Here is a 49,458-nt window from a genome sequence, read left to right as displayed (position 1 = left end):
CGCTCTTCTATGGTAAGATGATGATAGTTCATACAGTTCCCTCCGGTGGTTTGGTGGTGTGGTAACTTCATTCTACCAGGGTTCTGTATGGACTTCTTTTTGTTCCCCTAAAGTGTTGCACTTGATAGTATAATTCACCATCCCTCAAAAAAACCGGGCCGTTTTTACGGCCCGGCTTAAATATTTTCAGCATCAAAAATCGGTCGTTCCTCCCCCCAAAAACAGCCCTATGCCCCGAGGAGCGAGAGACATTGCGCCAGCGCGCACACGGCTGCCGTACAACCGAACACCCGCCACGGCATCCGTTTCTCCGGCAGCGCGCGCAGCACCAGCGCGCCCGCGGCCACCAAAGCGAAGGCAAAGAAGAAACCCGAACGCGCGCCCGACGCCCAGATGGACGGCGAAAAGCCCATGGCGCCGTAAGACGCGAACCCCGACAGATAGACCGCAACGCCCGCGTAAGCCGCCGCCCCATGCCCCAGCGCCAGGTACAGCTCCAGCGCGCAGGCGAACAGCACAGCGCACAACAGTAAAAACGGCAGCCAGCGTTTCAGCGTCCACGCGTTGAGCGGTGTGAGCGTCCCCTTTTCCGTCACCGCATCGGCAAAAAACGACAGACGCGGCGCCAGCGCACGCAGCGGCCCGCCCAGCACACCCAGCACCAGCGCGGCACTTACCGGGAACAGGCTGAACAGCCGGTAAAGCGGCTGGCGGTACCGCGCCCAGACGGCGCACGCCAGAAGCACGCAGAATACAAAGAACAGAAGATGCGGCTCCAGCACCATCCGGGACATGGCAGCAGAGATCCCCAGCTCAAAATTCTGCCACAGGGAACGCATGCCGTAATCCTGAAACCAGGATGTCACCTCATTGCCGTACCGCAGCGCTGTGCCCGGACAGGTGAGTGCATAAACGATATTGGCCGCGCACAGCCCAAGCTGCGCCCACGCCAGCCAATGGGGCCGGCGATGCGCCCACAGGCACCAGGCCAGGTATGCCAGCAGCAGAAGCGTCAGCAGACCCGCCAGCAGCTCCATGTTGGCGGCGTACAGGGTAAGCGGCAGCGCCGCGGCACACTGCCATGCCCGCGGCCTGTTTCCCCGCAGAGATTCCCCCAGCGGCAGCAGCGCCGCCAATGCCGCCAGCAAAGGCCACACGAACACCAGCGTGGTACACACCCAGCCTGCGCTGCTCATATCCTGCCACGGATAGCACAGCGCCAGCCCGCAAACGGCCCAGCGGCCCGCAGGGCGGTCTTCCAACCGCGCAAGGCGCACGATGCACGCGGCGCACAGCGTGATGCACAGAGGGTCCGCCAGGCGCCACACTATTGCGGGCAGCGCCTCCACGATGCACACCACCGCCTCGATCAGCGTCCGGGCCGACCAGGTATAGTAATGCCACAGCGAAAAATACGCCAGCGAGTATTGGTCCAGCATGGCGGCATACATAGGATCGTCACCGGTGCCCAGCGTAAATTGCAGGTGCAGTGCCAGCAATACCGCATACAGCGCCACGTACGGAACGATTCGGCTGCGCACAGCGCGGCCCACCGACCGCCGAAGCATGTTCATCCCGTCACCTCCGCTGTTTTGCCCGTGGAGGCCAAAAAGTCAAAGCCGCCGACGCGGTAGGCGATACAGATCTCATATTCCGCAAGCGGATGTGCCAGCACCTTTTCCGGAACGACCGCCGTGAAACCGCCCAGGGCATAGCCGCGCCCGTCCGCCACTGCCGCGGTGGCCGCTTCATCCGGCGTCATCTGCGTGGGAATACTGTAATAAGCGCCGTCTTCCGCATGATACAGTACCACACGGATATCCACATCCGGAAACGGCTCTCCCTCCACATAGGCCCAGCCTGTGAACACGGCGCGGCCATCCTCCCGCGACACCGCCGCTTCCCAGCGGAACCCCTCCGGCGCCGCGCCTGGATAATCCGCCGGGTCCACCGGCCTCACCGCCGTCAGCGAATGGTACAGCGCCAGACAAAAGCCCGCCATGCCCGCCAGCACCAGAACAGCCAGTGCCAGAACCACACGCGGGCGTGCGGGTACAAAGCCGTCGGGGCCCGGCGCAGGCGCACGGCATGTTTCCTTTTGCGCGTTCCCGTCCATCGGGACACTCCTTTTTTCACAGTATGGATGCGGCCATCCAGCCGCGCCGCCGCTCTATTTCCGGCCGCCGAACAGATTTTTGAAGAAATTCACCGGGCCGCCATAGCCGTTGGCCTTATCGTTTTTCAGCTTGTCCACACACTCCCAGCGCGCGGGCCTGCCGTCAAACACAAGCCCCCCCTGCCCCGCGCCCGTCAGCTGGTGCGGCACCTCGTCCCGGGCGTTGGTGACATTGCATTTTGAAAAATCCCATTGAGGCACGCCGGTATCGTCCGCGCCCGGCGCCCACAGCTTGAACACCAGGCCCGCTGCTTCGCCATAACAGAAGCGCTCGAACAGCAGGCGGCCGTCCCGGTATACCGTGACGCGGTCGCGGTAGCGCTGGTGCCCGGCGCGCTGGTACCGGAAGCCCGCGCACTTCGCGGCCTTCACATCGGCGATGATGGGTGCAAAATCCATACTATATTTCCCCTTCCTGTTGCCGCCCCTGCGGGGGTGCGTTTTCAAAACGGCGCGTGGCTTCGCGCTCGCGCTGCAGCTCTTCCAGCAGTGCCAGCACGCTCCATGTCTTGTTGTGCTTCGTCACAACGGCTTTCAGCGGAACGTGCACGCCCGCTTCCCGCAGTGCGTCCAGCACCGCATTGAGCTGAGGGCTGGTAAAATTGCTCATGAGAAGGAGCTGCGCATCCGGCGCTTCCCCACTGTAAAGCGGAGCGGCTTTCCCGCCTAGGCCCGCCAAAGCGCCCACCGGCTGGAGCAGCTGCTCCGGCGCGATCTCCTTGGATGAAAAGCCCTGTTCCTCCAACGCCGCGCGCACGCCCCGGCCCGTTTCCGTGGATTCGGGCAGACCGTACAGCAGCGCCAGCGGCCGGGCCGCCTGTTGGTTGATGTGTGCTTTCATTCGTTTTTCTTCCCTTCGTCCAGCATTGCGCTCAACGCGCGGCGGAAAGCTTCGTCGTCGGCCGGCGTACGCTTTGGCACGGGCGTATAATGCCCGCGCCGCCGCGCTTTTCCGTTTTCATGCCGTGTGTATAACAGTTGTTCTATATTACCGTTTGTATAAAGAAGGCCGTTCTGATTCAAGCATCGCGCGCCGCGGCCCAGAGCCATGGCCGCCACGCCGTAGTCCTGCGTTACCACCACATCCCCGGCCCCGCACAGCGTTACAAGCTTGAAGTCCACGCTGTCCCGGCCTTTTTCCACCGTGACCACAGCGGCGTAATCCTCGCGCAGCACATGGCTCGTGTCGGTGAGCATGGTCACCGGCACGCCGCGCCGCCTGGCCTCCTCCACGATGATCCGCTTCACCGGGCAGGCGTCCGCATCCACCAGCACCGTCACAGCGCGCCCTCCTCCCCGTTCGTCCGCAGCGCGGCGTCCACCCGGCGCAAATAATAAACGCGGGACGAGAAATCCGGCATCAGGCGCACGTTTTCATTGTAGCCCGTGCCGGTGAACGCCTGCTTCTGCCGGATGCCCGCGTACATGAGCAGATCGCCGTAAGCAGCATAGCGTTCCGTCTCGCAGGGCATCATGTAGCGGTCGGCCACCGCGTGCATCAAATGGCCGCCCGCATTCACCTTCACGGGCAGTATCTGGTTGATAAGGCTGCCGAAGGTACGCACGTCGACGACCTGCGGCCGAACCTCCAGTTCGTACAGAGCATCCTGCGCAAGGCCTGCCAGCCGCAGGGGCGGCTTTTCCGCGTTGGGCCGCAGCAGATGCAGGTACTCGCCCACCACGGCCTCGCTTCCATCCGGCGCAAGCATCATCCACTCGCATTTGTTTTTTCCGAACGGCGGGCACAGCCGCAAAAAACGGCCGTACTGGAACAGGCGGCGATGCGCCTTATAATAAGCGATCTGCGCCGCCACGGCCTTCTGCTCGGCCGGTGTGAGCCGGCCAAGATCCAGCTCATAGCCCAGCACACCGAAAGCCGCCACATTAAACCGGCTCTCGATGGGGCTGGTGCGCGCCGTCTGGTGGTTGGGCGAAGCCGAGACATGACAGCCCATCACGCTGGGTGGGTAGCCATAACTGGTGCCCGCCTGAATGAGCTGCCGCTCGTAAGCGTCTGTATCGTCGCTGGTCCAGATCTGCGGCATATAACACAGGATGCCCAGATCGAACCGGTTGCCGCCCGAGGAGCAGCCCTCGAACAGCACATCCGGGTTTTGCTCCACGATGCTTTGCAGCACGCGGTAAAGCCCCAGGATATAGCTGTGGGAAAAGCGTCCCTGCTCCGCCAGAGCGGGGCTGTAATTGTCAGAGATATGACGGTTCATATCCCATTTGACATAGTCGATGGGCGCGCTTGCCAGCGTGGCGTTCACGTTCGCAATGATATAGTCCTGCACCTCGGCGCGGCACAGATCCAGCACATACTGGTTGCGGCCCGTGGCGGGAACATTGCCCGGCGTTTGGACGATCCAGTCCGGATGGGCGCGGAACAGGCCGGAATCCGCGTTCACCATCTCCGGCTCGAACCACAAACCAAACAGCAGCCCCAGAGCGTGTACCTTTTCCGCCAGGCTTGCAAGGCCGCCGGGCAGCTTTTTGCGGTTGACGGTGTAATCGCCCAGGCCCTTTGCGTCATTGTCCCGTGCGCCAAACCATCCGTCGTCCAGCACGAACAGCTCCGCCCCCAGCTTCGCCGCGTCCTTTGCCAGTGAGAGCAGTTTGCGCTCGTTAAAATCGAAATAGGTGGCCTCCCAGTTGTTCAGCAGCACGGGGCGGTCTTTTTTTGCCCATTTGCCGCGCACGATGTGCTCCTGCACAAAAGCATGCAGGTTTGCGCTCATGCCGTTTTTGCCCGCCCGGCTGAAGGTGAGCACGGCTTCGGGCGTTTCAAACCGTTCACCGGGCGCCAGCGTCCATGCAAAGCCTTCGGGCTGAATGCCCGCGGCCACGCGCGTTTTCCCCCAGGGGCTCACCTCCACACAGCCCATATGGCTCCCGGAATAAACAAGGTTGAAGCCATATGCGTCGCCGTTGAATTCCGTCGCGTCCGGCGCGCACAGCATGAAAAACGGGTTGCAAAATGCCGACGACGCACCGGTGGTGCTGCCGAACACATGCGCTCCGGGCGTAAGCGGAACGCACGCTTCGTGGCGCTCCCGCGCCCACGCGCCTGGAAATGTGGAGAGCACATAATCGCAGCCGGGCAGGTCCAGCTGATAGCTGAGCGCCTTTTCCAGCGTGACAGGCGCGTCTGCGCCGTTTTTTATACAAAGGCGCCGCGTGATGACGTCGCAGTCCGGGTACACGGTATAAAACAACGTGACAGCCACGCCCTCCGGCGTGGAAAAGTCCAGCGCCAGCGTCTCTGCTCCGCCCCGGGCCGCAGGCATGCCCTCCGGCGGGACACTTCCCTCCAGCCTGCGGGCGCATACAAAGGAAAAATCCGCCGTACGCGCGCCGCCCGGCATCACGAGCGAAAGGCTCTGGGCACGATAATCTCCCTTTTGCAGCGGCGACAGCTCCAGACACAGATGCTCCAGCGAAAGCGGTGCGCTCTCAGCCCGGTACACCACGTCGCCGCCATATCCGATATCCGTTTTTTCCCGCAGGGGCACGGAATTTTCCACGCGTACCCGCGCGCCGTAATGCAGGTTTTCCACAAGGCCGCCGCGCACGCCCAGATAATAGCCCGTGTTGGCCGTTTCCAGCGCGAACCAGTCCCCGTTTACTGTGATCATCTTCCCGCCTCCGCCGTTTATTTTGTTTCTTTTCTTTCTTATTATCTATTATGCTGGTTTTCTTTGCCTTCGTCAATGCCTATTTTGAGCGATTTGTCAATAAAGCAGCACAAAACTCCATGCACTTTGCCAATAGAAAAACACGGTGCAAGCGGTTATAATAAAGACAGAAGGAAAGGAGTGAGTCCCATGTACTCGACTGAAGAACCCGTGCAGTCGGTGCAGGGCGTGTAACTCGGACGAACCGCTAAAGTCAGATTCGATTAGATGCAGTTTGGTGCCCGGTGTTGCGGGACGAGAAACCGCAGGAGATGCGGCAGCCAAACGTTTTTAGCAAGGTTTCGTCTCAAGAGGATATGCGCCTTGCACGGATAAAAAGCACAGCCAGTGGCTTTGCGCAAAGCGGCTTTGTAAAGAAAGAGCTCTATGCAGGTTTTGAGATCCCGGCAAAAGAAACAGCAATGATCCTACGAAAGGCGCCTTTTAAAAAGACGGCATTCCGGAAGCAAAGCGAATTCTTTCCAAGGAATACGGTTTCAACCAAGCAAACGATCTGGTAAAACAAAATAAATACGACGAAAGGTATTGGAACCAATGCACTAAGCAAGTGTTCTCGGGAACTTTTTCAAAAGTAAGAGATACAGAAGCCTGTGTTTCGGAAATACGGGAAAGGAACCAAGACCCATGCAGTTTTAAAGCGGGGTGTATACCCCAAATGCTTCCAAAAACGCAAGTTGCATTGAGAACACAACAAAACATGGAGCCGCAGCGCCTGTTGGCGCTGCGGTTTTTTCATGCCCGGATAACGCGGGCACGGCGGCTCTACCGCTTTGCCCGTTTCCTTTTGGCAGCCCGCACTGCCGCACCCACCGCCATACCGGCAACCGCGCACAGCAATCCGGGCAGAAAGGCGGACAGCTCCGGCAGATTGAATTTTTGAAACGAGGCCATATTGCTCAGGCTGAACGTCACATAAGGCCCCAGCATGCTCATCGCTCCAAAAAAGAACAGCATTGTCCGTTTGCAGCCGTCCCACGCCCGGCCGCATCCGATGAAAAAGGACAGCACCAGCGTGCTCAACGGGAGAACGGCATAAAATACCACCAGCGAGTACCCCATTGCATCCGTTCTGCCGCCCATCCAAAACGCAAGAACAGACACCCCCCAGACCACAAGATACACCGTAACCAAAACAAACCGTAAAAACGCCCGGCGGCTTTTCACCGCATCCTTGCTTTCCTCCCGGTGCGCCAGCAAAGACGCGTCGTCTCTTTCCTGTGTCTGGCCCGCCTCCAGCCGCGCGCCCTTCAGTTTCTGTGCAGGCTTCATTTTACCGCCTCCCTACCCCTTTTAAGGTACGGCAAAAGCATTTCAAATACAAGCAAATCCCTATTCCATTCCATCGGGACAGGTGTCAAATCCCACGTTACAGCAGCCTGCGCAGCACAGAATCCGCCGCCAGCGCATGCAGGCTGCACGCCACATCCTCCATGCGGTGCGCGTCCGACGAGGACAGCACCTCCAGCCCAGCGGGCAGCAGCCCTTTCTCCACCAGGCCGCCCAAACGGGAAGCGTCGTGCAGCTCAACGGCTGCAAAGGGCAGATCCTCCGGCAAAAAACCAAGTACTGAAAGCAGCGCGTAGCTGTCCTTTTCCACATGCGCGGGCACAGCAACGCCCCCAAGCGCCTCGCAGGCGGCCTTTACCTCGTAAATATCCATCGACACCGCGCCCGTCAGCAGTTTGTCCACAGTGCGCAGCACTTCGTCGTTTTCATCCATCACCAGCTGACGGCCCCATACGGCGGGATCATACGGGAACTCCGGCAGCGCGGCATACAGCAAGCGGCCGAATTCCAGCGCTGTATCCACGGTTTTGAAGTAACACAAAACATGAATTTCTTCGGCGGTATTTACCTCGACGCCCGGCAGCAGGCGCAGGCCGTATGCGTTGCAGCAGCACTGTACCGCCGGCAGATTGTCCGCGGCGTTGTGGTCTGTCACAGCAATCAGCTCCGCGCCCGCCAGCTTGGCCAGCCCGGCGATGTTCGCGGGCGTCATATCGTCCTCGGCGCAGGGCGAAAGACAGGAATGCATATGCAGGTCATACAGCAAAACCCCATCCCCCGCTTTCTTTCACAGTCGGAGTAAAAGCGCTGTCAGCCTTCTCCGTCCTCCACGAAAAACATTCCCGCCGCCAGTGCGATCACGCCGGCCGCCACTGCCGCAATGGGCAGATGATGGACGACAAATTCACTGTATACATAGCTGATGCTCCAAAGGCGGAAAAATATCCCCACCAGGATGAGACCGATGCCCAGCAGCATCACTTTGACCGAGCGCATGCTTTTTCCTTCTTTCTTCACAGCTTCATTGCCCTGGCCAGCGCAAAGCCGGCCTCAAACTCGGGCAGATCTGTGGTGAAAATATTGATTCCCTGTTCTTCCGCCCGCGTTTTCGCCACCGCGTCCAGCGCCGCGCCATGGCATAGAACGATGCAGGCGCAGTCCGCCAGGGCAGCCACGGCAACCGCATTTACATTGCCCATCACCGTGAACCAGGCGTCGCCTTCCTTGGCCCGGCCCATCGCCCAGCTCAGCAGGTCGCCCGTAAAAATGCCCGCGATCTCCCGCGTCTCTGCCTCCACAGCGGGCGCGAAGCCGCACGCAGCGGAAAGCTCTTTTGTCGTCATCCCGTCACTCCCCTTTTCCCAGCGCCTTGAGCACGGCCTCCATGCGGCGGCGCATCAAAACAGTGCAGTCGTTTACAGCAGCCTTGCCCCGCACTACGTCCTCGGCCAGCGCGGCACAGGTGGGCGCCCCACAGCTGCCGCAGTCCAGCCCCGGCAGCTCGGCCAGGATCTCCTCCATCTGGTTGTAGCGCTCAAACCGTTCGGTACGCGTACCGCCCAGCTCCAGTACGGGAGCATAGGTAAGGTCTGTGTCCCACAGCATCTCCGTGGGAATGCTGCCCGAAAGATGGTTCTTGCTCACAGGCACGTAACGCCGCAGGCGTTTGATCTTCGCTTTTGCGATGTACGGGTTTTCCACCTGCAGCACGCCGCCCACGCAGCCGCCCGCACAGGCGTCCAGCTCTACAAAGTCCAGGTCCCGGTATTTTTCATCCTCCAGGTCCTCCAGCACGCGGATGACGTTCTCGATGCCGTCCGCCGCAAGATAGCTGTCGGTGGAGATCAGGCCCGCGGCCTCGCCGCCGCTCTCGGCCCAACCCAGGCCGATGCGTCCGGCGCTGGCCAGATAATCCATCTGCGAGATACGCTTCATGGACGCCAGCAGACGCGGGTACACCTCCTTGATGGCCACCGCGCCATCCACCTCGCTGCGGGACGAGCCGATGGGCGAATGGATGGCCGTCACCTTGGCCGGGCACGGCGTGATGAAAATGCAGCCAATGTCCTCCTTCGGCAGGCCGGTTCTGCGCACGGCCTCTTTTTTGGCCAGGCGCGCGGCCAGCTCGATGGGCGCGACCAGCGGCAGCACATGGTCGATGAGCTGTGGAAAGCGCACGCGGATGAGCCGCGTCACCGCCGGACAGGCCGAACTGATCACAGGCCGTTCGATGCTGCCTGTCTGCAGAATGCGCCGTGTGGCGTCGCTGACAAGCTCCGCGGCCTTTGCCACCTCGTACACATCGTCGAAGCCCATATCCAAAAGTGCTGCCAGCACCACGTCCTGCTCCTCCAAATTGTTATACTGTCCGTATAAACTCGGCGGAGGTAAAGCAATTGTATATTTGAAATCATCCAAAATCGTCAACGGGTCATACAGCGGCTTCTTTGCATGATGCGGACAGATGCGGATGCACTCGCCGCAGTCGATGCAGCGCTCGGCCAGGATATGCGCCTTGCCGTCGCGCACGCGGATGGCCTCGGTGGGGCAGCGCTTGATGCAGTTGATGCACCCTTTGCACAGGTCCTTGTCCAGGGTGACCGAGTGAATGAATTTTTCCAAGCGTGCCGCCTCCTTTCCTCAGATGCTCCGCCGCGCGCGGCGGCGGGCCTCAAATAAAACACAACGCCAGCAGCGCGGCGCCTGCCGCGGTAAGCACCACAGCCCATATGAAATCGGCACGCACAGCGTGCATCGGAGCGGCGTCTCCGTCCAGCGCATATTCGCCGGGGTGCGCAGGGTCATACAGCACCTGCACACGCTGGCCGATGCGCCACGCTCCTTCCCGGCTGCCTCCGGTGGCGATCCATTCAGTCTCCCCGCCGTTCACGGTGAACCGGACGCAGGGGTACCAGTTCCACTGCGTCATCGCCTGCGGGATACTGAGAAAGCCATGTGCACCGTTGGCTGTAGTGCGGCCCCAGTACTGGTACGCCACTTTGGGAACATCGCCCTGCTTTTCATAACGCATCGGCAGGCGGTGGCGCACAAGGCCGCACACCACGCCCTCCGCTTTGGCCGGCGCCCGGCGGGCGCGGCGAAGCATCAGCGCCTCCACAAAGCCCCAGACGGCATTGAATATGCCAAGTACAACGCACGCGGCTCCCAATACCATGATCCACAACATAAGGCATCCTCCTTTCGGCCGGGCCGTATCATACGGCCGTCCGCTTTGAAACGTTTCTTTCCCGCGTCTTCGCACAGAGCGCCGCATCAAGGCACGGCTGCTCCCGCAGCAGCGGCCGGCAGCACCGCAGCCCCACACACAGAATAACGCCTGGAGACACGGCTGCGTTTCACCCCGCAACGAAAAACGTCCCTCAGTCGATGTTCACAAGCATCTTCACCGTGGTGCCCACGCCTACGGTGGACTGGATGTCAAATTCATCTGAATATTTTTTCATATTGGGCAGGCCCATGCCCGCGCCGAAGCCGAGGCTTCGCACCTCGTCGGGCGCGGTGCTCCACCCTTCGCTCATGGCCAGGGCAATGTCCGGGATGCCTGGGCCCTGATCCGTCAGCGTCATATCCACGCTCTCATCGGTAACGGCCACGTCGATCTCGCCGCCGCCCGCGTGGATGGCCAGGTTGATCTCTCCCTCATACAGTGCGATGGCAACCTTACGCACAGCGTCCGCAGGGATCCCCAGCTTCTTCAGCCGTGCCTTCAAATCGGCGCTGGCCTCCCCCGCACGGGTGAAATCGTCCCCGGGCACGGTATAATGCAGGCGGATCGCGTCCATCACGCCATCCCCCCGCGCAGCCCTTTTTCGTACAGCAGGCCGCACGCCGCGAACATGGGCAGCTTTGTAGCCAACACGGCGATGCCCCGGTCCACCGCCAGCTGCAGGATGGCGCCGTCCGGCTTTTTGCCGCGCACAAACACGATGCAGATCATGTCCATCATGTCCGCGGTGCGCACCACCTGCGGGTTGTTCAGGCCTGTGACAAGCACGGCCTGGTCTTTCACATAGGCCAGCACGTCGCTCATCATGTCGCTGCCGCAGGCCGCGTGTACCTCACGGGTGAGGTCCGCCTCCGGCGTCAGCAGCTCGGCGTCCAGCGTTTCCATTACTTGCTTGATGGTCATTGCGCTTCCACTCCATTTCTGCCCGCGCGGCTGCGCGGCGGCATAAGCAGCCCTGGTGACAGGGGCTCACCTTAAGTATACGGGAAACCCGTTCCGAAAACAAGCGCGCCGGGCCGCTTTGCCGTTGTGTTTCTGCACAGTTTTTTACGCATAAATTCTACATCTGCGCTATAAAGTAGCAGCCGCTAACTTGTCGTTTTTTTAACAAATTTCTGTTATAATCAAATACAACTGGGCCAAAGCACGGTTTGTTTGCCCGTACCTGGCCCAACTTACAAACGGGAGGACTATATATGAGGCGCTTTTCCACTGTGCCCTTCAAGGGCACAAAAGAGCAGGAAGCCGAACTGGTGGCCTGGCTCGAGGAGCACAAAGCGACGCCCGGCGTGGCCATGCCGGCGCTGCAGAAGGCTCAGGAGATCTATGGGTATCTGCCCATCGAGGTGCAGCGTATCGTGGCCAATACGCTGGGCAAACCTCTGGCGGAAATTTATGGAATTTCCACGTTTTATTCGCAGTTCAGCCTTTGTCCGAAGGGTGAATACAAAATCAGCGTTTGCCTGGGCACGGCGTGCTATGTAAAGGGCAGCGGCAAGATCTACGAGAAGCTGCAGGAAAAACTGCATATTTCGGGCGGCGAATGCACGGAAGACGGCAAGTTCAGCCTGGACGCATGCCGCTGCATCGGCGCGTGCGGCCTGGCCCCTGTCATGACGATCAACGACGATGTATACGGCCGCCTGACGGGCGACGAACTCGACGAGATCCTGGCAAAATATTGAGCTTATACTTATGTTAGGATGAGGTAAGCACACCATTCACCGCACCACACCGGACACGAAAGGCGGGCGCCGATATGCAGGAACTTTCAATGAACGTTCTGGACGTGGCGGAAAATTCCGTCGCAGCCGGGGCTACGCTGGTCGCCATCACGCTTTCCATTGATACCGCAGCAAAACGCATGACGCTGACCATCACGGACAACGGCAAGGGTATGCCGCCGGAGATGGCGGCCCGTGTGACAGACCCGTTCTGCACCACGCGCAAAACGCGCAAGGTCGGGCTGGGCCTGCCGTTTTTGAAAATGGCGGCCGAGATGACGGGGGGCGCGCTTTCCATCGAAAGCACAGTTGGAAAAGGTACCTGTGTAACGGCCTGGTTCACACTGGGCCACATCGACCTTGCTCCGTTGGGCGATATGTCCGCCACGGTGGCGGGGCTCATCCAGTGCAGCCCGGACATCGACTTTGTGTACACCGTGCAGGCCGACGGCGAGCAGTTCGCCGCGGACACGCGCGAGTTGCGTGCGGTGCTGGACGGCGTGCCCCTGAGCGAGCCGTCCGTAGCGCTTTGGCTGCGGGAATATCTTGCCGAGAACACCGAACAACTTTTACAAAAGGAGAACGCTGTATGAAAAGCTTAGAAGAACTTGCCGCCATCCGCGACAAGATGAAACAGACCGTGAATACGCGGGAAGCGGCGCACGATTCCACGCGCGTCGTGGTCGGCATGGCCACCTGCGGCATCGCCGCAGGCGCGCGCCCTGTGCTGAACGCCTTTACCGAAGAGGTCGCACGGCGCGACCTGCACGGCGTGCTCGTCACCCAGACGGGCTGCATCGGCATCTGCCAGTACGAGCCGGTGGTGGAGATCACCTGCCCCGGCCAGGAAAAGGTCACCTATGTAAAAATGACGCCCGAGAAAGTCGCGCGCGTCGTGTCCGAGCATCTTGTGGGCGGGCATCCCGTCACCGAGTACACCATCGGCAACGTACGGTAAGGAGGAGAAGCAATGTTTAGAAGCCATGTAATGGTCTGCGGCGGCACCGGCTGCACCTCCTCCGGCAGCGATAAGATCGCGAAGGCCTTCGAGGACGAGATTCTTGCCACCGGCCTGGAAAATGAAGTCAAGGTCATCCGCACGGGCTGCTTCGGCCTGTGCGCGCTGGGCCCCATCGTCGTCATCTATCCCGAGGGCAGCTTTTACAGCATGGTCAAGGAAGAGGACGTCAAGGAAATCGTGGACGAGCACCTGCTGAAGGGCCGCCCCGTCACACGCCTCCTGTACGACGAGACTGTCGCTGAGGACAACACCGTCAAAAGCCTGGACGACACCGCGTTCTACAAAAAGCAGAAGCGCATCGCGCTGCGCAACTGCGGCGTTATCAACCCCGAGAACATCGACGAATACATCGCCTTCGACGGCTATCAGGCGCTGGGCAAGGTGCTCACTGAAATGACGCCGGACGACGTCATCCAGACGATCCTGGACTCCGGCCTGCGCGGCCGCGGCGGCGCAGGTTTCCCCACCGGCCGCAAATGGCAGCTTGCCTCGGGCAACCGCGGCAATGTGCAGAAATATGTATGCTGCAACGCCGACGAGGGCGACCCCGGCGCATTTATGGACCGCAGCGTGCTGGAGGGCGACCCCCACGTTGTCATCGAAGCCATGGCCATCGCGGGCTATGCCATCGGCGCCTCGCAGGGTTATGTGTACATCCGCGCCGAGTACCCCATCGCCGTGCACCGTCTGCAGGTCGCCATCGACCAGGCGCGCGAATACGGCCTGCTGGGCAACAACATCTTCGGCACCGATTTCTGCTTTGACCTGGACATCAAGCTGGGCGCCGGCGCCTTTGTGTGCGGCGAGGAGACCGCTTTGATGACCTCCATCGAGGGCAAGCGCGGCGAGCCGCGTCCCCGTCCCCCGTTCCCGGCCGTCAAGGGCCTGTTCGGCAAGCCCACCATCCTGAACAACGTGGAGACCTATGCCAACGTGCCGCAGATCATCCTGAAGGGCGCGGACTGGTTCGCCAGCATGGGCACCGAGAAGAGCAAGGGCACCAAGGTGTTCGCGCTGGGCGGCAAGATCAAGAATACCGGCCTTGTAGAGATTCCCATGGGTACCACGCTGCGCACCATCGTCGAGGAGATCGGCGGCGGCATCCCGGGCGGCAAAAAGTTCAAAGCCGCGCAGACGGGCGGCCCCTCCGGCGGCTGCATCCCGGCCAGTCTCATCGACACACCCATCGACTACGACAACCTGCTTGCCATCGGCAGCATGATGGGCTCCGGCGGCCTCATCGTCATGGACGAGGACACCTGCATGGTGGATATCGCCAAGTTCTTCCTGGAATTCACCGTAGACGAAAGCTGCGGCAAGTGCACGCCGTGCCGTGTGGGCACCAAGCGTCTGCTGGAGCTGCTGAACAAGATCACGGACGGCAAGGGCACCATGGAGGATCTGGACAAAATCACAGAGCTGGCCGAATTCATCAAATCCAACAGCCTGTGCGGCCTGGGCCAGACAGCCCCGAACCCCGTCCTCTCCACACTGCGCTACTTCCGCGACGAATATGTGGAGCACATCGTCAACAAGCGCTGCCCGGCGGGCGTGTGCAAGGCGCTGCTGAACTACAAGATCGACCCCGTCAAGTGCAAGGGCTGCACGCTGTGCGCGCGCACCTGCCCGGCCGGCGCCATCAGCGGCACCGTGCGCCAGCCGCATACCATCGATACCGCCAAGTGTGTTAAGTGCGGCGCCTGCATCGAGAAGTGCAAATTCGGCGCCATCAGCAAAGGTTAAGAGAGGGAGTGACAACGAATGGAAACCGTACATATCAAGATCAATAACGTGCCCTACGAAGTCGCTGCCGGCTCTACTATCCTGGAAGCGGCCCACAGCGTGGGCATTGAGATTCCGACCCTGTGCTATCTGAAAGAGATCAACGAGATCGGTGCGTGCCGTATCTGCGTTGTGGAGGTCAAAGGCGCGCGCAGCCTGGTCACCGCGTGTGTGTACCCCGTCAATGAAGGCATGGAGATCGTGACAAACAGCGAAAAAGTGCAGGCGTCCCGCAAGACGAACCTGGAGCTGCTGCTTTCCACCCACGACCAGAACTGTCTGTCCTGCGTGCGCAGCACCGACTGTGAGCTGCAGAAGCTCTGCCGCGACTACGGCGTCAACGGCATGCGCTTCATCGGCAGCCGCGAGCGCTATACCATCGACGATTCCGCGCCGCATATGGTGCGCGACGACAATAAGTGCATCCTGTGCCGCCGCTGTGTGGCCGCCTGCAAGGCCAACCAGGCCGTGGGTGTGATCGGCGCCAACGAGCGCGGCTTCTCCACGCACATCGGCTGCGCGTTTGAAGCGCCTTTGGGCGATTCCCCCTGCGTTTCCTGCGGCCAGTGCATCACCGTGTGTCCCACCGGCGCGCTGACGGAAAAAGACGACACCGCCAAGGTGTGGGCCGCGCTGCGCGACCCGTCCAAGCATGTTGTGGTGCAGCCCGCGCCCAGCGTGCGCGCCACCTTGGGCGAATGCTTCGGCATGCCCATCGGCACCAACGTGGAGGGCAAAATGGTCGCCGCGCTGCGCCGCCTGGGCTTTGACGGCGTGTTCGACACCGACACCGCGGCCGACTTCACCATCATGGAGGAGGCCACCGAGTTTGTTCAGCGCGTGAAAAACGGCGGCACGCTGCCCCTGATCACAAGCTGCAGCCCGGGCTGGGTAAAATTCTGCGAAACCTATTATCCGGACATGATTCCCAACCTGTCCAGTTGCAAATCTCCGCAGCAGATGTTCGGCGCGCTGACCAAGACCTACTATGCCGAAAAGATGGGCCTGGACCCCCACGACATCGTGTGTGTGTCCGTAATGCCCTGCACCGCGAAGAAGTTCGAGATCGGCCGCGACGACATGAGCGCAGCGGGCGACAATATCCCCGACGTGGATATCTCCATCACCACCCGTGAACTGGGCCGTATGATCGAGCGCGCGGGCATCAAGTTTACCGAGCTGCCCGACGAGGATTTCGACCCGGCGCTGGGCGAGAGCACCGGTGCGGCCACCATCTTCGGCGCTACCGGCGGCGTGATGGAAGCGGCCCTGCGCACGGCTGTGGAGCTTGTGATGGGCGAGACGCTGGAGAAAGTGGAATTTCACGACGTGCGCGGCACCGACGGCATCAAGGAGGCCAGCTACGATGTGGGTGGCCTGCACCTGAACGTGTGCGTGGCCAGCGGCCTCACCAACTGCGACGCAGTGCTGAAGGCTGTGCAGAGCGGCGAGAAGCACTACGACTTCATCGAATTCATGGCATGCCCGGGCGGCTGTGTAAACGGCGGCGGCCAGCCCACGCAGCCGGCCAGTGTGCGCAACTTTACGGACCTGAAGGCCCTGCGCGCCGCAGCCCTGTACGGCGAGGATGACGCGAAGGCCATCCGCAAGAGCCACGAGAACCCGCTGCTCAAGAAAGTGTACGCCGAATATCTGGGCGAGCCGGGCGGCCACAAGGCGCATCATATCCTCCACACCTCCTATGTAGCACGCGAAAAATTGTATTAAGCAAACGCCTGCGCCCGCGTGGAAATTTCCGCGCGGGCGTAATTTTTCAATTTTTCCTCTCGTTGTACATACAATGAGCCGGAGGCATATCCTTTTGATGGAAGGGAGCTTAGGGATAAAGCATTTTTTCCGCTTTTTTGCAGCAGCCGCCTGTACGGTGCTGCTCCTCGCGCTGTGCGCCTGCGCGCCAGACGGTACATCCTCCCCGGTATCCTCCTCCGCGACGGAAGGCGTTTTCTCTGAAAGCGCGGCGCAAAGTATTCCCGCCCCTGAAAGCGCATCGGGTGAGGGTGCACAGGCGCTTTCGCTTCTGCCCGCGGACGCGGCGAATATCCAGCCGGATGCTGTGCCTGAATTTCTCACCGCAGACCAACAGGAGCTTTACCGCGCGGCCTATTATCTGTATTATCATTTTGATGTATCCAGTGGATTTGCTTTTGATACGATCGATGAAAACTCTCCCTTTATTGTCGGAGATACCGGACGGAGCTACTATCAAGATACCGGGTTTGCCAATTATTCCGCCTTTCGCACAGCACTGGATTGCGTGTTTACGTCAAACTTTGCCGACAGTCTTATTGACAAATATCAAAACTATATCAAGGGCGATGACGGCCTGCTTTATTTCAGCTTTGGCGACCGGGGCGGCAATATTTTCTACAAAAGCAGCGAATTTTCACGGATCAGCGAGACGGCGGATGAAATCCGCTTCCAGCTCATCGGCCATTATGACGAGGCGGGGCCGGGCGGCTCCGCCAGCAGCAGCCCCTGCACCGAGACCTGCGAGGTTAAGCTGGTAAACACCGAAAACGGCTGGCGCTTTGCCGGCTTTGCAATGGCCTATTGACAGGCCGCAGCGAAAAGAGGAGGATGTATATGCGTACAGAGCGCGAAATGACGGCGCTCATTTTGGGCGTAGCCGAACAGGATGCGCGCGTACGCGCTGTTTTTATGAACGGCTCGCGCGCCAACCCCAACGCGCCCCGGGATATTTTTCAGGACTACGACATCGTGTATGTAGTGGAGGAAACCGCATCCTTCCGGGCGCAGCCGGGCTGGGTCGACGTGTTTGGGAAGCGGCTCGTCATGCAGACGCCCGACGAGATGGACCATGCGGCGGGACAGCCCACAGACCTTGCGCGCTGTTATGGTTATCTGATGCAGTTCGCGGACGGAAACCGCATCGACCTCCGGCTGATGACGCTCCCCCGTGCGCTGGAAGAATGCCAAAGCGATTCCCAGACCATTGTTCTGCTGGACAAGGACGGCATTCTGCCGCCCCTGCCGCTGCCCTCGGACACGGCCTACCACATCCGCAGGCCGGACCAGACTGCGTTCGCGGGCTGCTGCAACGAGTTCTGGTGGACGCTTCCCTATGTGGCCAAGGGCCTGTGGCGCGGCCGCGTCACTTATGCGCTGGACACCCTGAATGCCTGCGTCCGGCCCCAGCTTCTGCACATGCTGTCCTGGCTGGCCGGCACGCGCACGGGCTTTGCCGTCAGCGCAGGCAAAAGCGGTGCGGACCTGCCCGCTTACCTGCCCGCCAGCTGTTGGGAGCGTTACCTTTCCACCTATGCGGACACAGAACCCGGCCATGTGTGGGCCGCGGTATTTGCAGCGGCCACCCTGTTTTTGGACGCGGCGCATCAGACTGCCGAGGCGCTGGCTCTCCCGGTCAACGAAGCGGAGGCCGAAGGAAGCCTGCGTTATCTGTACCGGGTGCGTGAGCTGCCCGCGGATGCTTCAGAAATTTTTTGAGCAGCTGTTTCCACCGACCGCATCTGTTTTTATTCCGTTCAGAAAAGGCGCGGCTCTGAAAATGAACCACTCCAGTAAAACCGTACAATAGACAAAAGGCCCCCTAATGTAGGAAAATAAAGCTACATTAGGGGGTCTTACTATGTCCGGGAAAAGCGGAGTTGCAGCTCCACAGCGACCAGGGGTTCCAGTACACCTCGCAAGCATACTTCAACCTGACAAAATCTTATGGCATTACGCCCTCCATGTCAAGACGAGCAAACCCATATGATAACGCTATGGCAGAAAATTTCTTTTCCATTCTCAAGACAGAGTGTATCTACCGCCATAAACCGGCCTCATTCTGCGAGGCCAATGAGATGATTGACCGCTACATCAATTTTTACAGCTACGAGCGCATCCAGTTAAAAACTGGAGTGGCGCCGCTCACGCTGCGCCACTCCGCTTAATACTTCATATTTCCCTACATAGAGGCCCTTTAGTGCTGTCCGCACAATCTGGGGCGGTTTAAAATGAGCCGCACCTTTTCCGTTTTATTTATGCCCTTTTCTTTTTGCCCCGGCCCAGCAGCTGCTGCACCGTGCTCCACAAATCACGGAAATTGGTGGCTGCGATGAGCACCACAACCAGTGAACACCACACCGGCCAAAGTTTTACCTGCCACATCATCAGCGCCGATTCCAGCACCAGCAGGCCGAAGTTGCAGCACAGCTTTTCGGGTGCGAAATCCACGCGGATGAGCCCGCGCGTGTTCACTGCCCGCAGCAAAAACACGACAAAATAGCTGACGAACGTGGCCAGCGCTGCGCCGTTGACGCCCCAGACGGGGATGAGTGTGAAGTTGAGCGCAACGTTGATGCCCGCGCCCACAGCCATGGTGGTGAACGAAAGCGTCGAGCGCTTTTCAACCATATAAATACTGTTTAAAAAATTGTCGAAGCTGGCAAATGCCGTTGCCATCGTCAAAAGCGGGATGAATTTCCAGCCGATAAAATAGTCGTCGCGATAAATGGCCATAAAGGGCTGCGCCATCAGCACGATGCCCGCCGCCGCCAGAAAAATCAGGCTCTGGTAGGCGCTGAACACGCGGGAAAAAAACTGTTCGCGCTGTGAATCCGTTCCGTCTGTGAACGCAGAGATCTGCCACGCTTCGGTAAAAATAGTGGAAACGATGGACAGGATGGTGGGCAGCTTATAACTGGCCCCCAGCACCGCCGTCCAGGAAGTGCCGTCCTCCAGCATGGCGGCCACGAAAAACTGGTCGCTGGCGTTGGTGATCCACCAGAAGATGGACGCAGGCACCAACGGCAGCGCATAGCGCAGCATTTTTTTCAGCAGCTTGGTATCAAAGCGCTTGAAATCCAGAAAACGCCAGGTCTTTGTCACTGCAAACAGGAACAGCGCACTGAGACCATCGGCGCAGATGATCGCAAGCAAATAGCCTGTGGGGCCCATATTCAGCACCCGCAGAAACAGCACATAGAACCCGCATGTGGTTATGGTACACAGAATACCGTCAATGGCATACAGGCGGTTGAGCTGGCGTGCACGGCAGAACTGGCAGTTCAGCGTGCGCAGGCAGCTCACCAACAGGTACACATACAACAGAGCAATATAGTCCCGGAACAGTGCAATACGGGACAGCAGCGGATACAACAGCAGCAGCAGTACGAACCCCATACCAATGGATACAAGGCCGTTCATATAAATGGCGCTCTTGCGGATGCCCTTTTCCAACCCAAAACGGATAACGGCGTTGGCGATACCCAGGCTCACCAGCGGGATCAGCAGGCTGGCGCACTGGTTCAGCAGCTCCTTGATGCCGTTCATTTCCTGCGTTTCAAACCAGTAGCTGAACAGCGGAGCCATCACAAAGCTCAGCAGCTTAGACGAAAACGTACTGATCGCAAACAACATCGTGTTTGAAACAAGGCGCTTGTATTTATCCATGCAGCACCTCCGGCTTCCGGAAAATTTTTACTCTAATTATAATAGTATATCATATATCCTGCCATTTTAAAACCACGGCCCTGTGCCGGCAAAACCAAAACTGCGAACAAAGCGCCGTTTTTCCTTTTTAATATGTAGGCGGCGGTCCCTCCGGGCTTTCCATTCCGCCTTGCACAGACGGCGCCAGCAGCCTGCGGCGCGCCTTATAGTCCGGCATGTACCGCGCTACCACAGCCCAAAAAGCGGGGCTGTGGTCTGCCCGGACAAAATGTGCATATTCGTGCAGCACCACATATTCGACAGCCGCGCGAGGCTTTTCCGCCAGGCGCAGACTGAACGTGATCTGCCGTTTTGCCGGCACACACACGCCCCAGCGCGTTTTCATCTGCCGTACCTTCAGAACGGGGCGCTGCCCGTTCAGCACCTGTGCAAACAACGGAAATACCGCATCGCTTACCTGTGTGAACAGAGCCAGCGCATCCTCCCTGGACACGGAACAGGGGCGCTGCTCTTCCTCGCCGCGCGCAAGAGCGCGCACGCGCGCCGCCTCGATCCATCGAGCCCGTCCGGCCACGAATGCATCCACCTGTGCCAGCGGCGCGCCCAGGGGCGCCGACACGGCAACGCTTCCGTCAGCCCGCACGCGCAGGTTGATATTTTTGACCCGTTTTCGCTTAAACTCATACCGCACACCGCCTGCGGCGCGATACTGCGCGGGTTCTTTGTTTTTCATCCAACCGGCTCCTCCTGCAGTTTCCCCGCCGCCGCCCGCAGGGGCGGCGGCTTTTTATGCTTCCGTGTTCCAGGGCCTTTGCGCACAAGAGCCCTGGAACATTATACCCCCACACAAATGCAATTGGCAAATCCGCCAAAAATGCCGCGGAAATTTAGCATGGATTCTGCTTGACATGATACTATATCTAGTGCGATAATTATACCCGGCATCAATATTTAGCGAGCATACCAAAGAGTGTGAGTGTGCGCGGAATCGGAGGAAAACCATGATCAAAAGCATCATCAAGCGCGATGGACGCGTCGTTTTGTACGACGAAGGAAAGATCGCTTCGGCCATTTTGAAGGCCATGGAGGCAGCCCAGGAGGGCGACGCTTCACAGGCTGCGGCTGTCGCCAATGCAGTGGAAGCGGCTCTGGAGGAGCGTTGCGGCGCCCAGCCGCCCCAAATCGAGCAGATCCAGGACGAAGTGGAAAGCCAGCTGATGCAGATGGGCTTCGACAACGCCGCCAAAAAATATATTTTGTACCGCGCGTCCCGCACCCGCGTGCGCGAGATGAACACCCGTTTGATGAAAGTGTTCGACGAGCTGACCCATGCCGACGCCACGGCCAGCGACATGAAGCGCAGCAACGCCAACATCGACGGCGACACGCCCATGGGCACCATGCTTCAGTACGGCAGCGAGGCAGCCAAGGACTATTATGACAAATACCTGCTGACACCCGAGCAGAGCCGGGCGCACCGGGAGGGCTGGATCCATATCCATGACTTTGATTTTTACGCCCTCACCACCACCTGCTGCCAAATCGACCTGCTCAAGCTGTTCAAAGGCGGTTTCTCCACGGGCCACGGTTTTCTGCGCGAGCCCAACGACATCCAGAGTTATTCCGCCCTGGCATGTATCGCCATCCAGTCCAATCAGAACGACCAGCACGGCGGCCAGAGCATCGTAAACTTTGACTACGGCCTGGCGCCGGGCGTTGCCAAAACATACAAAAAGCAGTATGCCGTCAATATTTTCAAGAGTCTCGAGCTGCTGGCTCCCGAGGCGGGCGTGACGCTGCAGCAGGTGAAGGACATACTGCGCGCCATTGAGGCTGAACAGGGCCTGCGGCCCCAGCTCGCCACTGATATGGATTACCTGCGCGCCGAGACGGAAGCCCTCACTCCGCTCGTGGGCGGAGACATTGCAAAAAAAGCCCAGGCATTCGCGCTGAAAGAGACGGAAAAGGAGACCGAAAAGGCTACCTATCAGGCCATGGAGGCGCTCATTCACAACCTGAATACCATGCATTCCCGCGCCGGTGCGCAGACGCCGTTCTCGTCCATCAACTACGGCACAGACATCAGCCCCGAGGGCCGTATGGTGATGCGCAACGTACTGCTGGCCACGGACGCGGGCCTGGGCCACGGTGAAACGCCTATCTTCCCCATTCAAATCTTCCGCGTGAAGGAAGGCGTCAACTACAACCCTGGCGACCCCAACTATGATTTGTTCCAGCTTTCCTGCAAGGTGAGCGCCAAGCGGCTGTTCCCCAACTTCAGCTTTATCGACAGCCCGTTCAACCTGAAGTATTACAAGCCCGGCCATCCTGAGACCGAGGTCTCGTACATGGGCTGCCGCACCCGTGTGATGGGCAACGTCTACGATCCCTCACAGGAGATCGCCAACGGCCGCGGCAATCTCAGCTTCACCTCCATCAACCTTCCGCGCCTGGCCATTGAGAGCCACGGCGATGAAGCGCTGTTCTATGAAAAGCTCAAGGATATGATGGAGCTTGTCATCGGCCAGCTGGACGACCGTTTCGCCATCCAGAGCAAAAAGCGCGTATACAACTTCCCGTTCCTGATGGGCCAGGGTGTCTGGCTGGACAGCGAAAAGCTGGGCCCCAGCGACGAGGTGGGCGAGGTACTCAAGCACGGAACATTGAGCATCGGCTTCATCGGCCTGGCCGAGACGCTGATCTCTCTGTACGGACACCACCACGGCGAGAGCGACGCAATGCAGGAAAAAGGCCTTGCCATCGTCCAGTACATGCGCCGGTATCTGGATGCGCGCAGCGAACGCACCCATATGAACTACAGCTTGCTGGCCACCCCGGCGGAGGGTCTTTCCGGCCGTTTTGTACGCATGGACAAAAAGCGCTACGGGCTGATTCCCGGCGTGACGGACAAGGATTATTACACCAATTCTTTCCACATCCCTGTGTACTACAATATCTCGGCCTATGAGAAGATCCGGAAGGAAGCGCCCTATCATGCGCTGACCAACGCGGGCCATATCAGCTATGTGGAGCTGGACGGCGACACCGCCAACAACCTGGAAGCGTTCGAGAGTATCGTGCGCTGCATGCACGACTGCGGCATCGGCTACGGCAGCATCAATCACCCGGTGGACCGCGACCCCATCTGCGGGTATGTGGGCGTCATCGGGGAGGTATGTCCCCGCTGCGGCCGCCGCGAGGGCGAGGCCGTTTCTCCCGAACGCATCAAGGAGCTGCGCAAGCTGTATCCCGGCACCTTTACCTACTGCGGCTGCGAATGATCTCATCCGCGCCGAAGCAATAGCACAATTTTTCAACATCTTTTCGTCTTTTGAAGGAGGACTTGACTTATGGCACAGATCGAAACCAACATTGAGGCAAAAAACGGCAAGGGTGTGGGCTTTGAGCGCATCCGCCGCATCACCGGCTACCTTGTGGGCACTCTGGACCGCTTCAACGACGCCAAGCGTGCCGAAGAGCACGACCGTGTGAAGCACGGCATGCAGCATTAAGGAGCGCTTTTGTTTTGATACAGCAAACGATCAATATCGCAGGCATCATGGAGGATTCCATTGTAGACGGCCCGGGCCTGCGCACAGCTATTTTTGCGCAGGGCTGCCCGCGCCGGTGCGAGGGCTGCCACAACCCGGAAAGCTGGGCGTTCGGCACGGGCACGGATATGACGGTGCAGGACCTGTTCTGGCGCGTGAAGAAAAATCCACTGGTGCGCGGCGTCACCTTTTCCGGCGGCGAGCCGTTCAGCCAGGCGGAGCCTTTTACTGAACTGGCAAAGCTGCTGAAGGCCAATGGTTACGAGGTTGCCAGCTATACAGGCTACACCTTTGAAGAACTTCTGGAAAACGGAACGCCGGCCCAGAAGCAGCTGCTGGCCGCGCTGGACATTCTGGTGGACGGAGAATTCGTTTTGGCACAGCGCAATCTGGACCTGCGGTTTCGCGGCAGCGAAAATCAGCGCATCCTGGACGTACCCCAGAGCCTTGCCCAGGGCAGAGCCGTATGGTGTACGGCGGCGCGCTGGGTGGGAGAACGGCAGGCATAAGCGTGCACTGCGTCCCCGCGGCACAACCGAAACTTTAGCCGCGCCCATCTCATGCGGGCGCGGCTCTGCTTGTCGAAAAAGGGCAATTTTGTGTGCGAAGTGCGCAAAATTGCCCTTTTGTGCGCCGGAAAGGAGCGCTGAGGGAAACCGGAAAGCGTCTGCACAGCACAAAGCGTCTGGCGTCTCTCAGCGGTTGACGGCTTTGCCGGCAGCCTCAGCCGCATTGCGCGTAAAGATACTTTTTGCTATAATAGGTACGTTCATCACAAGACCAGTAAAGGAATGAAGACCACTCATGCGCATGCGTTTCAAACCCTATGCCGGGCCGGAGCTTGCGGCCTGCCCTTTTCACATGAACGACGCCACCCGGTACAAGGGCCGCTGGCGAGAGACCTTTGCCCGGCCCGGGCAGCCGCTTCACTTGGAGCTGGGCTGCGGCAAGGGCGGATTTCTCGCCCGGCTTGCCTCCCGCAATCCGGACGTCAATTACATCGGCGTGGACATCACCGACAAGGTGCTCATTCTTGCCAAACGCAACATCGAACGCATCTACGCCGAACAGGGGCTTCCCATCGACAACGTGAAGACCCTGGCTCACGACATCGAACGTATTCCCACACTGTTGGACAAAGCGGACCGCGTGGAGCGCATCTACATCAATTTCTGCAACCCATGGAACAAAAAGGCCAACCACAAAAAGCACCGTCTGACGCATACCCGCCAGCTTCTGCTGTACCGTCCGTTCCTTGCAGACGGCGCGGAGATCTGGTTCAAATGTGACGACGACGATCTTTTTAAAGATACGCTGCGCTATATGGCCGAGGCCGGGTTCGAGGTGACCTGGCAGACGAGGGACCTGCACGCTGATGAACCGTCGTGGAACATCCGTACTGAACACGAACAGATGTTCACGGAAATGGGCATCCCCACCAAAGCGCTCATTGCGCGCAAAACGTCGCTGCCGGAAAACGCGCCCGCGCCGTGCATCCCGCACGACATCATGGAATAAAACGGCAAACCCGCCTTCTCGGACCGGATGGCCCGGAGAAGGCGGGTTTGCTCGTTTCATCACAAAAGCTTACGACAGCAGCCGGACCCCGAGGATGGGAACGCGAAGCTACCAGCCCATCCGGCGGCAGAAGCGCATCAGATTATCCATCGTCAGTGCAAGGTCACTTTTGCTGCGGGGCTTTGCTTCCCGGAAGGGTACGGCCACACGGTTGATGCTGAACACCGCCGACACACCCATACCGTAAGCCGCTTCAATGTTGTCTCCAATGTCGCCCACCACGGCCACCAGCGGAACGCCCGCGCGCTTTGCCCGCCGCGCCACGCCGATGACCACCTTGCCCAGCAGCGACTGGGCATCCAGCTTCCCTTCCCCGGAGAACACCATATCCGCCCCCTCCAGCAACTTGTCAAAGCCCACGGTATCCAGCACGGTCTCAATGCCCATTTGCAGCGTGCTGCCGAAAAAGGCCACCATGCCGCCGCCCATGCCGCCTGCCGCGCCCGCACCATGGAGCTGCCGGATGTCTCGCCCGGTACAGCGCTCCACAACATCCGCCAAGTGCGCCAGGCCCGCGTCCAGAAGCTCCACCATGGCCGGGTTCGCGCCTTTCTGGGGCGCGAACACATGCGCCGCGCCCAGCGGGCCGCACAGTGGGTTGTCGATATCGCACATGGTCACCAGCTCCGCGCTCGCAAGTGCGGGATGCAGGCCGGAAAGGTCGATCTCCGCAACCTCCGCCAGCGTTGCCCCCACAGGCACAAAGGCCTCGCCTGCCGCGTTGCGGAACACTGCACCCAGCGCTGCCGCAGCGCCGCAGCCTCCGTCGTTTGTGGCGCTGCCTCCCAGCCCCACCACCAGCCGTTTGCAGCCGCGCTCCAACGCATGGGCCATCAGTTCACCCACGCCGTAGGTAGTAGTCTGTTCGGCGTGCAGGCGCTCGCCCACCAGCGGCAGGCCCGCCGCCGCCGCCATCTCGATGACGGCCACACCGTCCGGCAGCATGCCGTAGAACGCGGGCACTTCCTCGAAGTACGGGCCTTTTACAGGCACGGAGACCTTTTCCCCGCCCACGGCCTGCAGAAACGAATCCACACTTCCTTCGCCGCCGTCTGCCACAGGCACGCTGTGCACCTGGGCATCCGGATAATATTCCTGCACCGCCTGCGCCATTACGGTACAGATCTCGGCCGAGGACATGGTTCCCTTGAAGGAATCGGGGATGAGGATCACTTTTTTCATGATTTACGCTCCTTGTCAAAAAAGTCCGGGTTTCAGCTTTACAGGAGCCGGGGCAGGGCCCCGGCTCCTGCACGGTCGGGTAAGACATTCGGCACGGCGCTTTTTTGACGCTGGAAACGCCGTTACCGGAAAATAAGAGAGAGCACGAACACGCCGGCCATCGACGAAAGCCCCAGCAGCAGCGTGCACAGCGTCTGCGTTTTATAGCCCTGCTCCGGCTTCATTTCGCCGAAGTTCGTCACCACCCAGAAATAGGAATCGTTGGCGTGGGATACCGTCATCGCGCCCGCGGCAATGGCCATCACCGTCAGCGCGGCGCGCACGGGCGTGCCCAGTCCCATCGCATCCATCAGCGGAGCCATGATGCCCGCCGTGGTGGTAAGCGCTACCGTGGAGGACCCCTGCGCCGTCTTTAGGATGGCGGACAGCAGGAACGGGAAGAAGATGCCCACGGCCTCCAGAATAGACGCGTTGGCCGTAATGGTCTCCACCATGCCGGACACCGCGATCACTTTTCCCAGCACTCCGCCCGCTGCCGTGACGAACAGGATGGGGCCGACGGTCTTAAGCGTCTCGTTGGTGAGCTCGTAGAATTTGTTCAGCCGTTTCGCACCCGCAAGCAGTGCTACACCGAACAGCGTGCCCACCGCCAGCGCGATGATGGGTGCGCCCAAAAATGCACACAGATCATAGGCAAAGCCCGTCCAGCCCGCCATGGCCGCGATGGAGCCCAGCGCCATCAGCAGGATGGGCACGACAATGGGCGCCAGCGCCGCCGCCCCGCCGGGCAGCTTGCCGAACTCCGCCACCAGTTCCTCGTATGTCCTGGCCGTTTCGCCGTCGCATGCCTCATCGCCCGCTTTTACCTTTTTGCCGATGTACTTTGCGAAGAAGTAGCCCACAAACAGGGGAATGATGGAGCACAGCGCACCCATGCCCATAACGAGCAGCAGGTTGTCGCCGATGCCCAGCGTGCTGGCCGCGGCAATGGGCCCTGGCGTAGGCGGAATGAATACGTGAGAGATATACAGCCCGGCCGAAAGCGCCACTGTCATGGCCACGCTGGACGTCATTGTGCGCTTTACCAGCGCCTTGCGGATGGGGTTGAGGATAACAAACCCTGAATCACAGAACACGGGGATGGAAACCACCCAGCCCATGAGCAGCACAGCCAGCTCCGGCCGTTTTTTCCCCACCACACGGATGACCATATCCGCCAGCTTCAATGCCGCGCCTGTGGCCTCCAGGATCGTGCCGATGAGCGCACCCAGGATGATGACAATGCCGATGCTGGTGAACGTGCCGGAAAAACCCGCGCCGATGACGTTGGCAAGCCCCGGCGTAACAGCGCCGTTCGCGGCTGTCCTGTTCACCAGCGGCACGCCCGCCACAAGCCCCAGCACCAGCGAGATGCCCATGATGGAAAGGAATGGGTGGATCTTCCATTTCGAGATGGCCAGGATCATAAGGACAATGGCCGCCACGAACGCAAGGATAAGCGGAAAACCTGACATGATGAAACCTCCTTTTGAATCGGCTTTGCGCACCCGCTGCTGCCGGGTGCCGCCTGTTGATACAGTGTACCGGGCTGCACGCTGTTTTATGATGTTTTACGCCCGTCTTTCAAGCCGTATTTCAAGCGAGATCTCTGTTCCTCATGCCAATACCGCGCAAGGCCGCGCCACAGATTTGGTTTAATTGTCCAGTTTCAGCTTCCCATCAAAAGCAGGCTGCCTTCCACTTCCTTGAAAAAAAGCACTGCCATATAGAATACCGGCGCTTGGCTGGGCCGGCGCACATCGCAGCCCGTCAGCTCCTCCAGCCGCTTCAAACGGTACTGCAGAGTGTTTTTGTGGATATACAATGCATCCGCCGCTGCCTGGATGGAACCCTCCGCCGCAAAGTATGCCTCCAGAAGTCCAATCCATCGGCGCAGCTCCTCGTAAGTGCAGCCCCGAAATACCTTACGCAGATATTCTTCCTTGGTCTGGCGCGGCACATCGCCTGTGAACAGCTCCAGCGTCACACTGTCGTAAGGCAGCACGCCTTCCGGCGCCATGCGAGCCGAACGCCACGCCTTATTTGCCTGGGCATAAGCCCGGTGCACATCCGGCGCGCCGCCGTCGATCCCCACTGCCAGCCGCAGACCAAAGCGTTCCCGCGCCATGACGCACAAACGCTGTGCCATGGCCTGCATCTGAGCGTCCGGCCGCGCACGCAGCAGCAGAACCTGCCGCGCTGCATTCCGCAGAATGATACCGCCCGCCTCGCCCTCCACAAGTCCGGAGACCGCCGTCTCCAGCTGGTCGATGCGTTTTTGTCCGGCGGCGGTGTCGGTGTAGCGGGCAAGGTCCCGCACACTCACCACCATTACCCGGCGCGGCACTGTAATGTCCACACCCAATGCCAGCCCGCGTTCCGCCAGCACCTGCGGCTGCAGCAAGCCGCCGCCCAACACCCAGTCCTCCAGAAAACGGCTGCGCACACGCTGGTCCAGCCGCTTTTCATCCTGTTCATTGCCCTCGCGGATAAGGATCTCCGTCATCTTTTTCACGACCTGGCCGTATCCGATGACCTGCTCGTACGCGCCTGTGATGCCGATGACGCCCACGGTACGGCCCCCGTGTGTGATGGGCAGGTTCAGCCCCGCCCGCACGGTAGGCGTGGCATCCTCCGGACGGACGTACAGCTCCGGCAAGCCCTCCTCTACAATGCGTTTTGCCCCTGCGTGGAAGTGGCCCACCCGTGTGCCGTCCGTGCTGGCAATGATATTTCCCCGTTCGTCCATCATGTTGATGTGCTGCCCCACGATGCCGCTGATCTCGTCCACGATACGCTGGGCGCTCTGTACTGAAAGCTCCACATTCGTTCTCCTTTCCTCAACGCCCTGCGGCACATGGCTCCCGCCTTCCGTCCCAAGCCGGCCGCACTGAAACTGTGCCGCACCGCCCTGCCCGTATTATACACTGCCGTGAGAGCATTTTCCCATGGTTTATATACTAAAATAAATATCTTATAATTGTATTATAAAACAAATTTTTGCAAAACGCATCCTTTTGGGGAAACGGGCACGGTATTTTGCATCACGCCATGTATGCAGAAACCCGCCCCGCTGCAAAAGCAGCAGGGCGGGTCAGCAAAGCCGGGAACCTACCGGTCAAACGATCTTTGGGATGGTGATGGCATGCACCGGGCACACATTCATACAGGTACGGCAGCCCGTACACTTTTCATAGTCTACACGGGCCACGTTATTGGTCACCTTGATGGCGCCCTCCGGGCAGCTCTTTTCGCACTTCATGCAGCCGATGCAGCCTGCCGTGCAGGCCTTGCGCGTCAGGGCGCCACGGTCGTGATTGGCGCACATGACAACGGGCTTTTCGCTCTCCGGCCGAATCCAGATCACCTTTTTGGGGCACGCCTGCTCGCAGGCGCCGCAGCCTGTGCATTTTTCCGGATTCACACGGGCAAGCCCGTTTGACACCGTGATGGCGTCGAACTTGCAGGCCTTGACACAGTCCCCGTAGCCCAAACAGCCGTATTCACAGGCGGCGCGGCCGGAATACAGCGCGGCGCAGGCGGCACAGCTTTCAATGCCTTCGTACTCATACTTATCCTGCGTGTGGTCGTAGCTGCCCTGGCAGGCTACGATAGCCTTGCGCTTCACAACTTCGCCCGCTTCCACGCCCATGATGGCTGCAGCCGCGGCCGCACATTTTGCACCGCCGGGCACACATTTGTTCACCGGCGCGCCCTCGACAATGGCTTTTGCATAGTCGGCACAGCCGGCGTAGCCGCAGGCGCCGCAGTTAGCGCCGGGCAGCACGCCCAGCACCTCGCCCACGCGGGGGTCTTCCTCTACGTGCATAAAATGTGCCGCCACAACCAGGATCGCGGCGCCCAGAAGGCCGATGACGGTGACAACCGCCACCGCTGTTACGATACTCATGCTCTCTCTCCTTCCTTAATGGCCCGCGAAGATATTTTCGATGACGCCGCCGAAGCCCATGAAGGACAGGCTGGTGACGCTTGCCGCCACAAGCGTGATGGGCAGGCCCTCAAAGCACTTGGGAGGCTGGGCATCCTCCAGCCGTTTGCGTACGCCGGAGAACAGCACCATGGCCACCATGAAGCCCACGCCCGCGCCCACAGCGCACACCAGGCTCTCGGCAAAGTTGTAGCCCTCGTCCAGCACGGAAATTGTCACGCCCAGCACCGCGCAGTTGGTGGTGATGAGCGGCAGATACACACCCAGCGCCTTGTACAGCGGGGGCATGAACTTTTTGAGGATGATCTCAACCAGCTGCACCAGCACCGCGATGATGAGGATAAACACAATGGTCTGCAGATAAGCCATGCCGTTTGGCTCCAGCAAATAGGTGTAGATGGGCCAGGTAACACTGGTGGCCAGCGCCATGACAAAGATGACGGCGGCAGACATGCCCACGGCGGAATCCAGCTTTTTGGAAACACCCAGGAACGGGCAGATGCCCAGGAACTGCACCAGCACATAGTTGTTCACGAGGATCATGCTGAAGAAGATCATTGCCAGCTTAACAGCCATTACGCCTCGCCTCCTTCCGCTTTATCCGCGCATTTGCCGCCGCATACGCCGGCCGAGGGGCAGCCCTCGCAGCCGATGCTGCGCACCTTGCGGTTGTTTGTCTTGATCTCGATCCAGATCACCAGCGCCATCAGGCAGCCGAACACGAAGAAGCCGCCGGGAGGGGTAATGAACACAGTCATGGGGTCCACTGCCGCGGGCATGACCTGTACGCCGAACAGCGTACCGGCGCCCAGCACCTCGCGGACGGAGCCCATCACCACCAGAGTTCCCGTAAAGCCCAGACCCATGCCCAGGCCGTCCAGTGCCGAAAGGCCGATGCTGTTCTTGGAAGCGAACATCTCGGCACGGCCCAGGATGATGCAGTTCACCACGATGAGCGGCAGGAAGATGCCCAGCGCCGAATCCAGCGCAGGCACAAACGCCTTCACCAGCATCTGCAGTACCGTCACAAACGTGGCGATGACCGTGATGTAGGCCGGCAGACGAACCTTATCGGGGATGATCTTGCGCAGCGCCGAAATGGCGATGTTGGAGCACACCAGCACAAACGTGGCCGCAAGGCCCATGCCCAGACCGTTGACGGCCAGCGTGGTGACGGCCAGCGTGGGGCAGGTGCCCAGCACCAGGCGCAGCGACGGGTTCTCCTTCAAAAGGCCGTTGGAGAATACCTTCAGTTTTTCCTTCATTCCGCTCACGCCCCTTTCACTGTGCTGAACGCGTCAATGGCCTTCTGCACCGCATCCATCGCCGCGTTCGAGGAGATCGTCGCGCCCGCCACGGCGTCTACGCCGTCCAGGCTCGTCTTGCCCACGAATTGTCCGGCAAACCGCGGACGGCCCACCTGTCCGCCCACATCCGCCGTTTCATTGGAGGCATCGATGTATACGCCCGTGATCACGCCGTCGTCGTCGAATCCAACCGCCGCGGTCACCGGCTTTTTGTAAAAGCCCTCCGCCTGCGCATAGATCACAACGCCGTAAGCTTCGCCTTTGTAAGCCTCCGTCACACCGTCGGCGGAGACGTCCACAGGCGTGATGGCGCCTGCGTCGGGCAGCAGCGCCGCGCGCAGCTCTTCGGGCGAAAGGGCCGAAAGGTCCTCTCCTGCCACGCCGGCTTCCTGATTATACGCCGCGATAGCCGCGTTGATGGCCGAGGCAGCCGCGCCGGAGGAAATCGTCGCGCCCGTGATGGCATCGATGTCGGAGAGGCCGAATTCTTCGGCGGGCATACCGGAAAACTGGCTCTGGAACGCTTCGCTCTTGACTTTCTGGCCAAGGCCCGGCGTTTCGTCGTTGTCCAGGAATTGAACGGCTTCGATCGTGCCTTCGGCGTTGAACGCCACCATGACGGGCACCTCGCCGCCGTAGCCCTTTGCCTGCGCGGTAATGACGTAGCCGCTGTCGTTGTCCGCCTTATAAATGGCCGTCACGCCCTCGGTAGGGGTTTCCGGCGCCACTTCCGTAAAGGTGTCTGCCGACGGCAGCAGAGCCTGCCGCGTGGCGTTTGCCGTTTTGACGGCGTTTTCCGCGATGATGGGGGCCGTCACATTGTTTGTCACAGCCAGCAGAAGGCTTGTGACCAGGCAGATGACGCCCAGCACCACGATGGGTTTTACAAAATCATTCCAGGTGTTTTTCATTTGGCTTTGGCACCTCCCAGCGGTTTCTGGCGCGTGAGGTCATTGATATAAGGCACCAGCAGGTTCATCAGCAGCAACGCAAAGCTGACACCTTCGGCCATGTTGCCGTAGAACCGGATGATGCAGGTGATGACGCCCAGGCATACGCCGTAAACGATACGGCCCGTGAAGGTGAACGGGCTGGTGACGTAATCCGTCGCCATGAAGAACGCGCCCAGCAAAAGCCCGCCGGAAAAGAGCTGCAGCACCACATCCTGCCCCAGCACCAAGCTGAGCACTGCCACGGTACCGATGTAGGACAGCGGAATGGCCGCGCTGATCGTTTTGGTGGCGATCAGGTAAATGCCGCCCAGAATAAGCGCCACGGCGCAGGTCTCGCCCAATACGCCGCCGTGGGCGCCCAGCAGCAGCTGCAACAGCATGTCCTTGCCTGCCATGCTGTTGCCCGCCACGAGAGGCGTGGCGCTGGCCAGCGCATCAATGTCCGTCTGGGGAAAGGCATAAGCCGTCATGCGGCCCGCAAAGCCGATGAACAGCACGATGCGTCCCAACAGGGCGGGATTTGCAAAATTGAAGCCCAGACCGCCGAACAGCTGCTTTGCCACCACGATGGCGACGAAAGCGCCGATGATGGCGATCCACAGCGGAATGGTCGCGGGCAGGTTGAAAGCCAGGATCATGCCTGTGACAACGGCGGAGAAGTCCCCCACCGGAACCGGCTTTTTCATCACGACGCAGTACAGCGCTTCGAAGCCCACACAGGCCGCCACAGTAACGCCCGTGACCAGCAGTGCCCGCGCGCCGAAAATAAGCGTGCTGGCCACCAGTGCGGGCAGAAGCGCGATGCACACGTTGAGCATAAGCCCCCGCGTGCTGGTATGGTTGGTGATATGGGGGGATGCGGTAACGATCAGTTTTTTGCTTTCCATCGTTATTTCTTCCCTCCGTTCTTATTTTTCTGCCACACGGCCTTGGCCAGATTCATCGTCTGGGTGACGGGCCGCTTGGCCGGGCACACATAGCTGCATGTTCCGCAACCGATGCACAGGTCCACCATCAGCTTGTCCAGCATCTCGCCGTCGTTCTTGGTGTACGCGCCCGCGATCTCCACAGGCGAAAGGCCCATGGGGCAGGCATTGATGCAGTTGCCGCAGCGGATACAAGGGCCGGGAGCGGGCAGAGCGGCCGCCGCCGGGCCGAAAGCCACCAGCGCATTGTTCTGCTTCAGCACGGGGAAAGCCGGGTCCGCTACGGCAGTCCCCATCATCGGGCCGCCCATCAGGATCTTGGAAACATCGTCCTTTACGCCGCAGAAGTCCAGCACGTCGCCGATGGGCGTGCCGATGACGACCTCTACGTTCTTCGCTTCGCCGATGGCGTCGCCGTCCACGGTCAGGCGCTTGGTCGTGAGAGGCATGCCCGTGGCCAGGTATTTGCCCAGTGTGGACACCGTGGTGACGTTCAGCACGATAACGCCTGCGTCCGCGGGCAGACCGCCCCGGGGTACTTCGCGCCCCGTGGTCTTTTCAATGAGCACCTTTTCCGCCCCTTGGGGATAACGGCTCTGCAGGGGCATAACGGAATAATCCGGGTCGTTCTTCACAAGGCTGAACATAAGGTCGATGGCCTCAGGCTTGTTGCGCTCAATGCCGATGACAACCTTTTTGATGCCCAGATGCTGCTTGACGGCCGCAATACCGCGCATCACGCTCTCGGAGCATTCCAGAAATTCCCGGTTGTCCGAGGTAATGTACGGCTCGCATTCCGCGCCGTTGATGACGAGGGTGTCGATGGCCGAAAGATCCTTGGGCGAGAGCTTGACCGCCGTGGGGAAACCCGCGCCGCCCAGGCCCACCAGGCCGCACGCCTGCACCGCCGCAATGAGCGAAGCGTGGTCCGTCACCTCGGGCGGAACACAGGCCGGGTCCGGCGTCTGCTCGCCGTCGGCCCTGATGACGACAGCCGGTACCGAACGGCCGTTGGGCATATGCACGGTCTCCACGGCCTCCACGGTGCCGGACACGCCGCTGTGGATGGCTGCGCCGACGAAACCGCCCGCCGCGCCCACAACGGTACCCACCAGCACCGCATCGCCCTTTTTCACCGTGGGGGTGCACGGCGCGCCGATATGCTGCTGCATGGGCAGCACGATCTTTTCGGGCAGGGGCATGGCGACAGTGGCCATACCGGATGTTTTCTTTTCATGCGGCACGCGCGCGCCGAGGGCGCTGCGTTTGAATTTGGATGACATGAAAATATGATCCCTCGTTTCTCCTTTTGTATTTTTTACGGTTGCCGCCGTATCCACCCGGGGCGCAGATACAACGCCAGTACGCAAAATAATCCATCTTCTATTGTAAACACTGGGCCGGGCGTAGTCAACAACGGATAATTTTTTCACAATATCCGGCGCGGCCTGCGCGGCGGCAGCTTTTTCCCTGTGCCGCCGCGCGCCCCGGCGCGGAACGGTTGCGTTTTTATGCACGATTGTGCTATACTAACAGCGGTATACTGTAATAACAAAACAGCCGCGTCTTATGCGGTTTGCCGCGTACGGCCGCATGGCGGTATATCGTTCAAAACATACATTCAGCAACGCGGGCCTGCCGCCCGCGGGGAGGAAACACGTTGTCCTTTCTTATCACAAACAGCCGGGACGCGCTGCCCATGGAAACGCTGCCCGCATTGAAAATCACACATTTCAACGGCGAGCCTGCCCGCGGGCAGGTATATGCGTATCTGCGCTGCTATGTGCGGGATGGCGAAATCCCTTTCAGCGTCACGGTATTTGATGAAACGCCGCCCGACACAGCCCGCTTCGGCTTTGCCGTCACGCTGGACGACGCTGCCGGCACTTATCTGTTCGCGTCCTGTACAAAGCAGCAGGGCGATGCGCTGTGGCTGTACCGTACCGGGGAACCGGCGGACGTGCCGCTGCGCCGGCTGGAAATGCCGCCCATGCGGCATCTGGCCGGCAGTGACGAGCAGGGCTTTTACTGGAGCGCCGAAGGTGTGCTCCCCGCTCAGGCGTTCCGCACGGCGTTCGGCCGTGTGCCCAGGGTGGGCGGCATCCTGCCCGGGAACGCCTTTTTGTATGACGTTTCCGAACCGGCGTTCGGCGCGGCGTTTCCTGTGCCCGCAGGTGCGGGCGTTCCCACCGCAGCCGGGTTCGGCACCTTCGTCGTGGTGCCTTATTGACCGGCGCGTGTCCTTTCGCAGTGTTCCCTTTTTTCACCGCCGCATCCCCTTATTCCGCATCTGCCGGCAAATGCCGGCATACTAATTGCAGGAGGCGTATTGCTATGTTCAAATTTATCCTGAAGGTATTCGCCGTGGCCGCCGCCGTCGCAGCGGCGCTGGCGGCGCTGTCTTGGTTCGACAAAGCCGGCACCCCCGAGTATATCGAAATCTATTCCGACGATGAGGACGCGTTTTAGGAAACGTCTCGCAGCGTACAGCGCCGTGTTCGCGGTGCGCCGTCTCTTTTCCGCAGAAAACCGCCCCGCACGGATGCATTCCAGCGTCCGGCGCGGGGCGGTCTTTTTGTTTTCATATGAGCGGCTCAGGCCGTCTCCTGGCTTTCCAGCAGCGGTGTATAATACTTCAGCTTATACTGCGCCAGCATCTCGTTGAAATTTGGCACATACCCGTCGTGCATGTTGCGGCGGAACTCGTGGGCGTCGAAGTGGTCGTCCTCGGATTCCTTGCCCACGATGCGCGCGGCAATGTTGGAGCAATGGTCGGAGATGCGCTCCAGGTTCGTCAGGATCTCCAGGAAAATGATGCCGCTCTCGATGGCGCACACACCGTTTTTCAGGCGCAGGATATGCCGTTCCCGAAGCGTGTCGATCATCAAGTCGATGGTCTCCTCCAGCGGCTCCACCTGCTCGGCCAGCACCGTATCGTCCGCCTGGAAGGCCGCCAGCGTGATATCCATGATCTCTTTGATGGCGTTGTCCACCAGCGAAAGTTCCCGCCGGGCGCTTTCGGAGAAGGTGATCTCCTTGTCGAACATCTCGCCGCTGCGCTCCACCACATTGATGGCGTAGTCGCCGATGCGTTCGTATTCCACAATGAAATTGATCAGCTCGTTTACCGCATGGCTTTCGCTCTCGTTCAGTTCACGATCAGTCACCTTTACCAGATAGTTGCTGATATTGACCTCCAGCTTATCGATGACGCTTTCGCGCTGCTGAATGAGATTGAGCACCTCGGTGTTATGGCTGTACAGCACGGGCACGGCCTCGCCGTAATTGGCGCGGGCGTTGCGGGCCATGGTCTCCACGGCGCTTTTGGCCTGCTGGATGGCAACCGCGGGAGAATTGAACAGACGCTCGTCCAGCACGGGGATCTCGATGTCCTGCTTTTCTCCGGGCTTGTCCGGGATGGTCATTTCCGCCAGTTTGGCCAGCAGCTTCGTGAACGGCAGGAACAGCAGCGTTACCACCACGTTGAACAATGTGTGGAAGTTTGCAATATCGCCCATATTCATCGTGTCGTTCCACCACGAGAACCCAACCGCGGCTTTCACGCCGTAGATGGCCGCCATAAATATGACCGTACCGATAATGTTGAAATAAACGTGTACCATCGCGCTGCGCTTGGCCGCCTTGGATGTGCCGATGGACGCGATGAGAGATGTGGACGTGGTGCCGATGTTCTGCCCCAAAATAATGGGGATGGCGCTGCCCCAGGTGACCAGGCCGGTGCTGGAAAGCGCCTGCAAAATGCCCACGGACGCCGAGGAGCTCTGCACCGCCACCGTGACGAGCGTACCCGCCAGAACGCCCAGAATGGGATTCTGCAGCGTGGTGAACAGGCGGACGAACAGTTCGGATTCCCGCAGTGTGCTCACAGAATCCGTCATCATGCCCATGCCGATGAACAGCAAGCCGAAGCCCATGAAAATCTGGCCGATGTCGCGCTTGCGCGGCGACTTGATGAACACGAACAGCACCGCGCCCACAAACGCCAGAATGGGCGCGAACGTGGCGGGCTTAAGGAATTCCATCAGCATGCCGCCGCCCGAAATATCGGAAAGCCGGATGATCTGGCCCGTCACCGTGGTGCCGATGTTGGCGCCCATGATGATGCCGATGGCCTGGGAAAGCTGCATGATGCCCGAGTTGACAAGGCCCACCACAATGACCGTGGTACCCGAGCTGGACTGGATGAGCGCGGTGATGACGGCCCCGAGAGCCACGGCGCGCCAGGTGGACGAAGTGAGCTTCTGCAGGATGCTCTCCATCCTGCCTCCGGCGTATTTCTCCAGCCCCGTGCCCATGATGGACATTCCGTACAAAAACAGCGCCAGGCCGCCCGCCAGGCTGATAACGTTGAAAATGGTCATACATGGCCTCCGGTCTCTCCCAACGGGCCTTCCATACACGCCCGTGGTCTTCACGAAATTTTGACAGTTTTTTTACAGTAACAATACAATTATACTGTGTAGCCGGCCCGTGCGCAATGCGTTTTTCCCACTTTACAAAAACTGTACATTTCCCCTGCGGCGCGCAGGATGGCCGTCAGGCGCCTTTTTCCACCGATACCACAACGCCCGCGGGCATACAGACGGCCTGGTCGTGCTCTTTTGAAAGCCAGCCGTAGCCCTCGCAGATATGGTCCGGGCACCGGCTGTTGATAAAGCGGATGCGGCCCTCAGACACCTCCAGCGTCACGGGGAGCTTGCCTTCGCTGATTTCATAGGTGCCGTCCTTGTCCAGCGGCAGGGTGATCGTCTCCGCGTCCGTGATCTCCACGCGAGCCGTCGCCCCCTCTGTACGCGTCATAACTCTTGTCACGGCAATCACGCCCGCCAGCAAAATGACCGCAAGTGCGAACAATATGTTTTTTTTCATGGTTTCTCCTTTTTACGCCTTTTTATGTCTTGTGTTGTCCTTTTAATATACTATAATAAAAGGTATCAACTATGCAAGGAGATTGTTTATGGACGAAAAACTTCTTCTGGAACAGATCGATGCTTTTGTGGCGGAAAACAGGGAAAATGTCCTGCGGGACCTGAAGACGCTGGTGGACATCAACAGCGTGGAAGGCCAACCCCAGCCGGGCGCACCTTTCGGCCCCGGCCCCAAGAAAGCCCTGGAGGCTGCGCTGGACATCGCCGCCGGCATGGGTCTGGACGCACACAACTGCGAAGGGTACATCGGCTACGCCGACCTGCCCGGCGCAAGCCCCACGCAGATCGCCACCATTACGCATCTGGACGTGGTGCCCGAGGGCAACGGCTGGACAGGCTCCCCGTTTGATATGGTGCGCCGCGACGGCTATGTCGTGGGACGCGGCGTGGCCGACGACAAAGGCCCCGCTGTACTGACGCTGTATGCTGCCAAATTCTTCAAGCAGCAGGGCGCCACGCTGCCCTATACGCTGCGCATCCTGCTGGGCGCCAACGAGGAGACCGGCATGAAAGACGTGGATTACTACCTGGAACACTATCCCCAGCCCGCATTCTGCTTCACGCCGGACGCCGAGTTCCCGGTGTGCTACGGAGAAAAGGGCGGCTACGGCGGCTGGCTGGTGAGCGCACCGCTGCACGGCAGCCTCATCGACTTTCAGGGCGGCGTGGCCCACAATGTGGTGCCGGACCGTGCTTATGCGCTGGTACGCGCGGACGCCTCCGCGCTGAAGGACACCGAAAATGTGAAAGTTACAGCCGAGGCGGACGGCGTAGCTCGTATTTCCGCTTTCGGCAAGGGCGGCCATGCGGCCATGCCCGCCGGTACGGTGAACGCCATTGCTCTTGTGGTGGACTACCTGCTGGACAACCGCCTGTGCAGCGAGGAGGAAGCCCGCGCGCTGGAAATGCTGCGCCGGCTGCACGCCTCCACAGACGGCAGCAGCGTGGGCATCGCCGCGCAGGACGACGTGTTCGACCCGCTCACCTGTGTGGGCGGCGTCATCAAGCTGGAAAACGGCGCGCTGCGCCAAAGCATCGACATCCGTTTCCCCACCAGCACCAATGCCGAGACGCTGTGCGCCGCGCTGTCGAAGCTGGCGCAGGACGCGGGCGGCAGCTTCCTGCCGGACAGCGCCCGTGTTCCGTTCTATATCGACCCCAATACCCCGGTCATCCAGACGCTCATCCGGACGTACAACGATGTAACGGGCAAAAACGCCCAGCCTTTCACTATGGGCGGCGGCACCTATGCGCGCCACTTCAAATGCGCCGTCAGCTTCGGTATGGAAGAGACCGGCGAACCCGCGCCCGAATGGGTCGGGCCCATGCACGGCCCGGACGAGGGCGTGAGCGAGGCGCTGCTGTTCAAGGCACTGAAGATCTATATCCTGGCCATCGCCCGCCTTATGCAGCTGGAATTTTGACCGTTCTGCGGCGGGCCGCCGCAAAAACACGACAGAAAAGGCCGCGCGTCCCCAATGGGGACGCGCGGCCTTTGCCGTCTGCCTTTTGCGTTCAGCGCTCCCGGCTGGCAACCTCTGCCAACACCTGCGCCTTGAATTCCTCCACGGTTTTTGTGCCGCCCTTTTCCTCCTTGCGCGCACGCACGCTCACCGTACCGTTTTCCATCTCCTGCGCGCCCACAACGAGCATGTAGGGGATCTTCTCCAACTGGGCTTCGCGGATCTTGTATCCCATCTTCTCGGCGCGGTAGTCGCCCTCCACACGCAGCCCTGCGTCCCGCAGCTCCTGCTCCACCTGTTTGGCATAGGCATGGTGCGCCTCGCTGATGGGGATGACCTTCGCCTGCACAGGCGCCAGCCACACGGGGAATGCGCCTGCAAAGTGCTCGATGAGAATGCCGATGAAGCGCTCGATGCTGCCGAACACCACGCGGTGGATCATCACCGGGCGGTGCTTCTGTCCGTCTGCGCCGGTATATTCCAGCTCAAACCGCTCGGGCATCTGCATATCCAGCTGGATGGTGCCGCACTGCCAGGTGCGGCCGATGGCGTCCACCAGGTGGAAATCCAGCTTCGGGCCGTAGAACGCGCCGTCACCCTCGTTGATCTCGTAAGTGCGGCCCAGCTCCTCGATGGCCTCGCGCAGGGCATCCGTGGCCGTCTCCCAGTCCTCCAGCTCACCGATGTGATCCTCAGGCATGGTAGAAAGCTCGATGTGGTACTCAAAGCCGAACAGGGAATACACCTCGTCGATGAGCTTTACCACACCCTTTATCTCGTCCTTCACCTGCTCCGGCGTCATGAAGATATGCGCGTCGTCCTGTGTAAAGCAGCGCACACGCATCAGGCCATGCAGCGCACCGGACAGCTCGTGCCGGTGCACAAGGCCCAGCTCACCCATACGCAGGGGCAGGTCCCGGTAGCTGTGGGGCTGCGTTTTGTATACCAGCATGCCGCCCGGGCAGTTCATGGGCTTAATGGAAAAGTCCTCGCCGTCGATAAGCGTGGTGTACATATTATCCTTGTAATGGTCCCAGTGGCCGCTGCGCTCCCACAGCGCCCTGCTGAGGATGATGGGCGTGCTGATCTCCTGATAGCCCGCGCGCTTATGGATTTCGCGCCAGTAGTCGATGAGGGTGTTTTTCAGCAGCATGCCCTTGGGCAGGAAGAACGGGAAGCCCGGGCCTTCCTCCAGCAGTGCAAACAGCCCCAGCTCCTTGCCCAGCTTGCGGTGGTCGCGCTTTTTGGCCTCTTCCAGCATGTTCAGATAGGCCTCCAGTTCGGCGGCCTTGGGGTATGCCGTACCGTACACACGGCACAGGCTGTCCCGCGCAGCGTCGCCGCGCCAGTAGGCGCTGGCCGTGCTCAACAGCTTTACAGCCTTCACCGCGCCCGTGCTCATCAGGTGCGGGCCGGCGCACAGATCCGTAAAATCCCCCTGCCGGTAAACCGAAAGCTGCCAGCCCTTTTCGGCGTATTCCTCCAGCAGCTCCAGCTTGTAGGTCTGCCCCTTGAAGATCTCGCGGCCCTCCTCCACGGTGATGAACCGTTTTTCCACAGGAAGGTCCGCCTTGACGATCTTCTTCATCTCAGCCTCGATGGCCTCGAACTGGTCCGGCGTAAAGGGCTCCGTGCCGCCGATGTCGTAATACCAGCCGTCGTCCAGCGCCGGGCCGATGCCGAACTGGGCATCCGGGAACAGGTGCTGGATGGCCTGCGCCATAATGTGCGCGCCCGTGTGCCAGAAGGCGTGCTTGCCTTCCGGGGAATCGAACGTCAGGATCTCCAGCTCGCAGTCCTTTTTCAAAGGAGTGCGCAGGTCCACGGCCTCGCCGTCCACCCTGGCGGCGCAGGCGCTTTTGTACAGGCCCATGCCGATGCTCTTTGCAACGTCCGCTGGCGAAACGCCCGGCTCAAATTCCTTCACGGCGCCGCCCTTCAATGTCACGTTGATCATTTCAAAATCCTCCTTCTTCCGGCATATACCGGAAAACAAAAAAGCCCATCCCGTAAAACTGATACGGGATGAGCGCAGAATGCCCATGGTTCCACCCGAATTACACACGGCGGGCGCGCCCGGCGCGTGTCACTCTTTGCCGGCTGTAACGGGCCGTGCCCGGCGGGAGTTGCAGGGCAATGCGCCCGTTCTCCCCCGCGCTCCGCGGTGGTAACATACGGCGGCGGTGCAAAGCCGCTTGCAGCGCGCGGCATGCCGTTTGGGGAACGGCGGGCCGCGGCGGCCCTCTCTTTTGCGCGCCGGCGCATGCATTATCCGCTTCATCGCTTTGGCGGGATGGTGTACACCGTTATCTTACAACGCGCGCGTCCAAAAGTCAAGCACAAAGCGCATTCCGCCGCTTTCACACGGGCGAAAAACTTGCACAACCTTTCGTATAAGCGTAAGGATTTATTCATGGAAATGTAACAATTTCTTGACAAGTGTGAAACCGCGCTTTACAATATGAATGATGATTTAATGTAATTTTTAGGGGCGGACGGACCTGCCGTTTGCCTTTTTAACCTTTTTTGAAATCAAAATGTGACGCGGCAGCCGCCCCGGAGATTACTTTCATTCATAATAAAAGCGAATAGGAGTTGAACCCTGAAAATGGTATCACCGGTCATCGCCGCTGTGATCGCCGTTGTCGCAGGCGTAGTGGCTGCCGCCATTGCATTTTTCGCCGGGGTTTCTTACCGCCGCAAAACTGCCGAGGCAAAGATCGGCAGCGCGGAGGAAGAGGCCAAGCGCCTGATCAACGACGCTATGAAAGCCGCACAGCAAAAGCGCAAGGAAGCGCTGATCGAAGCAAAGGACGAAGCTTTTCAATTGAAGGCTGAGGCCGACAAAGAAATCAAGGAACGCCGTTCGGAGCTGAGCCGCCAGGAGCGCCGCCTCGACCAAAAGGAAGAGGCCATGGACCGCAAAACGGCCGTTCTGGAGCAGAAAGAAACTGACCTTGCCAAGCGCTCCGAGCTTGTGGAGGCCCGCTTGGACGAAATCGAACAGATCAAGGCCCGCGAACTGGACAAGATGGAAACCATCGCCGGCCTGACGGCGGAGGACGCAAAGCAGCTGCTGCTCAACCGTCTGGACGAGCAGCTCACCCACGAAAAGGCAATGCACATCGCCGCGTTCGAGACGCAGACCAAGGACGAGTGCGACACAATGGCCCGCGAGCTCATCAGCCAGGCCGTGGCGCGCTGTGCCGCCGACCATTCCAGCGAAGCCACGGTATCCGTGGTGCCGCTGCCCAGTGACGAAATGAAAGGCCGCATCATCGGCCGGGAGGGCCGCAACATCCGCGCGCTGGAGACAGCCACGGGGGTTGACCTTATCATTGACGATACGCCCGAGGCCATCACGCTTTCCAGCTTTGACCCGGTGCGCCGCGAGGTTGCCCGCATGACGCTGGAAAAACTCATCAGCGACGGCCGTATCCACCCGGCCCGCATTGAGGAGACCGTTGAAAAATGCCGCCGCGAGCTGGAGCTCGCCATGAAGCGCGAGGGCGAAAAGGCTGTTATGGACGTAGGCGTCCACGGCATCCACCCGGATATGGTAAAGCTGCTGGGCCGCCTGCGCTACCGCACCAGCTACGGCCAGAACGTGCTGAACCACTCGCTGGAGGTGGCCTATCTCTCCGGTATCCTGGCCGCAGAGCTCGGCGTGAACGTCACGCAGGCCCGCCGTGCCGGCCTGCTGCATGACATCGGCAAGGCGCTGGACCACGAGATCGAGGGCAGCCATATCAGCATCGGCGTAGACATCGCCAAAAAGTATAAGGAAAACCCGGCCATCATCCATGCCATAGAGGCCCACCACGGCGACGTGGAGGCCAAAACGCCGCTGGCGTTCATCGTCATGGCGGCCGACGCCATCTCTGCCGCACGGCCCGGTGCGCGCCGTGAGAATCTGGAAAGCTATATCAAGCGCCTGGAAAGCCTGGAGGAGATCGCCAGCGGGTTCGAGGGCGTAGAGCGCAGCTTCGCTATTCAGGCGGGCCGCGAGGTACGCATCATGGTAAAGCCGGACGCCATCAACGACGACGCTCTGATCCTTCTGGCTCACAGCATTTCCCAGAAAATCGAGGAAACGCTGGACTACCCCGGCCAAATCAAGGTAAACGTCATCCGTGAATCCCGGGCAGTAGATTACGCAAAATAAGTGTCTCAGAAATAAAACAAACGCCCCGCCGAAGACTTTCGGGCGGGGCGTTCGTTTTGCCGGAAGATCGCGCGGTGCTCTGCGCGGTCCACTCATATCAAATCACGGTACATCACACGGGCACGGGAAGCCTTGCCGCCCCATTCCAGCGTGATTTCTTCTCCTTCTTCAAAGCCCCGCCGTTTCCAAAACGGAACAAGGTTCCCTTCATAATCGTCCACCACGTCGATTCGGATGCCTTTGCGCCCCCTGCGGCGCTGCATTTCCTCAAACTCCCGGTACAGTTCCGTTCCCAAGCCTTTCCCCTGAAGCGCCGCATCCAACAGGAACAGCGAAAGATAAACAGGCTCCGAATCCCGGCAATCTATGAATCCAACGGCCGCTCCGGTCTGCGCATCCGCGATGACCGTAGTGGAAAACCCTTCCTTTTTCATCTGCCGCCATTCTTGGAGAACGAACGTGCCGTCCACTGCCCGGCATCCCAAATGACGCTCCAAAAAACAGGGATTGGAATTGTAAAGCCGGACAATGTCCCCCGCGTCCTCGGGCCGTGCCCGGCGGAATATATACCTCCGTTCCATCGGTCACCCCAGTGCCACATCCAGCACCATCATCACCAGAAAGCCCGCCAGCACACCCAGTGTACCCGGGTGGGAATGCTCGCCCAAATGCGCCTCGGGAATCAGCTCCTCTACCACCACATAGATCATCGCGCCCGCAGCAAAGCTGAGAAACCAGGGCATCAGCGGCGTAACGCTGCCCGCGATAAGCACGGCCAGGATGCCGCCGATGGGCTCCACGATACCCGAGAGCGCACCATAGACAAAGCTCTTTGGACGGGAAAGCCCCTCGCGCCGCAGCGGCAGCGAAATGGCCGCACCCTCAGGGAAATTTTGCAGCCCCATGCCCAAACACAGCGCCATCGCGCCCGCCAGCGTCACACTGGATGAGCCGCCGCCTGCCGCCAGCGCACAGGCCAGGCCCACGGCCATGCCCTCGGGAATGTTGTGCAGTGTTACAGCCAGCACCAGCAGCGTGGTGCGTTTGAAGCTGGTATGTACGCCCTCCGCCTCGCTGGAGCCGGGGTGCAGATGGGGCATTAAGGCATCCAGCACCATCAGGAACAATGCGCCCAGTGCGAAGCCTCCGGCCGCAGGCAGCCATCCCGGTACGCCCTGTTCCCCGGCCATCTCAATGGAGGGGATCAGCAGGCTCCACACACTGGCCGCGATCATCACGCCGGCGGCAAACCCCAGAAGCACACGCTGGAACGAGGGCTTGATCTCATTCTTGAACAGAAACACGACCGCCGCCCCGGCAGCCGTCATCAAAAAGGTAAAGCCCGTACCCAGCGCGGCAAGCGTCAGTGCATTCATTTTTGTCACTCCTTCAACCGGGTGCCGCATGTTGCGGTATCCGGTTCTTATTGATATTTTATATCATTATACACGAAACACGGCGAAAAGGAAAGCGTTTTGTAACTTGACTTTTGACCGCTTGTGCGATAATATTTGGTATTATAGATACTTTGTGATAAAATTGTGAAAACGCCGCCGGAACCGCTTCATATAACGTGTCCCCGGCGGTTTTGTGTGAGGGAGCTTGTATATGACGAACCATACGTTCGTTTTGAAAGACGAAAAAGCCTTTGCGTCCGGCGCGTTTGAAAATACCGCCTACGCAGACGGAGCGCTGCGCCTGGAGCAGTATGCCGGGCGTTACGTACAGGCTGGCTGCTACACCACACCGGAAATTTCGGCCCCCGCGTTCAATGCGCTGGTCGCTTCGTGGAATGCGGCCACGCCCGCCGGCACCGCGGTGGAGCTCGCCGTGCGCGTATTTGCGGCCGGGGCGTGGACGCCCTGGATGCCCTACGGCAAATGGAGTCCGTTCCTGCGCCGCGCCAGCCTGCCTGTGCAGCACCCGGAAGACGCCGCAGCTTATCTGGATACCGACATGGTCAATGTACGTGCGCCCGGCGGTGCTTCTCTGTTCCAGCTCCGGGCCAGCCTTTATACAGACGACGTGCGCCGTTCCCCCTCCGTATATCTGCTTGCCGCCTCCGTACGTCCCACGGGCTGGCAGCGGGAAACGGGCGAAGCGCTTCAGCACCGGTGCGTCCCTGTTCCCGCTTATTCTCAGCTCATCCGGGACCCGCGCATCGGCTCTGTCATCTGCAGCCCCACCACGGTCACCATGCTGATGAACCGTTGGGGCGAGGACCTGCTGCCCGAAGAGGTGGCCCACGCCAACTACGATTATACATACGCGGGCAACGGCAACTGGAGTTTTACCACCGCCATTGCGGGCTGCTACGGATATGAGTGCTATGTCGCCTTTGCGGATATCGCCGGACTGAAGAAAGAGATAAAAAACGGGTTTGCGTGTGGGGTGAGCGTGCATTACGCGGATACGCCGGAGCATGCTGAAGAACGCGGCCTGCCTCTGCTGGAGGGCACGACGGGCTGTACCGACGGCCATCTGATGGTGGTGCGCGGCTTTGAAACCGGCGAGGACGGCACAGAGTACGTGCTTGTCAATGACCCTTACGCGCCGGGCGACGCCGCAGCCCAGCGGCGCTACCGGCTGGACCAGTTCGCCCACGCCTGGGGCGGCGTGGCGTATTTCATTCACGGCAAGGACGGCGCGCGCGCCGTCGCCCCGCCCGAGCGTGTGACCGGCGAACTGCGCCGCACAGAGATCGCCGGGGAATACGCGCTGTTCCTCCGCGGCGAACGCAAAAGCCTTGCCACGGATTTCTGCGAAAAGGACGGCCTGTGCACGGGCACGGTATGTTACACCGTACAGGACGGCCATGCCTATGCCACCACGGCGCACAAACGCTTCTATTACACCAACGTGTCCCAGGCCGGCAACGTCCTGCTGGACACCGCCGCTATGCCCGCCGGCACGCGCATTACAGCGTATATCATCGGCGAGCTGGGCTGTATGACCGTGGCCGGGTTGACACTGTAAGGCCATCTTTTTCCTGCACGTTGCGCGCTCGGCTTTTCTGCCGCGCGCGTTTTGTTTTCCGCTTTCCTTCCACCGTGCGGCAGGAAAACAGTGCTTCCACGCATAAAACGGCACGAAAGCGCCTATCCTTTCCACATGCGGCTCTGCAGGGCGGCGGTCCGCCGCGAAAGCGGTCTCCGGCCTCTGTGCCGTGCAGGGCACCGTTTATGAACTACCAGAAGGAGGAAGCATTATGAAAGCCATTGTCAACGAAGGGTGCATCGGCTGCGGCCTGTGTGCCTCCACCTGCCCCGCTGTATTCACGCTGGAGGACGGTGTCGCCGTCGCCATGGCCGGGGACATTCCCGAGGAAGAGCTGCCTGCGGCCGCCGAGGCCCGTGACGGCTGCCCGGTAAGCGTCATCGACATCCAGGCAGACTGACGTCCCGCCCCAAGCCGCAGCAGCGGCCCCAAAAACCGCATTGCGCCGCTTCGACGGCCTGCAATGCGGTTTTTGCCTGTCTGCGGCAGGGCGTTCCTGCCCATTCGGGGCAAAATGCGCGGAAACAGCCGCCGTGGCCGCATCACCGCCTGTTTCGGCCCCGCCTGTCCGCGTGCACACTGCAGCTCATATCCATTGCAGCAGCTTTTCTTGCAGCAATCTTTTGTACGTTTCCGGCTCCTCCCGCAGAGGGCCGTGAGCCGAGTGCTCGAACCAGATCAGATCCTTATCCGGCGCTTCAATTGCGTCATAATAGGCCTGCACCAACGCGCTGGGCGTGTTGTTGTCATGAGCTCCCTGAAAGATATAATAGGGCATGGCAAAGCGCGTGCACTCCCGCGGGAAGTCACATTTGGACGTCGTGGGCCACATATATGTCAGGCACCTTTTATACCCCAATGCAAGGCCGAGCTTGTCTGTGAACGAAAACTCACGGCTCCTCAGCAGCGGCAGGGCGGTATCCGTCCAGTAGGTCCCCTTGTTCATGGAGTGTCCGCCGTATTTTTTCATGATGCGCCGCTGGGCCATCATGCCTTTAAACACCTCGCGGTAGCATCCATCCACCGGGCGTCCGATACGCTCCAGCGTGGAGACGGCCTTTGTGTCCCCGGCTTTTTTGGCTTCATCCATGGCGAAATCATAGCTCAGCTCTTCATTCAGTACGCCGTTTACCAGCTGGCCGCTGCCTACATAGCCCGCGATGTGTTCAGGATACCGGAAGCAGAGATACGTTCCCAGTTCCGTGCCCCAGCTTCCGCCCCAGACGAACAGCTTTTCTTTTTCCAGAGCGGCGCACAGATACTCCACCAGCTCCGCAGCGTCGGAGATGAGCTGCTCCAGATTCAGCGTTTCCTTTTTTACACCCCAGTAAGATCCGCCCGTGCCCCGCTGATCCCACGCAACAATGGTAAACACGTCGCACAGGTCTTTTTCCCGGTTGACGACACTGTCCCGGTTGCTGATGCCGGGGCCCCCGTGTAAAAACAGCAGCACCGGATTCGTTCTTTTCTCGCCCCGGATATGAATTTTCTGTCCCACTCCGCCGATGGATATTTTCCGGACCTCGTCGATCTCATATTCCATTCCCGTGTCCTCCCTGTATTGGCGCGGCGCGAACCGCTCTTTTTCTCCAGTATAGCACAAACTTCTCTCGGTGGGATATTTTATGGTATAATAACCCCCAAAGCTGCCGTTTACACGGCTGCGCGTGTGCGCTGCACACGCTCCTGTGCTGACGCACAGAGCTTTGGGGGCATTGAACCATGCAAAACCGCAGCAGGTGCGGTTTTGTTGTAGCCGTTTCACGGCGTCATGGTATAATATGTCCGGTTGGTGAATGCGAGCCGCAGGCGAAACATGAGCCTGGCGGCATAGATACCATGTTTCTTAGTGAACGCGAGCAGTGCGCGAAGTGTGAGCTTAAAAATATGGTATAATAACCTCAAACCCGCCGCTTGCGCGGCCGCGCGTGTGCATGGCACACGCCCCTGTGCTGACGCACAGGGCTTTGAGAACATTGAACCATGCAAAACCGCAGCAGGTGCGGTTTTGTTGGGGCCGCTTCGCGG

48 protein-coding genes and 1 pseudogene are annotated in these 49,458 nt (G+C 59.9%); 18 read left to right on the top strand and 31 right to left on the bottom strand.

Annotated elements, in window-relative coordinates; all coding sequences use genetic code 11:
- Nucleotides 1-227 precede the first annotated feature (227 nt).
- The 14 genes from IIY41_RS08725 to IIY41_RS08660 form a co-directional block, all read right to left on the bottom strand.
- The gene (locus IIY41_RS08725; RefSeq protein ID WP_270248515.1) at nucleotides 228-1,574 is read right to left on the bottom strand and encodes a DUF6056 family protein; all 1,347 of its coding nucleotides are present in this window, start codon (nucleotides 1,572-1,574) and stop codon (nucleotides 228-230) included.
- Nucleotides 1,571-2,116 carry a hypothetical protein gene (locus IIY41_RS08720; RefSeq protein ID WP_123157534.1) on the bottom strand — a complete coding sequence of 182 codons (546 nt, stop codon included), beginning with the start codon at nucleotides 2,114-2,116 and terminating at the stop codon, nucleotides 1,571-1,573. Before IIY41_RS08720 ends, IIY41_RS08725 begins: the two co-directional genes overlap by 4 nt.
- Nucleotides 2,117-2,170: 54 nt before the next feature.
- Nucleotides 2,171-2,575, bottom strand: a complete 405-nt coding sequence (locus IIY41_RS08715) for a hypothetical protein (protein WP_050004628.1) — start codon at nucleotides 2,573-2,575, stop codon at nucleotides 2,171-2,173.
- 1 nt (nucleotide 2,576) lies between these two features.
- Nucleotides 2,577-3,017, bottom strand: coding sequence for a DUF3783 domain-containing protein (locus IIY41_RS08710; protein WP_050004629.1), 441 nt, complete (start codon nucleotides 3,015-3,017; stop codon nucleotides 2,577-2,579).
- Nucleotides 3,014-3,457: a YaiI/YqxD family protein gene (locus IIY41_RS08705; protein ID WP_009321807.1), complete on the bottom strand. Its 444-nt coding sequence runs from the start codon at nucleotides 3,455-3,457 to the stop codon at nucleotides 3,014-3,016. The genes IIY41_RS08710 and IIY41_RS08705 overlap by 4 nt, the downstream gene beginning before the upstream one ends.
- Entirely contained in the window at nucleotides 3,454-5,814 is a 2,361-nt protein-coding gene (locus tag IIY41_RS08700; RefSeq protein ID WP_123157535.1) for an alpha-galactosidase, read from the bottom strand. Before IIY41_RS08700 ends, IIY41_RS08705 begins: the two co-directional genes overlap by 4 nt.
- Nucleotides 5,815-6,636: 822 nt before the next feature.
- Nucleotides 6,637-7,143: a hypothetical protein gene (locus IIY41_RS08695; RefSeq protein WP_050004633.1), complete on the bottom strand. Its 507-nt coding sequence runs from the start codon at nucleotides 7,141-7,143 to the stop codon at nucleotides 6,637-6,639.
- 97 nt (nucleotides 7,144-7,240) lie between these two features.
- Nucleotides 7,241-7,927, bottom strand: coding sequence for a PHP domain-containing protein (locus IIY41_RS08690; RefSeq protein WP_050004634.1), 687 nt, complete (start codon nucleotides 7,925-7,927; stop codon nucleotides 7,241-7,243).
- A gap of 44 nt (nucleotides 7,928-7,971) precedes the next feature.
- Nucleotides 7,972-8,157: a hypothetical protein gene (locus IIY41_RS08685; RefSeq protein ID WP_050004635.1), complete on the bottom strand. Its 186-nt coding sequence runs from the start codon at nucleotides 8,155-8,157 to the stop codon at nucleotides 7,972-7,974.
- 17 nt (nucleotides 8,158-8,174) lie between these two features.
- The gene (locus tag IIY41_RS08680) at nucleotides 8,175-8,504 is read right to left on the bottom strand and encodes a hypothetical protein (protein ID WP_009321802.1); all 330 of its coding nucleotides are present in this window, start codon (nucleotides 8,502-8,504) and stop codon (nucleotides 8,175-8,177) included.
- A 4-nt stretch (nucleotides 8,505-8,508) separates the two neighbouring features.
- Nucleotides 8,509-9,783: a [Fe-Fe] hydrogenase large subunit C-terminal domain-containing protein gene (locus tag IIY41_RS08675; protein ID WP_009321801.1), complete on the bottom strand. Its 1,275-nt coding sequence runs from the start codon at nucleotides 9,781-9,783 to the stop codon at nucleotides 8,509-8,511.
- Between the two features lie 49 nt (nucleotides 9,784-9,832).
- Nucleotides 9,833-10,348: a DUF3592 domain-containing protein gene (locus IIY41_RS08670; protein WP_009321800.1), complete on the bottom strand. Its 516-nt coding sequence runs from the start codon at nucleotides 10,346-10,348 to the stop codon at nucleotides 9,833-9,835.
- A gap of 193 nt (nucleotides 10,349-10,541) precedes the next feature.
- Entirely contained in the window at nucleotides 10,542-10,964 is a 423-nt protein-coding gene (locus IIY41_RS08665; RefSeq protein ID WP_009321799.1) for an ATP-binding protein, read from the bottom strand.
- Nucleotides 10,964-11,311 (bottom strand): DRTGG domain-containing protein, encoded by a 348-nt coding sequence (locus IIY41_RS08660; protein WP_009321798.1) that lies wholly within the window; start codon nucleotides 11,309-11,311, stop codon nucleotides 10,964-10,966. Before IIY41_RS08660 ends, IIY41_RS08665 begins: the two co-directional genes overlap by 1 nt.
- Nucleotides 11,312-11,604: 293 nt before the next feature.
- Here IIY41_RS08660 and IIY41_RS08655 point away from each other — a divergent pair, with 293 nt between their 5' ends.
- The 8 genes from IIY41_RS08655 (at nucleotide 11,605) to IIY41_RS08620 (ending at nucleotide 18,870) form a co-directional block, all read left to right on the top strand.
- Entirely contained in the window at nucleotides 11,605-12,093 is a 489-nt protein-coding gene (locus IIY41_RS08655) for an NADH-quinone oxidoreductase subunit NuoE family protein (protein WP_009321797.1), read from the top strand.
- Nucleotides 12,094-12,167: 74 nt separating this feature from the next.
- Nucleotides 12,168-12,725 carry an ATP-binding protein gene (locus IIY41_RS08650; RefSeq protein ID WP_009321796.1) on the top strand — a complete coding sequence of 186 codons (558 nt, stop codon included), beginning with the start codon at nucleotides 12,168-12,170 and terminating at the stop codon, nucleotides 12,723-12,725.
- Nucleotides 12,722-13,090, top strand: a complete 369-nt coding sequence (locus IIY41_RS08645) for a (2Fe-2S) ferredoxin domain-containing protein (protein ID WP_009321795.1) — start codon at nucleotides 12,722-12,724, stop codon at nucleotides 13,088-13,090. Before IIY41_RS08650 ends, IIY41_RS08645 begins: the two co-directional genes overlap by 4 nt.
- Before the next feature lie 12 nt (nucleotides 13,091-13,102).
- Nucleotides 13,103-14,896: an NADH-quinone oxidoreductase subunit NuoF gene (gene nuoF, locus IIY41_RS08640; RefSeq protein WP_050004639.1), complete on the top strand. Its 1,794-nt coding sequence runs from the start codon at nucleotides 13,103-13,105 to the stop codon at nucleotides 14,894-14,896.
- An 18-nt stretch (nucleotides 14,897-14,914) separates the two neighbouring features.
- The gene (locus tag IIY41_RS08635) at nucleotides 14,915-16,663 is read left to right on the top strand and encodes an NADH-dependent [FeFe] hydrogenase, group A6 (protein WP_287400392.1); all 1,749 of its coding nucleotides are present in this window, start codon (nucleotides 14,915-14,917) and stop codon (nucleotides 16,661-16,663) included.
- A gap of 94 nt (nucleotides 16,664-16,757) precedes the next feature.
- On the top strand, nucleotides 16,758-17,510 hold the full coding sequence (locus IIY41_RS08630; RefSeq protein ID WP_287400390.1) for a hypothetical protein: 753 nt from the start codon (nucleotides 16,758-16,760) through the stop codon (nucleotides 17,508-17,510).
- 29 nt (nucleotides 17,511-17,539) lie between these two features.
- Nucleotides 17,540-18,421, top strand: coding sequence for an aminoglycoside 6-adenylyltransferase (locus tag IIY41_RS08625; RefSeq protein ID WP_117473082.1), 882 nt, complete (start codon nucleotides 17,540-17,542; stop codon nucleotides 18,419-18,421).
- Between the two features lie 161 nt (nucleotides 18,422-18,582).
- Nucleotides 18,583-18,870: an integrase core domain-containing protein gene (locus tag IIY41_RS08620; protein ID WP_279234985.1), complete on the top strand. Its 288-nt coding sequence runs from the start codon at nucleotides 18,583-18,585 to the stop codon at nucleotides 18,868-18,870.
- Between the two features lie 88 nt (nucleotides 18,871-18,958).
- Here IIY41_RS08620 and IIY41_RS08615 read toward each other — a convergent pair whose 3' ends face one another.
- Both IIY41_RS08615 and IIY41_RS08610 read right to left on the bottom strand, forming a co-directional pair.
- Entirely contained in the window at nucleotides 18,959-20,371 is a 1,413-nt protein-coding gene (locus IIY41_RS08615) for a lipopolysaccharide biosynthesis protein (RefSeq protein ID WP_287400386.1), read from the bottom strand.
- Nucleotides 20,372-20,498: 127 nt separating this feature from the next.
- Nucleotides 20,499-21,104 (bottom strand): M48 family metallopeptidase, encoded by a 606-nt coding sequence (locus IIY41_RS08610; protein WP_009321788.1) that lies wholly within the window; start codon nucleotides 21,102-21,104, stop codon nucleotides 20,499-20,501.
- Between the two features lie 268 nt (nucleotides 21,105-21,372).
- Between IIY41_RS08610 and IIY41_RS08605 the strand changes: the two genes are divergently transcribed.
- The 4 genes and pseudogenes from IIY41_RS08605 (at nucleotide 21,373) to trmB (ending at nucleotide 25,440) form a co-directional block, all read left to right on the top strand.
- Nucleotides 21,373-23,652 (top strand): anaerobic ribonucleoside triphosphate reductase, encoded by a 2,280-nt coding sequence (locus IIY41_RS08605; RefSeq protein ID WP_287400384.1) that lies wholly within the window; start codon nucleotides 21,373-21,375, stop codon nucleotides 23,650-23,652.
- A gap of 114 nt (nucleotides 23,653-23,766) precedes the next feature.
- Nucleotides 23,767-23,883: pseudogene (gene nrdD, locus IIY41_RS08600) on the top strand (anaerobic ribonucleoside-triphosphate reductase); the annotation flags it as partial.
- 14 nt (nucleotides 23,884-23,897) lie between these two features.
- Nucleotides 23,898-24,431: an anaerobic ribonucleoside-triphosphate reductase activating protein gene (gene nrdG, locus IIY41_RS08595; protein WP_009321785.1), complete on the top strand. Its 534-nt coding sequence runs from the start codon at nucleotides 23,898-23,900 to the stop codon at nucleotides 24,429-24,431.
- Nucleotides 24,432-24,726: 295 nt separating this feature from the next.
- A complete protein-coding gene (gene trmB, locus IIY41_RS08590) occupies nucleotides 24,727-25,440 on the top strand; it encodes a tRNA (guanosine(46)-N7)-methyltransferase TrmB (RefSeq protein WP_050004643.1) in 714 nt (237 codons plus the stop codon).
- Nucleotides 25,441-25,548: 108 nt separating this feature from the next.
- Here trmB and IIY41_RS08585 read toward each other — a convergent pair whose 3' ends face one another.
- The 9 genes from IIY41_RS08585 to rsxC all read right to left on the bottom strand — a co-directional run bounded on the left by IIY41_RS08585 (nucleotide 25,549) and on the right by rsxC (nucleotide 35,139).
- Nucleotides 25,549-26,682: a glycerate kinase family protein gene (locus tag IIY41_RS08585; protein ID WP_009321783.1), complete on the bottom strand. Its 1,134-nt coding sequence runs from the start codon at nucleotides 26,680-26,682 to the stop codon at nucleotides 25,549-25,551.
- 122 nt (nucleotides 26,683-26,804) lie between these two features.
- Nucleotides 26,805-28,196: a GntP family permease gene (locus IIY41_RS08580; RefSeq protein ID WP_172726374.1), complete on the bottom strand. Its 1,392-nt coding sequence runs from the start codon at nucleotides 28,194-28,196 to the stop codon at nucleotides 26,805-26,807.
- 194 nt (nucleotides 28,197-28,390) lie between these two features.
- A complete protein-coding gene (locus IIY41_RS08575) occupies nucleotides 28,391-29,545 on the bottom strand; it encodes a CdaR family transcriptional regulator (RefSeq protein ID WP_287400379.1) in 1,155 nt (384 codons plus the stop codon).
- 294 nt (nucleotides 29,546-29,839) lie between these two features.
- Nucleotides 29,840-30,631 carry an RnfABCDGE type electron transport complex subunit B gene (locus IIY41_RS08570; protein WP_009321780.1) on the bottom strand — a complete coding sequence of 264 codons (792 nt, stop codon included), beginning with the start codon at nucleotides 30,629-30,631 and terminating at the stop codon, nucleotides 29,840-29,842.
- Between the two features lie 15 nt (nucleotides 30,632-30,646).
- Nucleotides 30,647-31,246 (bottom strand): electron transport complex protein RnfA, encoded by a 600-nt coding sequence (locus tag IIY41_RS08565; RefSeq protein WP_009321779.1) that lies wholly within the window; start codon nucleotides 31,244-31,246, stop codon nucleotides 30,647-30,649.
- Nucleotides 31,246-31,935: an electron transport complex subunit RsxE gene (gene rsxE, locus IIY41_RS08560; RefSeq protein ID WP_256291737.1), complete on the bottom strand. Its 690-nt coding sequence runs from the start codon at nucleotides 31,933-31,935 to the stop codon at nucleotides 31,246-31,248. Before rsxE ends, IIY41_RS08565 begins: the two co-directional genes overlap by 1 nt.
- 5 nt (nucleotides 31,936-31,940) lie before the next feature.
- Nucleotides 31,941-32,888: an FMN-binding protein gene (locus IIY41_RS08555; RefSeq protein WP_009321777.1), complete on the bottom strand. Its 948-nt coding sequence runs from the start codon at nucleotides 32,886-32,888 to the stop codon at nucleotides 31,941-31,943.
- Nucleotides 32,885-33,817, bottom strand: a complete 933-nt coding sequence (locus IIY41_RS08550; RefSeq protein WP_009321776.1) for an RnfABCDGE type electron transport complex subunit D — start codon at nucleotides 33,815-33,817, stop codon at nucleotides 32,885-32,887. The genes IIY41_RS08555 and IIY41_RS08550 overlap by 4 nt, the downstream gene beginning before the upstream one ends.
- A 2-nt stretch (nucleotides 33,818-33,819) precedes the next feature.
- Nucleotides 33,820-35,139 (bottom strand): electron transport complex subunit RsxC, encoded by a 1,320-nt coding sequence (rsxC, locus tag IIY41_RS08545; RefSeq protein ID WP_009321775.1) that lies wholly within the window; start codon nucleotides 35,137-35,139, stop codon nucleotides 33,820-33,822.
- Between the two features lie 377 nt (nucleotides 35,140-35,516).
- Between rsxC and IIY41_RS08540 the strand changes: the two genes are divergently transcribed.
- Nucleotides 35,517-36,086: a hypothetical protein gene (locus IIY41_RS08540; protein ID WP_009321774.1), complete on the top strand. Its 570-nt coding sequence runs from the start codon at nucleotides 35,517-35,519 to the stop codon at nucleotides 36,084-36,086.
- A gap of 104 nt (nucleotides 36,087-36,190) precedes the next feature.
- The gene (locus tag IIY41_RS08535; protein WP_009321773.1) at nucleotides 36,191-36,325 is read left to right on the top strand and encodes a hypothetical protein; all 135 of its coding nucleotides are present in this window, start codon (nucleotides 36,191-36,193) and stop codon (nucleotides 36,323-36,325) included.
- Nucleotides 36,326-36,450: 125 nt separating this feature from the next.
- Here IIY41_RS08535 and IIY41_RS08530 read toward each other — a convergent pair whose 3' ends face one another.
- Complete coding sequence (locus IIY41_RS08530) at nucleotides 36,451-38,238, bottom strand: Na/Pi cotransporter family protein (protein ID WP_009321772.1); 1,788 nt, start codon at nucleotides 38,236-38,238, stop codon at nucleotides 36,451-36,453.
- Nucleotides 38,239-38,413: 175 nt separating this feature from the next.
- On the bottom strand, nucleotides 38,414-38,746 hold the full coding sequence (locus IIY41_RS08525; protein WP_009321771.1) for a NusG domain II-containing protein: 333 nt from the start codon (nucleotides 38,744-38,746) through the stop codon (nucleotides 38,414-38,416).
- 88 nt (nucleotides 38,747-38,834) lie between these two features.
- Here IIY41_RS08525 and IIY41_RS08520 point away from each other — a divergent pair, with 88 nt between their 5' ends.
- Nucleotides 38,835-40,229, top strand: a complete 1,395-nt coding sequence (locus IIY41_RS08520) for a Sapep family Mn(2+)-dependent dipeptidase (RefSeq protein WP_119980011.1) — start codon at nucleotides 38,835-38,837, stop codon at nucleotides 40,227-40,229.
- A 91-nt stretch (nucleotides 40,230-40,320) separates the two neighbouring features.
- On the opposite strand, the gene thrS is transcribed toward IIY41_RS08520, so the two are convergent.
- Nucleotides 40,321-42,225 carry a threonine--tRNA ligase gene (gene thrS, locus IIY41_RS08515; protein ID WP_287400374.1) on the bottom strand — a complete coding sequence of 635 codons (1,905 nt, stop codon included), beginning with the start codon at nucleotides 42,223-42,225 and terminating at the stop codon, nucleotides 40,321-40,323.
- A gap of 651 nt (nucleotides 42,226-42,876) precedes the next feature.
- On the opposite strand from thrS, the gene rny reads away from it, so the two are divergent.
- The gene (rny, locus tag IIY41_RS08510; RefSeq protein WP_009321765.1) at nucleotides 42,877-44,433 is read left to right on the top strand and encodes a ribonuclease Y; all 1,557 of its coding nucleotides are present in this window, start codon (nucleotides 42,877-42,879) and stop codon (nucleotides 44,431-44,433) included.
- 92 nt (nucleotides 44,434-44,525) lie between these two features.
- Here the strand turns inward: rny and IIY41_RS08505 are convergent, their stop codons facing one another.
- On the bottom strand, nucleotides 44,526-45,014 hold the full coding sequence (locus tag IIY41_RS08505) for a GNAT family N-acetyltransferase (protein WP_050004654.1): 489 nt from the start codon (nucleotides 45,012-45,014) through the stop codon (nucleotides 44,526-44,528).
- A gap of 3 nt (nucleotides 45,015-45,017) precedes the next feature.
- Nucleotides 45,018-45,809 carry a ZIP family metal transporter gene (locus tag IIY41_RS08500; protein WP_287400372.1) on the bottom strand — a complete coding sequence of 264 codons (792 nt, stop codon included), beginning with the start codon at nucleotides 45,807-45,809 and terminating at the stop codon, nucleotides 45,018-45,020.
- A 232-nt stretch (nucleotides 45,810-46,041) separates the two neighbouring features.
- Here IIY41_RS08500 and IIY41_RS08495 point away from each other — a divergent pair, with 232 nt between their 5' ends.
- Nucleotides 46,042-47,409, top strand: a complete 1,368-nt coding sequence (locus IIY41_RS08495; RefSeq protein WP_050004655.1) for a C39 family peptidase — start codon at nucleotides 46,042-46,044, stop codon at nucleotides 47,407-47,409.
- Between the two features lie 232 nt (nucleotides 47,410-47,641).
- On the top strand, nucleotides 47,642-47,830 hold the full coding sequence (locus IIY41_RS08490) for a ferredoxin (protein WP_009321757.1): 189 nt from the start codon (nucleotides 47,642-47,644) through the stop codon (nucleotides 47,828-47,830).
- 186 nt (nucleotides 47,831-48,016) lie between these two features.
- Here IIY41_RS08490 and IIY41_RS08485 read toward each other — a convergent pair whose 3' ends face one another.
- Nucleotides 48,017-48,973, bottom strand: coding sequence for an alpha/beta fold hydrolase (locus tag IIY41_RS08485; protein ID WP_287400370.1), 957 nt, complete (start codon nucleotides 48,971-48,973; stop codon nucleotides 48,017-48,019).
- Nucleotides 48,974-49,458: the final 485 nt, after the last annotated feature.

It is taken from the genome of Ruthenibacterium sp., from assembly GCF_017421385.1.
Taxonomy (GTDB): Bacteria; Bacillota; Clostridia; order Oscillospirales; family Ruminococcaceae; genus Ruthenibacterium; species Ruthenibacterium lactatiformans.
This window is presented reverse-complemented; position numbering and strand designations above follow the sequence as displayed.

Bases quoted from the DNA above. Each gene is read 5' to 3' on its own strand.
- IIY41_RS08500 (WP_287400372.1), bottom strand. From the start codon at position 45,809: ATGAATGCACTGACGCTTGCCGCGCTGGGTACGGGCTTTACCTTTTTG.
- IIY41_RS08585 (WP_009321783.1), bottom strand. From the start codon at position 26,682: ATGAAAAAAGTGATCCTCATCCCCGATTCCTTCAAGGGAACCATGTCC.
- IIY41_RS08635 (WP_287400392.1), top strand. From the start codon at position 14,915: ATGGAAACCGTACATATCAAGATCAATAACGTGCCCTACGAAGTCGCT.
- IIY41_RS08565 (WP_009321779.1), bottom strand. From the start codon at position 31,246: ATGGCTGTTAAGCTGGCAATGATCTTCTTCAGCATGATCCTCGTGAAC.
- IIY41_RS08505 (WP_050004654.1), bottom strand. From the start codon at position 45,014: ATGGAACGGAGGTATATATTCCGCCGGGCACGGCCCGAGGACGCGGGG.
- trmB (WP_050004643.1), top strand. From the start codon at position 24,727: ATGCGCATGCGTTTCAAACCCTATGCCGGGCCGGAGCTTGCGGCCTGC.
- IIY41_RS08665 (WP_009321799.1), bottom strand. From the start codon at position 10,964: ATGGACGCGATCCGCCTGCATTATACCGTGCCCGGGGACGATTTCACC.
- IIY41_RS08525 (WP_009321771.1), bottom strand. From the start codon at position 38,746: ATGAAAAAAAACATATTGTTCGCACTTGCGGTCATTTTGCTGGCGGGC.
- IIY41_RS08570 (WP_009321780.1), bottom strand. From the start codon at position 30,631: ATGAGTATCGTAACAGCGGTGGCGGTTGTCACCGTCATCGGCCTTCTG.
- IIY41_RS08685 (WP_050004635.1), bottom strand. From the start codon at position 8,157: ATGCGCTCGGTCAAAGTGATGCTGCTGGGCATCGGTCTCATCCTGGTG.
- IIY41_RS08695 (WP_050004633.1), bottom strand. From the start codon at position 7,143: ATGAAGCCTGCACAGAAACTGAAGGGCGCGCGGCTGGAGGCGGGCCAG.
- IIY41_RS08725 (WP_270248515.1), bottom strand. From the start codon at position 1,574: ATGAACATGCTTCGGCGGTCGGTGGGCCGCGCTGTGCGCAGCCGAATC.
- IIY41_RS08715 (WP_050004628.1), bottom strand. From the start codon at position 2,575: ATGGATTTTGCACCCATCATCGCCGATGTGAAGGCCGCGAAGTGCGCG.
- rsxC (WP_009321775.1), bottom strand. From the start codon at position 35,139: ATGTCATCCAAATTCAAACGCAGCGCCCTCGGCGCGCGCGTGCCGCAT.
- IIY41_RS08670 (WP_009321800.1), bottom strand. From the start codon at position 10,348: ATGTTGTGGATCATGGTATTGGGAGCCGCGTGCGTTGTACTTGGCATA.
- IIY41_RS08625 (WP_117473082.1), top strand. From the start codon at position 17,540: ATGCGTACAGAGCGCGAAATGACGGCGCTCATTTTGGGCGTAGCCGAA.
- IIY41_RS08490 (WP_009321757.1), top strand. From the start codon at position 47,642: ATGAAAGCCATTGTCAACGAAGGGTGCATCGGCTGCGGCCTGTGTGCC.
- IIY41_RS08615 (WP_287400386.1), bottom strand. From the start codon at position 20,371: ATGGATAAATACAAGCGCCTTGTTTCAAACACGATGTTGTTTGCGATC.
- IIY41_RS08530 (WP_009321772.1), bottom strand. From the start codon at position 38,238: ATGACCATTTTCAACGTTATCAGCCTGGCGGGCGGCCTGGCGCTGTTT.
- IIY41_RS08710 (WP_050004629.1), bottom strand. From the start codon at position 3,017: ATGAAAGCACACATCAACCAACAGGCGGCCCGGCCGCTGGCGCTGCTG.
- IIY41_RS08645 (WP_009321795.1), top strand. From the start codon at position 12,722: ATGAAAAGCTTAGAAGAACTTGCCGCCATCCGCGACAAGATGAAACAG.
- IIY41_RS08610 (WP_009321788.1), bottom strand. From the start codon at position 21,104: ATGAAAAACAAAGAACCCGCGCAGTATCGCGCCGCAGGCGGTGTGCGG.
- IIY41_RS08580 (WP_172726374.1), bottom strand. From the start codon at position 28,196: ATGTCAGGTTTTCCGCTTATCCTTGCGTTCGTGGCGGCCATTGTCCTT.
- IIY41_RS08680 (WP_009321802.1), bottom strand. From the start codon at position 8,504: ATGACGACAAAAGAGCTTTCCGCTGCGTGCGGCTTCGCGCCCGCTGTG.
- IIY41_RS08700 (WP_123157535.1), bottom strand. From the start codon at position 5,814: ATGATCACAGTAAACGGGGACTGGTTCGCGCTGGAAACGGCCAACACG.
- IIY41_RS08720 (WP_123157534.1), bottom strand. From the start codon at position 2,116: ATGGACGGGAACGCGCAAAAGGAAACATGCCGTGCGCCTGCGCCGGGC.
- thrS (WP_287400374.1), bottom strand. From the start codon at position 42,225: ATGATCAACGTGACATTGAAGGGCGGCGCCGTGAAGGAATTTGAGCCG.
- nuoF (WP_050004639.1), top strand. From the start codon at position 13,103: ATGTTTAGAAGCCATGTAATGGTCTGCGGCGGCACCGGCTGCACCTCC.
- IIY41_RS08660 (WP_009321798.1), bottom strand. From the start codon at position 11,311: ATGACCATCAAGCAAGTAATGGAAACGCTGGACGCCGAGCTGCTGACG.
- IIY41_RS08520 (WP_119980011.1), top strand. From the start codon at position 38,835: ATGGACGAAAAACTTCTTCTGGAACAGATCGATGCTTTTGTGGCGGAA.
- IIY41_RS08555 (WP_009321777.1), bottom strand. From the start codon at position 32,888: ATGAAAAACACCTGGAATGATTTTGTAAAACCCATCGTGGTGCTGGGC.
- rsxE (WP_256291737.1), bottom strand. From the start codon at position 31,935: ATGAAGGAAAAACTGAAGGTATTCTCCAACGGCCTTTTGAAGGAGAAC.
- IIY41_RS08550 (WP_009321776.1), bottom strand. From the start codon at position 33,817: ATGGAAAGCAAAAAACTGATCGTTACCGCATCCCCCCATATCACCAAC.
- IIY41_RS08650 (WP_009321796.1), top strand. From the start codon at position 12,168: ATGCAGGAACTTTCAATGAACGTTCTGGACGTGGCGGAAAATTCCGTC.
- rny (WP_009321765.1), top strand. From the start codon at position 42,877: ATGGTATCACCGGTCATCGCCGCTGTGATCGCCGTTGTCGCAGGCGTA.
- IIY41_RS08485 (WP_287400370.1), bottom strand. From the start codon at position 48,973: ATGGAATATGAGATCGACGAGGTCCGGAAAATATCCATCGGCGGAGTG.
- IIY41_RS08605 (WP_287400384.1), top strand. From the start codon at position 21,373: ATGATCAAAAGCATCATCAAGCGCGATGGACGCGTCGTTTTGTACGAC.
- IIY41_RS08655 (WP_009321797.1), top strand. From the start codon at position 11,605: ATGAGGCGCTTTTCCACTGTGCCCTTCAAGGGCACAAAAGAGCAGGAA.
- IIY41_RS08495 (WP_050004655.1), top strand. From the start codon at position 46,042: ATGACGAACCATACGTTCGTTTTGAAAGACGAAAAAGCCTTTGCGTCC.
- IIY41_RS08535 (WP_009321773.1), top strand. From the start codon at position 36,191: ATGTTCAAATTTATCCTGAAGGTATTCGCCGTGGCCGCCGCCGTCGCA.